Annotated in this window: 54 protein-coding genes, 3 tRNA genes and 1 pseudogene (2 of these 58 running past the window's edge); 21 read left to right on the top strand and 37 right to left on the bottom strand. The window is 57.9% G+C overall.

The annotated features are described in order from the left end of the window. Positions 1–3,142, bottom strand: the 5' portion of a protein-coding gene (gene tamB / locus MKS11_RS19960) for an autotransporter assembly complex protein TamB (protein ID WP_043519306.1). 635 nt of this gene lie to the left of the window's left edge; only the first 3,142 of its 3,777 coding nucleotides appear in the window; its start codon is at positions 3,140–3,142; its stop codon lies off the left edge, out of view. Next, positions 3,139–4,872, bottom strand: a complete 1,734-nt coding sequence (gene tamA, locus MKS11_RS19955) for an autotransporter assembly complex protein TamA (RefSeq protein WP_043519304.1) — start codon at positions 4,870–4,872, stop codon at positions 3,139–3,141. The genes tamB and tamA overlap by 4 nt, the downstream gene beginning before the upstream one ends. Positions 4,873–5,081: 209 nt before the next feature. Here tamA and msrA point away from each other — a divergent pair, with 209 nt between their 5' ends. The 5 genes from msrA (at position 5,082) to araC (ending at position 11,602) form a co-directional block, all read left to right on the top strand. After that, positions 5,082–5,720 (top strand): peptide-methionine (S)-S-oxide reductase MsrA, encoded by a 639-nt coding sequence (gene msrA / locus MKS11_RS19950; protein ID WP_004206486.1) that lies wholly within the window; start codon positions 5,082–5,084, stop codon positions 5,718–5,720. Positions 5,721–5,900: 180 nt separating this feature from the next. Then, complete coding sequence (locus tag MKS11_RS19945) at positions 5,901–7,238, top strand: hemolysin family protein (protein ID WP_004206485.1); 1,338 nt, start codon at positions 5,901–5,903, stop codon at positions 7,236–7,238. A gap of 200 nt (positions 7,239–7,438) precedes the next feature. Then, positions 7,439–8,671 carry an oligosaccharide MFS transporter gene (locus tag MKS11_RS19940; RefSeq protein ID WP_017900583.1) on the top strand — a complete coding sequence of 411 codons (1,233 nt, stop codon included), beginning with the start codon at positions 7,439–7,441 and terminating at the stop codon, positions 8,669–8,671. Between the two features lie 18 nt (positions 8,672–8,689). Further along, the gene (locus tag MKS11_RS19935; RefSeq protein ID WP_284109660.1) at positions 8,690–10,699 is read left to right on the top strand and encodes a beta-galactosidase; all 2,010 of its coding nucleotides are present in this window, start codon (positions 8,690–8,692) and stop codon (positions 10,697–10,699) included. Between the two features lie 30 nt (positions 10,700–10,729). After that, a complete protein-coding gene (gene araC, locus MKS11_RS19930; protein WP_004206480.1) occupies positions 10,730–11,602 on the top strand; it encodes an arabinose operon transcriptional regulator AraC in 873 nt (290 codons plus the stop codon). A gap of 61 nt (positions 11,603–11,663) precedes the next feature. On the opposite strand, the gene MKS11_RS19925 is transcribed toward araC, so the two are convergent. Continuing rightward, entirely contained in the window at positions 11,664–11,870 is a 207-nt protein-coding gene (locus MKS11_RS19925; protein WP_002886707.1) for a DUF1107 domain-containing protein, read from the bottom strand. 324 nt (positions 11,871–12,194) lie between these two features. Between MKS11_RS19925 and MKS11_RS19920 the strand changes: the two genes are divergently transcribed. Next, positions 12,195–12,752, top strand: coding sequence for a YtfJ family protein (locus MKS11_RS19920; protein WP_004206478.1), 558 nt, complete (start codon positions 12,195–12,197; stop codon positions 12,750–12,752). Here MKS11_RS19920 and cysQ read toward each other — a convergent pair. Further along, positions 12,742–13,485: a 3'(2'),5'-bisphosphate nucleotidase CysQ gene (gene cysQ / locus MKS11_RS19915; RefSeq protein ID WP_004206477.1), complete on the bottom strand. Its 744-nt coding sequence runs from the start codon at positions 13,483–13,485 to the stop codon at positions 12,742–12,744. The genes MKS11_RS19920 and cysQ overlap by 11 nt on opposite strands. Before the next feature lie 191 nt (positions 13,486–13,676). Here cysQ and cpdB point away from each other — a divergent pair, with 191 nt between their 5' ends. Then, the gene (gene cpdB / locus MKS11_RS19910; RefSeq protein ID WP_114267923.1) at positions 13,677–15,620 is read left to right on the top strand and encodes a 2',3'-cyclic-nucleotide 2'-phosphodiesterase; all 1,944 of its coding nucleotides are present in this window, start codon (positions 13,677–13,679) and stop codon (positions 15,618–15,620) included. Between the two features lie 226 nt (positions 15,621–15,846). Here cpdB and MKS11_RS19905 read toward each other — a convergent pair whose 3' ends face one another. Continuing rightward, complete coding sequence (locus tag MKS11_RS19905) at positions 15,847–16,218, bottom strand: helix-turn-helix domain-containing protein (RefSeq protein ID WP_004206475.1); 372 nt, start codon at positions 16,216–16,218, stop codon at positions 15,847–15,849. A 90-nt stretch (positions 16,219–16,308) separates the two neighbouring features. Between MKS11_RS19905 and MKS11_RS19900 the strand changes: the two genes are divergently transcribed. The 4 genes from MKS11_RS19900 to ytfE all read left to right on the top strand — a co-directional run bounded on the left by MKS11_RS19900 (position 16,309) and on the right by ytfE (position 19,852). Beyond that, positions 16,309–17,157 (top strand): SDR family oxidoreductase, encoded by an 849-nt coding sequence (locus tag MKS11_RS19900; protein WP_017900587.1) that lies wholly within the window; start codon positions 16,309–16,311, stop codon positions 17,155–17,157. A 78-nt stretch (positions 17,158–17,235) separates the two neighbouring features. Next, the gene (locus tag MKS11_RS19895) at positions 17,236–18,060 is read left to right on the top strand and encodes an AraC family transcriptional regulator (RefSeq protein WP_048294052.1); all 825 of its coding nucleotides are present in this window, start codon (positions 17,236–17,238) and stop codon (positions 18,058–18,060) included. Positions 18,061–18,135: 75 nt separating this feature from the next. Continuing rightward, the gene (locus MKS11_RS19890) at positions 18,136–19,107 is read left to right on the top strand and encodes a DMT family transporter (protein ID WP_004206472.1); all 972 of its coding nucleotides are present in this window, start codon (positions 18,136–18,138) and stop codon (positions 19,105–19,107) included. An 82-nt stretch (positions 19,108–19,189) separates the two neighbouring features. Further along, entirely contained in the window at positions 19,190–19,852 is a 663-nt protein-coding gene (gene ytfE / locus MKS11_RS19885) for an iron-sulfur cluster repair protein YtfE (RefSeq protein WP_004206471.1), read from the top strand. A 104-nt stretch (positions 19,853–19,956) separates the two neighbouring features. Here the strand turns inward: ytfE and cycA are convergent, their stop codons facing one another. Both cycA and fklB read right to left on the bottom strand, forming a co-directional pair. After that, positions 19,957–21,360 (bottom strand): D-serine/D-alanine/glycine transporter, encoded by a 1,404-nt coding sequence (cycA, locus tag MKS11_RS19880; RefSeq protein ID WP_004206470.1) that lies wholly within the window; start codon positions 21,358–21,360, stop codon positions 19,957–19,959. 305 nt (positions 21,361–21,665) lie between these two features. After that, positions 21,666–22,286, bottom strand: a complete 621-nt coding sequence (fklB, locus tag MKS11_RS19875) for an FKBP-type peptidyl-prolyl cis-trans isomerase (RefSeq protein ID WP_002886687.1) — start codon at positions 22,284–22,286, stop codon at positions 21,666–21,668. 219 nt (positions 22,287–22,505) lie between these two features. Here fklB and MKS11_RS19870 point away from each other — a divergent pair, with 219 nt between their 5' ends. After that, a complete protein-coding gene (locus tag MKS11_RS19870; RefSeq protein ID WP_004206465.1) occupies positions 22,506–23,180 on the top strand; it encodes a LysM-like peptidoglycan-binding domain-containing protein in 675 nt (224 codons plus the stop codon). 108 nt (positions 23,181–23,288) lie between these two features. Here MKS11_RS19870 and rplI read toward each other — a convergent pair whose 3' ends face one another. From rplI to rpsF, 4 genes are read right to left on the bottom strand one after another with little or no spacing between them, the layout of a single operon-like run. Beyond that, on the bottom strand, positions 23,289–23,738 hold the full coding sequence (rplI, locus tag MKS11_RS19865; protein WP_004206464.1) for a 50S ribosomal protein L9: 450 nt from the start codon (positions 23,736–23,738) through the stop codon (positions 23,289–23,291). A gap of 41 nt (positions 23,739–23,779) precedes the next feature. Further along, the gene (rpsR, locus tag MKS11_RS19860) at positions 23,780–24,007 is read right to left on the bottom strand and encodes a 30S ribosomal protein S18 (protein WP_000135199.1); all 228 of its coding nucleotides are present in this window, start codon (positions 24,005–24,007) and stop codon (positions 23,780–23,782) included. A 4-nt stretch (positions 24,008–24,011) separates the two neighbouring features. After that, positions 24,012–24,326 carry a primosomal replication protein N gene (gene priB / locus MKS11_RS19855; RefSeq protein ID WP_002885722.1) on the bottom strand — a complete coding sequence of 105 codons (315 nt, stop codon included), beginning with the start codon at positions 24,324–24,326 and terminating at the stop codon, positions 24,012–24,014. A gap of 5 nt (positions 24,327–24,331) precedes the next feature. After that, positions 24,332–24,727: a 30S ribosomal protein S6 gene (gene rpsF / locus MKS11_RS19850; protein ID WP_002885691.1), complete on the bottom strand. Its 396-nt coding sequence runs from the start codon at positions 24,725–24,727 to the stop codon at positions 24,332–24,334. A 341-nt stretch (positions 24,728–25,068) separates the two neighbouring features. Between rpsF and MKS11_RS19845 the strand changes: the two genes are divergently transcribed. Together MKS11_RS19845 and MKS11_RS19840 are read left to right on the top strand one after the other, a co-directional pair. Further along, positions 25,069–25,344 carry a DUF1471 domain-containing protein gene (locus tag MKS11_RS19845; RefSeq protein WP_004206463.1) on the top strand — a complete coding sequence of 92 codons (276 nt, stop codon included), beginning with the start codon at positions 25,069–25,071 and terminating at the stop codon, positions 25,342–25,344. Between the two features lie 149 nt (positions 25,345–25,493). Then, positions 25,494–26,686: pseudogene (locus tag MKS11_RS19840) on the top strand (MFS transporter). A gap of 63 nt (positions 26,687–26,749) precedes the next feature. Here the strand turns inward: MKS11_RS19840 and MKS11_RS19835 are convergent. From MKS11_RS19835 to ulaA, 6 genes are read right to left on the bottom strand one after another with little or no spacing between them, the layout of a single operon-like run. Next, positions 26,750–27,436 (bottom strand): L-ribulose-5-phosphate 4-epimerase, encoded by a 687-nt coding sequence (locus MKS11_RS19835; protein WP_087771118.1) that lies wholly within the window; start codon positions 27,434–27,436, stop codon positions 26,750–26,752. Then, positions 27,436–28,290 (bottom strand): L-ribulose-5-phosphate 3-epimerase, encoded by an 855-nt coding sequence (locus tag MKS11_RS19830; protein WP_017900591.1) that lies wholly within the window; start codon positions 28,288–28,290, stop codon positions 27,436–27,438. The genes MKS11_RS19835 and MKS11_RS19830 overlap by 1 nt, the downstream gene beginning before the upstream one ends. A 9-nt stretch (positions 28,291–28,299) precedes the next feature. Continuing rightward, a complete protein-coding gene (gene ulaD, locus MKS11_RS19825) occupies positions 28,300–28,950 on the bottom strand; it encodes a 3-keto-L-gulonate-6-phosphate decarboxylase UlaD (protein ID WP_017900592.1) in 651 nt (216 codons plus the stop codon). A 13-nt stretch (positions 28,951–28,963) separates the two neighbouring features. Further along, on the bottom strand, positions 28,964–29,431 hold the full coding sequence (gene ulaC, locus MKS11_RS19820; protein WP_023319570.1) for a PTS ascorbate transporter subunit IIA: 468 nt from the start codon (positions 29,429–29,431) through the stop codon (positions 28,964–28,966). A 9-nt stretch (positions 29,432–29,440) separates the two neighbouring features. Beyond that, positions 29,441–29,746, bottom strand: a complete 306-nt coding sequence (ulaB, locus tag MKS11_RS19815; RefSeq protein ID WP_002885682.1) for a PTS ascorbate transporter subunit IIB — start codon at positions 29,744–29,746, stop codon at positions 29,441–29,443. Between the two features lie 12 nt (positions 29,747–29,758). Next, positions 29,759–31,159, bottom strand: a complete 1,401-nt coding sequence (gene ulaA, locus MKS11_RS19810; RefSeq protein WP_048294048.1) for a PTS ascorbate transporter subunit IIC — start codon at positions 31,157–31,159, stop codon at positions 29,759–29,761. A gap of 363 nt (positions 31,160–31,522) precedes the next feature. Here ulaA and ulaG point away from each other — a divergent pair, with 363 nt between their 5' ends. Together ulaG and ulaR are read left to right on the top strand one after the other, a co-directional pair. After that, on the top strand, positions 31,523–32,587 hold the full coding sequence (ulaG, locus tag MKS11_RS19805; protein ID WP_048294047.1) for an L-ascorbate 6-phosphate lactonase: 1,065 nt from the start codon (positions 31,523–31,525) through the stop codon (positions 32,585–32,587). A 107-nt stretch (positions 32,588–32,694) separates the two neighbouring features. After that, entirely contained in the window at positions 32,695–33,450 is a 756-nt protein-coding gene (gene ulaR / locus MKS11_RS19800; protein ID WP_004206453.1) for an HTH-type transcriptional regulator UlaR, read from the top strand. Here the strand turns inward: ulaR and yjfP are convergent. Further along, positions 33,447–34,163 (bottom strand): esterase, encoded by a 717-nt coding sequence (gene yjfP / locus MKS11_RS19795; protein WP_004206452.1) that lies wholly within the window; start codon positions 34,161–34,163, stop codon positions 33,447–33,449. The two genes, ulaR and yjfP, sit on opposite strands and share 4 nt — an antisense overlap. Positions 34,164–34,372: 209 nt before the next feature. On the opposite strand from yjfP, the gene bsmA reads away from it, so the two are divergent. Next, positions 34,373–34,681, top strand: coding sequence for a biofilm peroxide resistance protein BsmA (bsmA, locus tag MKS11_RS19790; RefSeq protein WP_004206451.1), 309 nt, complete (start codon positions 34,373–34,375; stop codon positions 34,679–34,681). Between the two features lie 137 nt (positions 34,682–34,818). Next, the gene (gene yjfN / locus MKS11_RS19785) at positions 34,819–35,094 is read left to right on the top strand and encodes a DUF1471 family protease activator YjfN (protein WP_004206450.1); all 276 of its coding nucleotides are present in this window, start codon (positions 34,819–34,821) and stop codon (positions 35,092–35,094) included. On the opposite strand, the gene MKS11_RS19780 is transcribed toward yjfN, so the two are convergent. From MKS11_RS19780 to MKS11_RS19755, 6 genes are all read right to left on the bottom strand, one after another. Then, positions 35,085–36,722 carry an isovaleryl-CoA dehydrogenase gene (locus tag MKS11_RS19780; RefSeq protein WP_259596544.1) on the bottom strand — a complete coding sequence of 546 codons (1,638 nt, stop codon included), beginning with the start codon at positions 36,720–36,722 and terminating at the stop codon, positions 35,085–35,087. The two genes, yjfN and MKS11_RS19780, sit on opposite strands and share 10 nt — an antisense overlap. Positions 36,723–36,846: 124 nt before the next feature. Then, a complete protein-coding gene (gene rlmB / locus MKS11_RS19775) occupies positions 36,847–37,578 on the bottom strand; it encodes a 23S rRNA (guanosine(2251)-2'-O)-methyltransferase RlmB (protein ID WP_002885669.1) in 732 nt (243 codons plus the stop codon). Positions 37,579–37,657: 79 nt separating this feature from the next. Beyond that, on the bottom strand, positions 37,658–40,096 hold the full coding sequence (rnr, locus tag MKS11_RS19770) for a ribonuclease R (protein ID WP_004206447.1): 2,439 nt from the start codon (positions 40,094–40,096) through the stop codon (positions 37,658–37,660). Between the two features lie 36 nt (positions 40,097–40,132). Continuing rightward, positions 40,133–40,558: a nitric oxide-sensing transcriptional repressor NsrR gene (nsrR, locus tag MKS11_RS19765; RefSeq protein WP_002885667.1), complete on the bottom strand. Its 426-nt coding sequence runs from the start codon at positions 40,556–40,558 to the stop codon at positions 40,133–40,135. A 150-nt stretch (positions 40,559–40,708) separates the two neighbouring features. Further along, positions 40,709–42,007, bottom strand: coding sequence for an adenylosuccinate synthase (locus MKS11_RS19760; protein ID WP_004206445.1), 1,299 nt, complete (start codon positions 42,005–42,007; stop codon positions 40,709–40,711). Positions 42,008–42,109: 102 nt separating this feature from the next. Further along, positions 42,110–42,307, bottom strand: coding sequence for a DUF2065 domain-containing protein (locus tag MKS11_RS19755; RefSeq protein WP_002885664.1), 198 nt, complete (start codon positions 42,305–42,307; stop codon positions 42,110–42,112). 223 nt (positions 42,308–42,530) lie between these two features. On the opposite strand from MKS11_RS19755, the gene MKS11_RS19750 reads away from it, so the two are divergent. Next, positions 42,531–42,821 (top strand): hypothetical protein, encoded by a 291-nt coding sequence (locus MKS11_RS19750; protein ID WP_087771117.1) that lies wholly within the window; start codon positions 42,531–42,533, stop codon positions 42,819–42,821. An 83-nt stretch (positions 42,822–42,904) separates the two neighbouring features. Here the strand turns inward: MKS11_RS19750 and hflC are convergent, their stop codons facing one another. The 9 genes from hflC to nnr all read right to left on the bottom strand — a co-directional run bounded on the left by hflC (position 42,905) and on the right by nnr (position 53,147). Continuing rightward, a complete protein-coding gene (gene hflC, locus MKS11_RS19745; RefSeq protein ID WP_004192484.1) occupies positions 42,905–43,909 on the bottom strand; it encodes a protease modulator HflC in 1,005 nt (334 codons plus the stop codon). A 2-nt stretch (positions 43,910–43,911) separates the two neighbouring features. Further along, complete coding sequence (hflK, locus tag MKS11_RS19740) at positions 43,912–45,174, bottom strand: FtsH protease activity modulator HflK (RefSeq protein ID WP_004146726.1); 1,263 nt, start codon at positions 45,172–45,174, stop codon at positions 43,912–43,914. A 65-nt stretch (positions 45,175–45,239) separates the two neighbouring features. Then, on the bottom strand, positions 45,240–46,520 hold the full coding sequence (hflX, locus tag MKS11_RS19735) for a ribosome rescue GTPase HflX (RefSeq protein ID WP_004146725.1): 1,281 nt from the start codon (positions 46,518–46,520) through the stop codon (positions 45,240–45,242). Positions 46,521–46,595: 75 nt separating this feature from the next. Further along, positions 46,596–46,904, bottom strand: a complete 309-nt coding sequence (gene hfq / locus MKS11_RS19730; protein ID WP_002885659.1) for an RNA chaperone Hfq — start codon at positions 46,902–46,904, stop codon at positions 46,596–46,598. A gap of 92 nt (positions 46,905–46,996) precedes the next feature. After that, positions 46,997–47,947, bottom strand: coding sequence for a tRNA (adenosine(37)-N6)-dimethylallyltransferase MiaA (gene miaA, locus MKS11_RS19725; protein ID WP_004206442.1), 951 nt, complete (start codon positions 47,945–47,947; stop codon positions 46,997–46,999). Then, complete coding sequence (mutL, locus tag MKS11_RS19720; protein WP_043519284.1) at positions 47,940–49,799, bottom strand: DNA mismatch repair endonuclease MutL; 1,860 nt, start codon at positions 49,797–49,799, stop codon at positions 47,940–47,942. The genes miaA and mutL overlap by 8 nt, the downstream gene beginning before the upstream one ends. 10 nt (positions 49,800–49,809) lie before the next feature. Beyond that, positions 49,810–51,165 carry an N-acetylmuramoyl-L-alanine amidase AmiB gene (gene amiB / locus MKS11_RS19715; RefSeq protein WP_087771115.1) on the bottom strand — a complete coding sequence of 452 codons (1,356 nt, stop codon included), beginning with the start codon at positions 51,163–51,165 and terminating at the stop codon, positions 49,810–49,812. Positions 51,166–51,181: 16 nt separating this feature from the next. Then, positions 51,182–51,643, bottom strand: coding sequence for a tRNA (adenosine(37)-N6)-threonylcarbamoyltransferase complex ATPase subunit type 1 TsaE (gene tsaE, locus MKS11_RS19710; RefSeq protein WP_004206439.1), 462 nt, complete (start codon positions 51,641–51,643; stop codon positions 51,182–51,184). Then, a complete protein-coding gene (gene nnr, locus MKS11_RS19705; RefSeq protein ID WP_165474134.1) occupies positions 51,636–53,147 on the bottom strand; it encodes a bifunctional ADP-dependent NAD(P)H-hydrate dehydratase/NAD(P)H-hydrate epimerase in 1,512 nt (503 codons plus the stop codon). The genes tsaE and nnr overlap by 8 nt, the downstream gene beginning before the upstream one ends. A 13-nt stretch (positions 53,148–53,160) precedes the next feature. On the opposite strand from nnr, the gene queG reads away from it, so the two are divergent. Further along, on the top strand, positions 53,161–54,300 hold the full coding sequence (gene queG, locus MKS11_RS19700; RefSeq protein WP_087771113.1) for a tRNA epoxyqueuosine(34) reductase QueG: 1,140 nt from the start codon (positions 53,161–53,163) through the stop codon (positions 54,298–54,300). Positions 54,301–54,570: 270 nt separating this feature from the next. On the opposite strand, the gene MKS11_RS19695 is transcribed toward queG, so the two are convergent. The 3 genes from MKS11_RS19695 to MKS11_RS19685 all read right to left on the bottom strand — a co-directional run bounded on the left by MKS11_RS19695 (position 54,571) and on the right by MKS11_RS19685 (position 54,938). Then, positions 54,571–54,646, bottom strand: a tRNA-Gly gene (locus MKS11_RS19695). Between the two features lie 72 nt (positions 54,647–54,718). Beyond that, positions 54,719–54,794 (bottom strand) — tRNA-Gly (locus tag MKS11_RS19690). 68 nt (positions 54,795–54,862) lie between these two features. Continuing rightward, positions 54,863–54,938, bottom strand: a tRNA-Gly gene (locus MKS11_RS19685). 294 nt (positions 54,939–55,232) lie between these two features. On the opposite strand from MKS11_RS19685, the gene MKS11_RS19680 reads away from it, so the two are divergent. Beyond that, positions 55,233–55,964, top strand: coding sequence for a transporter substrate-binding domain-containing protein (locus MKS11_RS19680; protein ID WP_004206436.1), 732 nt, complete (start codon positions 55,233–55,235; stop codon positions 55,962–55,964). A 43-nt stretch (positions 55,965–56,007) separates the two neighbouring features. On the opposite strand, the gene orn is transcribed toward MKS11_RS19680, so the two are convergent. Further along, positions 56,008–56,432, bottom strand: partial view of an oligoribonuclease gene (gene orn / locus MKS11_RS19675; RefSeq protein ID WP_004206435.1) — the 3' portion only. It continues 121 nt past the right edge of the window; 425 of the gene's 546 nt are visible here — the last part of the coding sequence; its start codon lies off the right edge, out of view — the gene reads right to left on this strand; the stop codon is at positions 56,008–56,010.

Genomic DNA, 56,432 nt, shown 5'->3' with positions numbered 1-56,432 from the left:
GACGCGCTTTCAGACCGAAGGCTTCCAGACGAACGTTGTTGCCGACGTGGATCGTCAGGTTGCTGTTGATCGGGATCCCGGCGCTCTGCTGATTAATCGGTTTGAGGTTTTTGTCGAGCATCACTTCATCAGAAGACACGCCAACCGCGCTCTCCGGCACCTCGTTGACCACGATCCGCGCCCAGGGCACATCCACCTTGCCATCGAGGTTGAACAGGCTTGGCGTGGCGGTAAACACCACGTCCGGCGATACATCGAGACGGACCATCGGCGGCACCGTGATCCGCACCCGGCTGCCTTTCGCCGCAATTTGCGCCCGCCAGTTATCGATCTGCGTCCAGTCGGCGTTGCCGCTGAGGGCGATTTGCCCCTGACGGGTGTTCACCGTCCCCTGTAGGGTCGAGCGCGTGCCGTTGAAGTTCATCGCCAGCTGGCTCGGCTGCATATCAAACGGCATAAAGTTGCCGTCGATATCCACCCCGCTTAACTGCATCTGGCCGAACAGCTGCGGACTCTTCACGTTGCCGCCCAGACGCAGACGGGCGTTGAGCCTTCCCTCCGCCTTTTCACCGCGGGCGAAAATCGGGTTGATCATCGCCAGCGAGAAGTTGCTGATATTGACGTTGCCGCCGAGGTTACGCCGCCCCTGCGGGTCGGTGACCTGTACCTGCCCATCCAGCTGGCCATTGTTGGTCAGGCGGATAAGCCAGCCCAGCTCCGCGCGATTGTTATGCAGGTCGGCGCTGAGGTTCAGCGTATCGAATGCCACCGGCAGCGGGGCGTCATTGACCACCTGGGTCACTTTGACGTTGCGCCCGCTGAGGGTCACTTTACCCTGCGGCAGCCCCTCTTTGGTGGTGTCCCAGCTGACATCGGCATTACCGGTAAAGACGCCGCTGGCCTGGGTCGCCTCCGGCATAAACGGCTTGAGCATCGCCAGGTCGAAGCGGTTGAGATTCACCCGCGCCCGCCCGCTGGCGCCTGCGTCAATGGTCTCAGGCACGCAGAGCTCGGCGTTCGGGTTGGTCCAGCAGTGTGGTCCGATGCTGATTTTCTGCTCCTGGTTGCGGTAGTCCAGCGCGATACTGCGCGTCAGCGCCACCGGCCCCACCGGCGTCTGGAAGCGGGTATCGCTTAGCGCGCCTCTCCAGCGCTCGGCCTGACGATCGAAGCTGCCCGCCAGCGCCAGCTGGCCGGAAACCGGATCGCCTTGCACCCGCAGCCGCAGCTCATGCTGCTTCTCAGTGCCTTTGGCATTGAGCTGCACCAGGCTGATATTCACCCCCGGCTGGCTGATGCGATCCACCCGTACGTCCAGGTTGCCGCCAATCTGATCGGTGGATTTCACATCCCCTTTGACGTTGACCTGGGCGATGGTCAGCTCCTGCCAGCGCAGCGCCCGGGCGGTGATGTCCGCCAGCAGCTGCGGCGCATCGACAGTGCCGCGCACTTTCACCAGCCCCTTCGCCGTCCCGCCGAGCCCCGGCAGCGCATTATCCAGGTGCGGCGCATCGATGGTGGCGTCGAGATTCAGATCCTTCACCCCCAGCTCGCCTTTGATATCGGCGCTGTTCGGGCCTAACGCCAGATGCAGCCCCGGGATTTTCCACTGCAGATAGCTGTTGCCCTGCAGCGAGCCCGAAACATCCACCTTGTTCTGTTTCACGTTGCCGGTAATTTTCAGCTCCGGCACCGACATCTGCCAGCTGCCGCCGTACAGGCTGCCCTGGGTCTTGATCCTGCCATTGAGCTTCGATGGCCAGTCCGGCACCTCTTTGGCGGTGTTGATGCCGTCGAGGGTCAGCTCGCCGCGCCAGCTGATCGCCTGCTGCCAGTCGAGGAGCGCTTTCAGCTCGGTTTTCCCTTCCAGGGCATTGACCGTCAGCTTGTCGAGATTGATCTGCCGCTCATTGCCTTTGGCGTTGAGGGCGATTTTCGCCGGCGGCAGCGACTGGCCTTTCACCGCGGTGGAGAAGGCCAGCGCGTAGTCGGTCATTTTGCCGCTGAACTTCAGCTGGACGTCGTCGGCCTGGAACTGCTTCTCGCCGCTGAACGGCCAGGCGAGCTGCTTACTCTTCAGCTCCATATTGAGCGGCAGCCCGGCCTCCGCCAGCTGCGCGTCCGCCCGCAGCGTGGCCGCGACCGGCCCGCTTAAGTCCACTCCGACCTTAAGCGTTTTACGTATCTCGCCGCCCACCTTCAGCTGCACCTTCTCCCCTTTCATCGGGTCGACGTTCAGCGTTCCGGCGAGGGTGATGTCTACCGGCCAGTTATCCTGTAGCTGGGCGCTGCCCGAAGCGCTGACCTTGCCCTGATCGGAGTCGATGTCGAGGGCGTCGAGCTTCATCTGCCCGTCGATACTGCTGACTTTCAGCAGCAGGTTGTACACGGTGATATCGGTATCGCCGGTCAGGCGCAGCTGCTCGCCGCGGAACGCCTGAATATTGAGGTTAAGCGGCAGATGGACATCGGTCATCGCCGGCAGCACCGGCTGCGAGAAGAGGTCGGTCATCGTCTCGCCGAGCGGTTTCTCCTGCGGTCGCGGGTTGTCGATTTTCGGCTCGACCACCTGCTCCTGCGCCACTTTCGCCACCTTCGGCAGAGCGATCAGCAGCCCCTGCAGCGAGGTCGGCGTCAGGGTCAGGTTTTTCTCCTGCCAGTTCAGGCCGGTGGAAAAATCGCGTACGGAGACCGCGGTATCGTCGATTTTGACGTTGATGTTATGCAGCGCGACGCGGCTGAGGGCGATCGGATAAGGGGTGGAGAGATTCAGCGGCCCGCTGTCCTCTTCCTCGACCGGCGCAGAGGGCGGCATCTTCTTCGTATCGACGGCGACGTAAATATCGCGCAGCGAGATGTCGTTTACGCACAGACTGCTGTCCCACAGACAGCGCAGCCTGACGCTGAGATGAAACTGGCCGGCGGTCACCGCCACGCCGGGCTGCTCATAGCGGACATTATCGAGGGTTAAATCACGCCAGCCGCCGGTCACTTTGCCGATTTCCAGCCCCGGCACCCAGCGATCCGCCGCTTTGAACACCAGATGCAAGCCGGTGGTGGTGCCCACCAGGAACCCGACGGTGCCCAGCAGGAGAACCAACACGATTAATACGCCGAGGCTTATCTTCTTCCATAAACTCATAATTCAGGCCCCAGACCGATGTAAAACTGTAAACCATGCTCTTCTTTGTCGCCGATTGGCCGGGCGATATCCAGCTTGATCGGCCCCACCGGCGACTGCCAGCGCACGCCTACCCCGGCGCCGGTTTTGAAATCACTCTCGCGAATATCGCTGACCGCTTCGCCGCTATCGACAAACACGGCGCCCCACCACTTGCCACTGACGTTGTACTGATATTCCAGCGAGCCGGTGGCCAGCTTCGAGGCCCCGATCAGCTTGCCGTCATCGTCCTTCGGCGAGATGGATTTGTATTTATAGCCGCGAATACTGCGATCGCCCCCGGCGAAAAAACGCAGGTCCGGCGGCACCTTGTCAAAGTTGTCCGCTTCGATCCAGCCCAGGTTGCCACGCACCACAAAGCGGTGGCGGTCATAGAGGGTACGGATCCAGACGTCCTGAGCCTGCATCACGATAAAGTTGATGTCCGAGCCCCACATGGTGTTGGAGTAGTCCACCGAGTAGCGCTGCGAATCGCCCCAGGTAGGCATCAGGCCGCCGCGGGAGCGAGTGCGGTTCACCGAGACCCCCGGGTAAATCAGCATGGTGGTGTTGGTGACGTTCGCCTGGGTAAAGTGGTCCAGGCTCCAGCGCAGGTTAATCGCCCGCTGCCAGCCGCTCGACATCTCCCAGAAACGCGACAACCCCAAGGTGGTGGAGTCGGCCTGGGTGTCATTGAGATCGGTACGCTTAAAGCCGCCCTGCATCAGATAGTACTGCTCGAGCGGGCTCTTGAGCAGCGGGACTTTATAGGTGAAGTCAAACTGCTGCTCCGGGGCGGAGAGGCTGACGCTGGAGGTCAGGCTGTGGCCATAGGAGTTCATCCACGGTTTTTTCCACGTGGCTTTCACCCGCGGACCGACGTCTGTGGAGTACCCTACCCCGGTTTCCACGGTGTTCTCTTTGCGTGGCGAGACAACGCCCTGCAGAGGCAGCACCTTGGTTTTCCGTGACTTAGCAAAATCAGGCGCCACCACCACCGAACTGAACCACCCGGTCGCCGCCAGGCGGCGGTTTAGCTCGGCCAGGTCCTGCGAGGTGTAGTAGTCGCCCTCTTTAAACGGCACGAGGTTTTGCAGGTATTCATCGCGAATTTGCGATCCGGAGAAGGTGACGTGGCCAAAGCGATAGCGTTCTCCGCTGTCGTAATCGATATCCCAGAACGCCTGATGACGGTCGAGGGAGACCCCAAGCTGGCTTTTATTGAACTCGCTGTCAAAGTAGCCTTTGCGCAGGGCGACACGGGTCAATGAGCTCTTGAAACCGTCGTAATCGCCGTGGTTGAGCACCGTCCCGATGGCCGGGCGGGTTTTCAACAGCGCCAGATAGTCGCTGTCGGTGCGGGCGCCGCCGCGCAGAATCACCTCGGTTCCGCCAATGCGTACCGGCTCACCCGGGGTCACTTTGGCGATCAGCACCTGACGGCCCCTTTTCGGCGGCGGACGCAGATCAAATTCAATCGTCGGCTCGTAATATCCCAGCGCTTTCAGACCTTCGCGAATGGCGTCATCGACGCGCGCGCGAAAGCGACGATCCGGCGTGACCTCATCACTCTGGATGGTGGAAAGCTGGGCGCGAACGTTTTTCTCCAGCTCTCCGGATAATCCCTCAACCTGCAAACGCACATTCGCTGCGCTGGCGACCCCGCTGACCAGCAAAAGGCTGGTGACACATAACTGGCGGATTTTTAGCACATTTTCTCCTGAATATCCCTGTTTCCCCCTACAGGAAACACTGGCGCCGCTCCACGGCTTAACAAAACCCTAACAACTTAGGGTTGAAAAAGTGGCAATAACCCAAATAATTCTTATGTATTAATCTAGACGTATTACGCGTATTTATTGTGTTAAAAGACACGCTTCGTTACAACCTTAACGACGATTTCTGTATTGAGAGGCCCACCGTGAGTCTATTTGATAAAACGCATCTTGTCGCCCAGGCGGATGCGCTGCCTGGACGCAATACCCCGATGCCAGTGGCGACGCTCCACGCAGTTAACGGCCACTCGATGACCAACGTCCCGGCGGGGATGGAAGTGGCACTGTTCGCCATGGGCTGCTTCTGGGGAGTTGAACGTCTGTTCTGGCAATTGCCGGGGGTTTACAGCACCGCCGCCGGCTACACTGGCGGCTATACGCCCAATCCGACCTATCGCGAAGTGTGCAGCGGCCAGACCGGTCACGCGGAAGCGGTGCGCGTGGTCTACGATCCACAGGTCATCAGCTATGAGCAGTTATTGCAGGTGTTCTGGGAAAATCACGACCCCGCGCAGGGCATGCGACAGGGTAACGACCTCGGCACCCAGTACCGTTCGGCGATCTATCCGTTGACGCCGGAACAGACGGCAGCGGCAAAGGCCAGCCTCGCGCGCTTCCAGGCGGCGATGAACGACGCGCACGATACCCGTCACATCACCACCGAGATCGCCACCGCCAAACCGTTCTACTATGCCGAGGACGATCACCAGCAGTATCTGTATAAGAACCCGCATGGCTATTGCGGCATTGGCGGCATTGGCGTCTGCCTGCCGCCTCAGGCGTAATTCTGATTTCCGCCTCAACAGCGAGGCGGTTAATGAACGCTCTGGCGGCTTTACATTCCCTTACGCTATACTACCCAGTGTGACAGCCGGTCCAGCGCCTTCGGACCGGTTTTTTATGTATTCCACATTTAAGTTATCAACTTCCCTTCCGAGGATCTGACCTCAACGGTCAGAAAAGATATGTTAAACAGTATTTTAGTAATACTCTGTCTGATAGCCGTCAGTGCGTTTTTTTCGATATCGGAAATCTCACTGGCCGCCTCACGTAAAATCAAACTGAAACTGCTGGCCGATGAAGGCAACGTCAACGCACAGCGGGTGCTGAAGATGCAGGAGAACCCGGGCACCTTCTTTACCGTCGTGCAGATTGGCCTCAACGCCGTCGCCATTCTTGGCGGTATTGTGGGCGACGCGGCTTTCTCACCGGCGTTTCATAGCCTGCTCAGCGGGTATTTGTCACCGGAGCTCTCCGAGCAACTGAGCTTCATCATCTCTTTTACCCTGGTCACCAGCTTGTTCATCCTGTTTGCTGACCTGACTCCGAAACGCATCGGTATGATTGCGCCCGAAACTGTGGCCCTGCGCATCATCAACCCGATGCGCTTCTGCCTGTTAGTCTTCCGCCCGCTGGTGTGGTTGTTTAACGGCATGGCCAACATGATCTTCCGCATCTTTAAACTGCCGATGGTGCGGAAAGACGATATCACCTCCGACGATATCTATGCCGTGGTCGAAGCCGGCGCGCTGGCCGGGGTGCTGCGCAAGCAGGAGCATGAGCTGATTGAGAACGTGTTCGAGCTGGAGTCCCGCACCGTTCCTTCCTCCATGACCCCGCGTGAAAGCGTCATTTGGTTTGATTTGCATGAAGACGAGCAGAGCCTGAAGAATAAAGTGGCCGAACACCCGCACTCGAAGTTCCTCGTCTGTAATGAAGATATCGACCACATTATCGGCTACGTCGATTCAAAAGATCTGCTGAACCGCGTGCTGGCGAACCAGAGCCTGGTGCTGACCGGCGGCGTGCAGATCCGCAACACGCTGATCGTCCCGGATACCCTGACCCTGTCCGAAGCGCTGGAAAGCTTCAAAACCGCCGGGGAAGACTTTGCGGTGATCATGAATGAATATGCGCTGGTGGTCGGGATCATCACCCTTAACGACGTGATGACAACTCTGATGGGCGACCTCGTCGGCCAGGGGCTGGAAGAGCAGATCGTCGCCCGCGATGAAAACTCGTGGTTAATCGATGGCGGTACGCCGATTGATGACGTGATGCGCGTGCTGGATATCGACGAGTTTCCGCAGTCCGGGAACTACGAGACCATCGGCGGCTTTATGATGTTTATGCTGCGTAAAATCCCCAAACGCACCGACGCGGTGAAGTTCTCCGGCTATAAGTTCGAGGTCGTGGATATCGATAACTACCGTATCGACCAGTTGCTGGTGACCCGCATCGATAACAAGCCCACGGTGCTGGTGCCCAAGCAGGCGGAAGCGGCGGAAAGCCAGAACGCCTGAGCGTAATCCTTTCTCTCTCTTAAGGGCGGATGATCATCCGCCCTTTTTATTGCCCGAATGTGAAGCGGCTCACGCCCCTCTGCCGATAGCAGATTATTACTGCTCGATAGCGAAACGTTTATGACTCCCCCGTGCGCAAAAAGGTAACGTTGCTCGCGTCTACACGATCATATTCCTGAATAAAGGAAGCGAGGGTTACCATGATAACGTCGAATAAAAATTACTTTATCAGCTGTCTGTTTTTCCTGTTTTTCTTTATAGGCTGGGGATGCTGCTACCCCTATTTATCACTGTGGTTAACGGAAACCATCGGTATTAACTACACGGACGTCGGTCTGGTTTATTCTTTCACCGCCATTGTGGCCGTCTGCGTTCAGCCATTATTCGGTTTTATATCGGATAAGCTGGTGTATCGTAAGAATCTGATGTGGATGCTGGCGATCATTATCACCTTATTCGCTCCATACTGGATCTATGTCTTCGCGCCTCTGTTAAAAATAAATGTGTTCCTTGGCGCGCTGGCTGGCGGCCTCTATATTGGCATGGCCTACGGCGCAGGCTGCGGGATTTGCGAAGCCTACATCGATAAGGTCAGCCGCGCCTCCGGCTTCGAATTTGGTCGGGCGCGGATGTTCGGCGGCATCGGCGCCGCGATCGGCACCTTTGCGGCAGGAAAGCTCTACGGCATCGATCAGAACATGATTTTCTGGCTGGCCAGCGCAGCAGGCGTCTGCCTGCTGGTGATTGTCTGGAAAATGCAGATCAGCACCCATCAAAAGCAGGGGCTGCTGTCCGGCAAAACGTCGCCGGTTACCCTCCGCGATGCCGTCTCGTTGTTAAAAATTAAAAAATTCTGGTTCTTCGCCCTCTATGTCATTGGTGTCGGGGCGGTCTATGAAACCTATGACCAGCAGTTCGCTATCTACTACAGCCATTTCTTTGAGAGTAAAGCCCGGGGTGCAGAAGTCTTCGGTTATTTAACCACGGGTCAGATTTTCCTTGATGCTATCGTGATGTTCTTTGCACCATGGTTTGTGAATAAAATCGGCCCGAAAAATGCGCTGTTATACTGCGGGCTGATTATGAGCTTGCGCATTATCGGTTCCGCGTGGGCTATTGGCCCGGTATCCATCAGCCTGATTAAACTACTCCATGGATTTGAAAGCTCGGTGTTACTCGTCGCGGCGCTTAAATATATTACCGCTAACTTTAACCCCCTGCTTTCCGCGACGGTTTACTTAATTGGCTTCCAGTTTTCAAAAAGCTTTAGCTCTATTTTTCTCTCCACCGGCATCGGCCATATGTACCAGAGCATGGGCTTTACCAGCAGCTATATCGTGCTCGGTAGTATCGCCCTGTGCTTCACGCTCATTTCGTTTATCACGCTGGATAAAGCACGCGTGTTCTCTTCACAACCTGTGCCCGCGAATTAATGTCAGGAGGTAGTCTGCATGTCTCAGTTATTTTATGGCGTGGCGTATTACGATGAATATATGCCGGAAGATCGGCTGGCCAGCGATATCGCCTTAGTGCGCGAAACCGGCATTAACGTGGTGCGTATCGCCGAGTCCACATGGAGTACACTGGAGCCCGAAGAGGGCCAGTACAATTTCTACCATATCGACCGGGTGCTCGAGGCGATGCATGAGGCCGGCATTGCGGTCATCGTCGGGACGCCCACCTACGCGGTCCCGGCCTGGCTGGCGGCGAAACATCCCGATATTCTGGTCACCACCGTCGCGGGGCAGCAAAAATATGGTCCGCGGCAGATCATGGATATCGTCAACCCGACCTTTCGCCGCTATGCCGAAAAAATTATCCGCACGCTGATGGCCCATGTGCAACACCATCCGGCGATTATCGGCTGGCAACTGGATAACGAAACCAAGCATTACGACAATATTGGCCGCTTTATGCAGGAGGGCTTCGTGCGCAGCCTGCAGGAGAAATATCCAGACCTCCGACAACTGAATCACGATTTCGGTCTGGATTACTGGAGCAACCGCATTGACCGCTGGCAGGATTTTCCGCCGGTGGAAAACACCATCAACGCCAGCCTCGCCTGCGCCTTCTCCCGCTATCAGCGCCAGCAGGTCACCGAGTATCTGGCCTGGCAGGCGGAGATTGTGCGCGAGTACGCCCAACCGCACCAGTTCGTCACCCACAACTTCGATTTTGAATGGCGCGGTTACTCTTACGGCGTGCAGCCGCGGGTCGACCATTTTGCGGCGGCGCAGGCGCTGGATATCGCCGGCGTCGATATCTATCACCCGAGCCAGGCACACCTGACCGGGCGGGAAATCGCCTTTGGCGGCGCCATCACCCGCTCGCTTAAGCCGGGCCAGAACTACTTCGTGCTGGAAACCCAGGCGCAGGGCTTCGCCCAGTGGACTCCCTACCCGGGCCAGCTGCGCCTGCAGGCGTTCAGCCATATCGCCTCCGGCGCCGCCATGGTCTCCTATTGGCACTGGCATTCGATTCATAACGCCTTCGAAACCTACTGGAAGGGGCTGCTCAGCCACGACTTCTCGCGTAACCCGACCTGGCAGGAGGCCACCACTATCGGGGCTGACTTTGCCCGCCTGTCGCCGCAGCTGGCGGAGCTGAAGGCCGAAAACGACGTTGCGCTGCTGATAAGCAATGAGGCAATGGACGCCCTCAATCACTTCCGTCCTGGCGATGCCGAGGGCAACATTTATAACGATATCTTTCGCCGCTTCCACGATGCGCTGTATGACCACAATATCAGCCTCGACATCATCCACGATGTAAACGAGGAAACCTCGCGCTACCGAGTGCTGATCGTTCCCGGCCTGTACGCTGCCGATGATGGCCTGCTGGCGCGTATCAATCACTATATCGCCGAGGGCGGCAGAGCGCTTATCGGCTTTAAATCGGGCTTTAGCGATGAAAACGTCAAGGTACGCCGCAGCGCGCAGCCTGGGATCCTGCGGCAGAGCTGCGGCGTCAGCTACAGCCAGTTCACCCTGCCGGAAGGGACGACGGTAAGCTCTTGCTGTGCAGAGATTGATTGCCGCAATGACAATCAGGCTGAGCTGTGGATGGAATTGCTGACGCCCGATGATGGGACCCGCACCTTGCTGCGCTATCAGCATCCGGCATGGGGCGAATACGCCGCCGCCACCGAAGCGGATTATGGCCGGGGACGAGCGATGTATGTTGGCTTCCTGCCGCAGAAGGGATTGATTAGCCAGCTGTTTGATGTACTAACCGCCGATATCGCATTGCGCTCGCGCACTTCCGCCTATCGCTTCCCATTAGTGGTCAAAAAAATGCGTAATCGCGCCGGGAAAACCATCCACTTCCTGTTCAATTACTCCGGCGAGACGCTGGAATTTGTCAGCGAGACCGCGGGTAGCGCGCTGCTGAACGGGGAGACAGTATACGTCGGCCAGCCGTTGCGCCTCAGGGCCTGGGAATTTACTATCATCGAAAGCTAACGACGCGGCGGCGCTCAGGTGGGAGAGAGAATGGAACTGGATATCAATGAGCTACTCAATTTCTCTCCATTGATGAAGACCTTTACCTTCAATGCCTGGGTCGTCGCAGGCTTCACGCCGATTACCCGCGGCTCCACGCTGGACTACTACATTAACCGCCCGCAGGGGATGAAAGGTTACATCATTAATCTGACCCTGCGCGGCCAGGCGCGGGCGAAGGCGGGCGATGGCTTCCTTCTGTGCCGGGAAAACGATCTGCTGCTGTTTCCTCCCGGGGTGCCCCATCACTACGGCAGGGACGAGCACAGCGAGTATTGGGACCATCTGTGGATCTACTTTATCCCCCGCCCCTACTGGATAGACTGGCTAAAGTGGGACCAAACTACTCACGGTATCGGCAAAACAACCATTAACGATCCCGAACAGCTCCAGCAGCTGCGCGATCTGTTCTACGAAGTGATACGCCATCACTCGGCATCCGCGCCGCTGTCGGAAGCGCTGGCTATGAACGCCCTGGAAAGATTGATCCTTCACTGTTTTCAGCGACAGCCCATCAGCAACCGTCACGCCCACGACCCACGGATTAACGCCGTCTGCGACTACCTCAACGCCCATATTGCGCAGGAGGTAAAAATCGAGACCCTGGCGGCGATGGTATTTATCTCCCCTTCACGTCTGGCGCACCTTTTCAAAAATGAACTGGGGCAAACGGTTTATGCATGGCGGGAAACGCAACGCATCAACCGCGCCAGGTGGCTTATTCAGAGCACCTCGCTCCCGCTTAACAAAATTGCTTTATCGGTAGGCTACAGCGATCCGGTCTATTTCACCCGCTTGTTTCGTAAACATAACGGTATTCCACCGGGCGAATATCGCAAACGCTATGCGGAAATGAAGGGCTAAAAACATCAACGGCTCCCATCGGGAGCCGTCTTTTACCTACTACGTACTGCTACGTTTCAGGTTATGCCATCTCAGTTTGCAGACGCAACACCTGACGATTGACTTCGGACATCACTGACAGATGCAGCTTGTCCTTGACCTTCGGGATAAGGATTTTGCCCTTATCAAATTCAAATGCGCCAACGTCCTTGATGTACAACCGTCCACGAAACAGGATCTTCACGTACTTCGCCACTTGCAGCGGATTGTAGCGTTGGAAAATTTTCATTCTTCTCTCCTGCCAGGGTTACGCTCCTGTGGTGCCACAGTTAGCCCACGTATCGGGAGCGCAAATTTTAATGCCCTAAAACTATAGTCCAGAATCTCAGAGGGACCCAGTATGTATAAGTTTATTTACCCTTTGATGACAATAATTCAGAATTTTCGTTTCAGACATACGATGAAGTAAGTATAAGTCGCCGTTTTTCGACTAATTTGTGCGTCAACACGCAAACTGGCATCCTCATTGCGGGTAATCACCACCAATCGCACTTATGATTAAACGAGACCAAGTGGTCGGATCACCTGCACAAAAAATGATTAAGGAAACCGTATGACCCTACGTAGCATACTGGCCGCCTCGTTACTCCTCGTGCCGCTGCTGGCCTCAGCGCATAACTTTGTCGATGGCCAGCGCGTGGCGCCGGTCGGCGTCGCGGATCGGGGCGAATTAATTCTGGATAATGATAAGTTTAGCTATAAAAACTGGAATAGCTCGCAGCTGGCGGGAAAAGTGCGCGTCGTCCAGCACATCGCCGGACGCTCGTCAGCAAAAGAGAAAAATGCCAATCTGATCGAGGCGATTAAAGCGGCGGGCTTCCCGCACGATCGCTATCAGACCACCACCATCGTCAATACCGACGATGCCATCCCGGGCACCGGTATGTTTGTGCGCAACAGTATCGAAAGCAATAAAAAGCTCTTCCCATGGTCGCAATTTATCGTCGACAGCAATGGATTGGTGCGAAAAGCCTGGCAGCTGGACGAGAAGAGCTCGGCGATTGTGGTGCTGGATAAGAGCGGGCGCATCCAGTGGGCCAAAGACGGCGCGCTCACTCAGCAAGAGGTGCAGCAGGTGATCGACCTGCTGCATAAATTGCTTAATAAATAGAGACCCGGAAGCCGGGATTGAGGAAGGATTCACGCGGCGTGTAGTCGAGGGTTTTACCCTGCCAGTCGTGAACATGCGCCCCGGCGGCGACCGCGACGGCATGGCCGGCGGCGGTGTCCCAGGTGCTGGTCGGCCCGAAGCGCGGATAGAGCTGGGCCTGGCCTTCCGCCACCAGGCAGAACTTCAGCGAGGAGCCGATGGAAGTGGTCTGGTGCTCGCCCAGTTGCTCAAGGTACTCCTGCAGCTCCGGATCGTTGCCATGGGAGCGGCTGATCACCACCAGCGGTGGACGGGCATCGCGGACCTGGATCTGCTTGCGCACGCCGCACTCTTCTTTCCAGGCTTTGCCTTTTTCCGCGCTGTACATCACCTTCATCACCGGCGCATAGACCACGCCCAGCGTCGGCTTGCCGTTTTCAATCAGCGCGATATTAACGGTGAACTCGCCGTTACGCTTAATAAATTCTTTGGTGCCGTCCAGCGGGTCGACCAGCCAGTAGCGCTGCCAGTGCTGGCGCACTTCCCAGGCCGGCGGGTCCTCTTCCGACAGAATGGGAATGGTGGCATCCAGCGCCTGCAGGCCGCTGACAATGACTTTATGCGCCGCGAGATCCGCCGCCGTGACCGGAGAATCATCTTTCTTGCTGGCGACGTTGATCGGCTGGTTTCCATCGTAAACTTCCATGATGGCATCGCCCGCGTTCCGTGCAAGCTGACATACTTGTTCTAACATTCTCCACCTCGTCTGGTTACAGTGGCGTTAACTTGTTGTTTTATTTATATCGCATCACCGCAAGTTCCGCTATCTGTGATAACGATGGCGGTTTCTCTGCCCGCTTTTCTGGCAAGATTCACATTTCTGTAAGCAACAGAATATAAATACATTTTCTTCTGTGCTATCGCTCATAAAAAAGGACGCCTCTGATGATTAAGTTTAGCGCAACGCTCCTGGCCACGCTGATCGCCGCCAGCGTCAACGCCGCAACGGTCGACCTGCGGATCATGGAAACCACCGATCTGCACAGCAATATGATGGACTTTGACTATTACAAAGATGCCGCCACGGAGAAATTCGGCCTGGTGCGTACCGCCACCCTGATTGAACAGGCGCGGGCAGAAGCGAAAAACAGCGTACTGGTGGATAACGGGGATGTCATCCAGGGGAGCCCGCTGGGCGACTACATGGCCGCCAAGGGACTGAAAGAGGGCGATGTTCATCCGGTGTATAAGGCGATGAATACCCTGAATTATGCCGTCGGCAACCTGGGCAACCATGAATTCAACTACGGCCTCGACTTCCTGCACAAGGCGCTAGCCGGGGCGAAATTCCCCTACGTGAACGCCAATATCATCGATGCCAAAACCGGCAAACCGCTGTTCACCCCGTACCTGATCAAGGATACCCCGGTTCAGGACAGCGAAGGTCAATCCCACACCCTGCGCATCGGCTATATCGGCTTTGTGCCGCCGCAGATCATGACCTGGGATAAAGCCAATCTTAGCGGCAAAGTGACGGTCAATGACATTACCGAAACCGCGCGCAAATATATCCCGGAGATGCGGGCGAAAGGGGCTGATGTGGTGGTAGTGGTCGCTCACTCCGGCCTCTCCGCCGACCCGTATCAGGCGATGGCCGAGAACTCAGTCTACTACTTAAGCCAGGTGCCCGGCGTTGACGCCATCATGTTCGGCCACGCCCACGCGGTATTCCCAGGCAAAGACTTCGCCAACATTAAAGGCGCGGATATCGCCAGAGGGACGCTGAACGGCGTACCGGCGGTGATGCCGGGAATGTGGGGCGATCATCTCGGGGTGGTCGATCTGGTGCTGAACAACGACAGCGGCAAATGGCAGGTGACTCAGAGTAAAGCGGAAGCACGGCCAATCTACGACGCGGTGGCGAAGAAATCGCTGGCGGACGAAGACGGTAAGCTGGTGGCGGTGCTGAAAGCCGATCACGACGCTACTCGCGAGTTCGTCAGTAAGCCGATCGGCAAGTCCGCCGACAACATGTACAGCTATCTGGCGCTGGTGCAGGACGACCCGACGGTGCAGGTAGTCAACATGGCGCAGAAAGCCTACGTTGAACACTACATTCAGGGCGACCCGGATCTGGCGAAACTACCGGTACTCTCCGCTGCCGCGCCGTTTAAAGTCGGCGGGCGTAAAAACGATCCGGCGAGCTTCGTGGAAGTGGAAAAAGGCCAGCTCACCTTCCGCAACGCCGCCGACCTCTATCTCTACCCGAACACCCTGGTGGTGATGAAGGTCAGCGGGAAGGAGGTCAAGGAGTGGCTGGAGTGCTCCGCCGGGCAGTTTAACCAGATTGACCCGACCAGCAGCAAGCCGCAGTCGCTGATCAACTGGGACGGCTTCCGCACCTATAACTTCGACGTGATTGACGGGGTGAACTACCAGATCGACGTCACTCAGCCGGCCCGCTACGACGGCGAATGTCAGATGATCCATCCGCAGGCAGAGCGTATTAAGCACCTGACCTTCAACGGCAAACCGGTCGATCCGCAGGCCACTTTCCTGGTCGCCACCAATAACTATCGCGCGTACGGCGGTAAATTCGCTGGCACCGGCGAAAGCCATATCGCCTTCGCCTCACCGGATGAAAACCGTTCAGTGCTGGCGGCGTGGATTGGCGCGCAATCGAAGAAGGATGGCGCGATCCATCCGGCGGCGGATAACAACTGGCGTCTGGCGCCGATCCACAGTAAGACGCCGCTGGATATCCGTTTTGAGACCTCGCCTGGCGACAAAGCCGCGGCGTTTATCAAAGAGAAAGCCCAGTATCCGATGCGTCAGGTGGCCACCGATGATATCGGCTTCGCCATTTATCAGCTGGATTTGAGTCAGTAATCCCTGTTCCCCGGTGGCGCTGCGCTTACCGGGGTTACAAACCGGAGCTGACGAGTAGCCCGGATAAGGCGCCAGCCGCTATCCGGAAATATCTCCCCGGTGGCGCTGCGCTTACCGGGGCTACAAACCGGAGCTGATGGGTAGCCCGGATAAGGCGCCAGCCGCTATCCGGGAACATCTCCCCGGTGGCGCTGCGCTTACCGGGGCTACAGGGAGTGATACATTTTCACTCCTCGTGGCTAGCCAGCACCGCCGGCAGATTAACCTCGATCCAGTCCGCCAGGGCCGCCACCTTCTCGCTCACCTGCAGGCCGAGCGGCGTCAGGCTATATTCAACGTGCGGCGGCACCACCGGATAAGAGACGCGGTCGATAAAACCATCCTGCTCCAGGGCCTGCAGCGACTGCGCCAGCATCTTTTCGCTGACTCCGCCCATTTTGCGCCGCAGATCGCTGAAGCGATGAGTTCCTTCGCGCAGCGCCACCAGAATCAACACACCCCAGCGGCTGGTGACATGTTTAAGCACATCGCGCGACGGGCACTGTTCCGCAAACAAATTGCCATTGCGCAGTTTCTCGCTCAGCGTCGGTTCGGCCATTTTCACACTTACCTTTTTGTACGTACTTACTAAAAGTTAGTTAAGGTGTTAGCTTACCACAACTGCCACTAAACACGAAGGAGAAGACTAATGATCGCTCTTACCGGTGCCACCGGCCAGCTTGGCCACTACGTTCTGCAAGACCTGCTTAAAACCGTCCCTGCCGGCCAGATTGTGGCGATTGTCCGCAACCCGGCCAAAGCCCAGACTCTCAGCCAGCAGGGCGTTGTCGTCCGCCAGGCCGACTATAGCGACGAAGCGGCGCTGACCGCCGCGCTGCAGGGCGTGGATAAACTGCTGTTAATCTCCTCCAGCGAAGTCGGCCAGCGCGCCGTACAGCACCGCAACGTCATCAACGCCGCCAAAGCCGCTGGGGTGAAGTTCATCGCCTACACCAGCCTGCTGCACGCCGACACTTCGCCGCTGGGCCTGGCCGCAGAGCATATTGCAACTGAGCAGATGCTGGCCGACTCGGGTATCGCTTACGCCCTGCTGCGTAACGGCTGGTATACTGAAAACTATCTGGCCAGCGCGCCGCCGGCGCTGGAGCACGGCGTGTTTATCGGCGCCGCCGGCGAAGGTAAAATTGCCTCCGCTACCCGCGCAGATTATGCCGCCGCGGCCGCCCGCGTTATCGCCGGTGAAGGCCATGCAGGGAAAGTTTATGAACTGGCGGGTGATAACGCCTGGACGCTGAGCGACCTGGCTGCTGAGCTGAGCAAGCAAAGCGGTAAAAACGTGGTCTACCAAAATCTCAGCGAAGCCGACTTCGTCGCCGCGCTGAAAAGCGTCGGCCTGCCGGCGGGTCTGGCCGATATGCTGGCAGACTCCGACGTCGGCGCCTCGAAAGGCGGGCTGTTTGACGACAGCCGCACCCTGAGTACGTTGATCGGCCGTCCGACCACCTCCCTTGCCGAAAGCGTGAAAGGCATTCTGTAACCGCCCCTCTCAGCTTTTGCGGTTGCGTCCCGGCGGTTCCTCTCTCATATTGAAGAGATTAATCGTCGGGAGGCAGGCATGCAGGGCGTACCACCCCAATTTAGTGATGAAAAAGATCGCGCGCGCTTTCGCCATCTCGAACAGCTGCCCGGGGTAGAGCTTTACCACGCCCATATCTCCCGCTACGCCTTTGAACCCCATACCCACGAAGCTTTCGGCATTGGCGTGATTGAGCAGGGCGCCGAGCGCTTTCGCTACCGCGGCAGTCAGCACATCGCCGCCGCCAATGCCATTGTCACCATGAATCCCGACGAGCTGCACACCGGCGAAGCGGAAACCGCCGACGGCTGGCGCTACCGGATGATTTATCTGGAGCCCGACCGTCTGGAAGCCATCACCGGGGTGCGCGACTGGTGGTTCAGCGAGGTGGTTCGCGAGGATCCCCTGCGGTCCCGGCGGATTGGCCAGCTGATTTACGGTCTGTGGCACAGCGAAGATGCGCTGGCCCAGCAGGGAATGCTGCTCGACCTCATCGACGCCTTTCGCCCTCTGGCCCACCATGCCTCGGCGCAGGGTGAGGCCGGGCATCGCTTCGACCGCGTGCGCGACTACCTGCATGATAACTATATGCGCCCCATCACCCTCGACGAGCTGGCGCAGGTGGCGGCGCTGAGCCCGTACCACTTTCAGCGCCAGTTTAAAGCCCACTATCACGTAACGCCCCATCAGATGCTGATGGCCATCCGCCTGTGGCGCGCCAAAGCGTTTCTCACCCACGGCATGCCCGCCGCCGAAGTGGCGATAGCCGTCGGCCTCACCGACCAGTCTCACCTGACCCGCACCTTCACCCAGCGTTACGGCATTACGCCGGTACGCTATCAGAAGCAGGTCGCCAGGCGCTGATGCGCAATCTCATACAATATTCCCGCCCGGCCTCCTTCTACACTGCAGACAACCGTGATGACAATGGATGCAATGATGATTAGTGGTGTGTTGTACGCCCTGCTGGCGGGGCTGATGTGGGGTTTAATTTTCGTCGGGCCTTTGCTGGTGCCAGAGTATCCGGCGATGCTGCAGTCGATGGGACGCTATCTGGCGCTGGGTCTGATCGCCCTGCCGCTGGCATGGCTCGGGCGCGCGCGTTTGCGCCAGCTGAGCCGGAACGACTGGTGGACCGCGCTGGGTCTGACGATGATGGGAAATCTTATCTATTACGTCTGCCTGGCCAGCGCCATTCAGCGTACCGGGGCGCCGGTCTCCACCATGATTATCGGCACGCTGCCGGTGGTATTGCCGGTCTTCGCCAATCTGCTTTACAGCCAGCGCGACGGAAAGCTGCCATGGCGGCGCTTGTTTCCGGCGCTGGTCTGCATCGCCGTCGGCCTGATCTGCGTTAACGTCGCGGAACTGCGCCAGGGGCTGCCTGATTTTAGCCCGTGGCGCTACGGCTCCGGCATTGCGCTGGCGCTGGGGTCGGTGGTCTGCTGGGCCTGGTATGCCCTGCGCAACGCCCGCTGGCTTCGGGAGAACCCGCATCAACCGCCGATGATGTGGGCTACCGCTCAGGCGCTGGTGACGCTTCCGGTTTCGCTGGCCGGCTATCTCGCCGCCTGCGCCTGGCTGCACGGTCAGCAGGCCGGGTTCCCCCTGCCCTTCGGCCCGCGCCCGGCGGTGTTTATTACGCTGATGCTGGCCATCGCGGTGCTCTGCTCATGGGTCGGCGCGCTGTGCTGGAATATTGCCAGTCAACGATTACCGACGGTGATCCTCGGGCCGCTTATCGTTTTCGAAACCCTGGCCGGGCTTCTGTATACCTTTCTGTTGCGGCAAAGTTTACCGCCGCTGCTGACCCTGAGCGGTATCCTGCTGCTGGTGCTCGGCGTGGTCTCCGCCGTCCGCGCCAGGCCGGAAAAACCAACGTTGCAACCGCTGACGAACGAAAAAAAGTAGCCGGGCCCTATTAAGGGGTATTCCCTCGCCAAAAAGATGTATTTAAAATACATCTTATATTCCTGATGACGAGGTAACTGCTATGGCTTTCCGTGACCAACCTTTAGGCGAGCTGGCGCTGACCATCCCGCGCGCCTCCGCCCTGTTCCGTCAATACGATATGGATTACTGCTGCGGCGGCAAACAGACGCTGGCGCGCGCCGCATCGCGCAAAGCGCTGGATGTCGCGGTGATTGAGGCCGAGCTGGAGAAACTGGCCGGGGAGCCTATCACCCGCGACTGGCGCGCGGCGCCTCTGGCGGAGATCATCGACCATATCATCGTTCGCTATCATGACCGGCACCGCGAACAGCTGCCGGAGCTGATCCTGCAAGCCACCAAGGTTGAACGGGTCCACGCCGATAAACCGAATGTGCCGAAAGGGCTGACGAAGTACCTGACCATGCTGCAGCAGGAGCTCTCCAGCCACATGATGAAAGAGGAGCAGATCCTGTTTCCGATGATCAAACAGGGGATGGGCGCCCAGGCCGGGGGCCCGATCGGCGTAATGGAAAGCGAGCATGATGAAGCGGGCGAACTGCTCGAGGTAATCAAACATATCACCCATAACGTGACGCCGCCGCCGGAAGCCTGCACCACCTGGAAGGCAATGTATAACGGTATCAACGAGATGATCGACGATCTGATGGAGCATATCAGTCTGGAAAATAACGTGCTGTTCCCGCGTGCGCTCGCCGGTCAGTAAAGAAAAAGGCGCCCGCAGGCGCCCTCGACATTGTCCGTCTTATTTGGCCACGTTGAGTGGCCTTTTTTATGACGATCCGTTGCAAGCAACGTTAAAATTTTCGTTTATTTCGCCAGACGTTTTTTGCCGGCAAACAGCCAGCCCGCACCCAGCAGAACAAACCACAGCGGGGTGACCATCAGCGCTTCACGGGTATCATCTTCGAGGGTCAACAGCACCAGTACGAAGACGAAGAAGGCCATGCACACCCAGCACATTAATTTGCCCAGCGGCATCTTATACTTGGACTTCTCGTGCAGCTGCGGACGCTTTTTACGATAGACCAGGTAAGAGCAAAGGATAATCGTCCAGACGAACATGAACAGGATCGCCGACACCGTGGTGATCATGGTGAACGCGGCGATCACGCTCGGGTTGACCATCAGCATCACCACGCCGCCCAGCAGGCACATGCAGGAGAAGGTTAAGCCCTTCGCCGGCACCGCACGCTTCGACAGCTTGGCGAACATCTTCGGCGCCTGACCATCCTGCGCCAGACCGAACAGCATACGGCTGGTGGAGAAGACGCCGCTGTTGGCTGAGGAGGCTGCGGAAGTCAGCACCACGAAGTTAATCAGGCTCGCCGCCGCCGGCAGACCGACCAGCACGAACAGCTCAACGAACGGGCTCTTGCTCGGCACCACGGAGCTCCACGGCGTCACCGACATAATCACAATCAATGCGAAGACGTAGAACATAATGATACGCAGCGGGATGGAGTTAATCGCCCGCGGCAGGGATTTTTCCGGGTCTTTGGTCTCAGCCGCAGTGGTACCGACCAGCTCAATCCCCACGAAGGCGAATACCGCAATCTGGAAGCCGGCGAAGAAGCCGCTCAGCCCTTTAGGGAACCAGCCGCCGTCATTCCACAGATGCGCGAAAGAGGCTTCGACGCCGGTCGGCGATTTAAAATGCATCATGACCATCACCAGGCCGACCACGATCAGCGCCACGATGGCGACGATTTTGATCATCGCGAACCAGAACTCCATTTCGCCAAACATTTTGACGGTGGCAAGGTTCAGGCCCAGCAGCAGCAGGATCACCGCCAGCGACGCGACCCAGTCGGAGAGTCCGGGAAACCAGAACTGCGCGTAGGCGGTGATCGCCACCACGTCCGCCATCCCCGTCACCACCCAGCAGAACCAATAGGTCCAGCCGGTAAAGTAGCCCGCCCAGGGGCCCAGCAGATCGGCCGCGAAGTCGCTGAAGGATTTATATTCGAGGTTCGACAGCAGTAATTCGCCCATGGCTCGCATAACGAAAAACAGCATAAAACCGATAATCATATAAACAAAAATAATGGATGGCCCGGCAAGGCTGATGGTTTTGCCAGAACCCATAAATAATCCAGTGCCGATCGCCCCGCCAATTGCAATCAGCTGAATATGTCGGTTTGTGAGATTTCGCCGTAGCGATTGTTCAGTCGGCTCCTGCTCGATAGCAGCGACTTTAACCTGATCTACCATGTGATTTCTTCCTGTTGTACCTGTCTGTGTTGTTCAGGCTCTGATGGCCTGTCGTCTGTCATTAACCCCAGCAAGGGCTAGTCGATATTAGGTAAGAATCGGAGGGATGAATACTATGATTTAGATATAATGTTAATTTTATGTTTAAAGTGAGTGTTATATCACTCACCTAACGCGAAATAGCTCACAAAAATACACCCATATGCGATGAATGCAAAACATAATTCCAATTAATTTTTAACTTAAGGATTTTACGCTATTTTTGTGGCTTCCCCCGCCGCTGGGGAAGAGGAAGCCTCTGCTGTTTAGATAATATCCAGCAGTTCAACTTCGAAGATCAGGGTGCTGAACGGAGGGATCGACGCGCCAGCGCCGCGCTCGCCGTAGGCCAGGTTGTGCGGGATGGTCAGTTCCCATTTGGAACCTACCGGCATCAGGGTCAGCGCTTCAATCCAGCCGCCAATTACGCCGGTCACCGGGAACTCTGCCGGTTCGCCGCGGGCGACGGAGCTGTCGAAGACGGTGCCGTCGATCAGTTTGCCGGTGTAGTGCACGCGTACGCGGTCGGTACGGGCCGGGATCGGGCCTTCGCCCTGGGTCAGCACGCGGAACTGCAGGCCGGACTCGGTGCTGTTCACACCCTCTTTCTCGCGGTTTTCATCAAGGTACTTCTGGCCGTCAGCGGCCATCGCCTGGAAACGCTCGCGACGCACGGCGTCGGCGCGCTCGTGGATTTCACGCAGCGCACGGTGGACGGCTTCTACCGGCACCTGCGGCTGGTTACCTTCCAGCGCATCGGCGATACCCGCCACCAACGCTTCCGGCAGCAGCCCCTGCAGGCCGGATTCGCTCAGCTGTTGTCCAACCTGCAAGCCGATACCGTAACTTGCCTGCGCTTCGATAGTGTCAAAAGTTGGGGTTGCCATCTTTGTTCCTTTTTTGGGTGATAAACATCAAGAGAAAAGCGTCCGGAAGCATAACAGCCATAGCGAAATGGGTAAAACTTTGTCGGCGGATGATGACAAATCTCAGCGAAAAAGAAACAATAGGCGGCATCAGGTTAACTTCACTTTGTTCCGGTCATCAGGACGTTAGCCATCTATACTCATAGGCAGGATAAAAATATGCGGAGCAGGAGGAAAGCCATGCCCGGGCGCTTTGAACTGACATCTACCCTGGCGAAAATCTGGCACGCCCCGGATCATTTTCGCCTCCTGGACCCACTGCCCCCGATGCACCGCCGGGGAATTATCGCTGGCTTCCTGTTGGTTATCATCGGCATTCTGCTTCCCTCAGACGATAGCCAAAACCCGGCGTCCGCCAGCCGTGAAGCAAACCTGAATCTGCAGTCGCAGTCCCAGCCGCAAGCTGGCGGCAATCAGGCCGTTCCCCTGCCGCCGATCACCAATACGCCTACCGTGAGCGACGCCGATCAGATGGCGCCGGTCGCCCCGGAGCCGATTCAGGATGAGCAACCGGACCAGGCGCAAACGCAACAGCCCGCTGCCTCCCAGCCCTATCAATCCTCATCGCAGCAGTCCGCGCCGGGCATTGAGCAACAGTGGCGAACCTATCGCATCGAGTCGGGCAAAACCCTGGCCCAGCTGTTCCGCGATCATGGGCTGCCGGCCACCGACGTCTACGCCATGGCGCAGGTTGAAGGCGCTGGTAAACCATTAAGCACGTTGCAGAGCGGACAGACGGTGCAGATTCGGCAGAACGCCAACGGCGTGGTCACCGGGCTCACTATTGATACCGGCAATGGTCAGCAGGTGCTGTTTACCCGCCAGTCGAATGGCAGTTTTGTGCGTGCGCGCTAGCAGAGAAGACGACAGCGAGCGTTACGCCGCCGCAAAATGAAGGGCTCTGGAAAGCAAAACGCCGGCACAAGGCCGGCGGTTTGTTGTTACCAGAACGTCAGATGCCGATTACTCAGCAACCACGTTGATGATAACTTTAGCGAATACTTCGCTGTGAACCTGGAAGTCCACTTCGTGCTCGCCAACGTTACGCAGAACGCCGTTCGGCAGGCGAACTTCGCTCTTAGCAACTTTAACGCCTGCTGCAGTGACAGCGTCAGCGATGTCGCGAGTACCGATGGAACCGAACAGTTTACCTTCGTCGCCAGCTTTAGACGCGATGGTTACGGATTCCAGGGCGTTGATCTGCGCAGCACGAGCTTCAGCAGCTGCCAGAACGTCAGCCAGTTTGGCTTCCAGTTCAGCGCGACGCGCTTCGAAGAATTCAACGTTTTTCTTGGTAGCAGGAACAGCTTTACCCTGCGGGACCAGGAAGTTACGAGCATAGCCCGCTTTAACGTTAACCTGATCACCCAGGCTACCCAGGTTTGCTACTTTATCAAGCAGAATAACTTGCATTACCTTATCCTCTCAAAGTCGTATTAATGGACCGTGACCGATTACTGATGACGATCAGTGTACGGCAGCAGGGACAGGTAGCGAGCGCGTTTGATAGCGCGTGCCAGCTGACGCTGATATTTTGCACGGGTACCGGTGATACGGCTCGGGACAATCTTACCGCTTTCGGTGATGTAGTTTTTCAGCGTAGCGATATCTTTATAGTCGATCTCTTGAACGCCTTCCGCGGTGAAACGGCAGAACTTGCGACGACGGAAATAACGTGCCATATGGCTAGTCTCCAGAATCTATCAATTCAATCTGCTCGGCATGCAGAACCATTTTGCTCAAGCCGTTCTTTGCCTTATGGCAAGAGATGAACCCTCGAACGGTTACTGCGCTACCGACCGTTATACTGTGAGTAATGGCCTGGTTCTCGTGACCGCTAATAATAACGGGCATCTGACACCATGCCTGCCGGTGAAAACCGGCTTCCTCCTGCACTGAACGATGCTCAAGCACGAACTGGCAGTGAGGAATTCCTGACGGGCTGACCTTACGAAGTGGAGTCCTGCAAATAATGCCGGACAGCTCCAGACGGTTGGTCATCAGGATTACTCTTCAGAATCCCCAGCTTCAGAATCATCTGCGGTTTCGTTGGCGAAATCTTCGCGACGCTCACGGCGCTCGTCTTTCGCTTTAACCATCGGAGATGCTTCGGTAACAGCGTGCTTAGTACGCATTACCATGCTGCGGATAACGGCGTCGTTGAAGCGGAAGTTAGTTTCCAGCTCATCGATCGCTTCCTGCGGCGCTTCAACGTTCATCAGAACGTAGTGAGCTTTGTGCAGTTTGTTGATCGGATAAGCCAGCTGACGGCGGCCCCAGTCTTCCAGACGGTGGATCGTACCTGCTGCTGCAGTGATTGCACCAGTGTAACGTTCGATCATGCCCGGAACCTGTTCGCTCTGGTCAGGATGGACCATAAAAACGATTTCGTAATGACGCATCGAATTGCTCCTTACGGATTATTCAGCCTCCTGTCTGGGTCAGCCGCGGCCCATGGAGGCAAGGAACGTGTTAAAGGGCGGCTGAAAAATTGACGCGTCATTCTAATGGCGGCCCCCCAGGAACACAAGCGCATTTGCACAAATAATTCGCACTATGCGTCAAGTTGCGCTAAGTGGGTGATTTAAAATTAACCAGCAAAGGAAGCGGCATTTTTTTGAACAACTGCATCAGAAAAGGTCGCCATGCGACGAACGCGCAGCGATTACACTTATATCAAAGCCCAACGACCACAGGAGAGCCCCCGAGTCAGCGTCAGGACTGTCAGTCAGGAGCGTAGTATATGAAACTGAAAATCATCGCCATGATGGCTGCGCTTTTCTTCAGCGCCAACGCGCTGGCAGCTATCCAAATCACCGAACGACAGGCCCGCAACATGGACGACGTGCAGAGCCTCGGCGTTATCTATATCAATCATAATATGGCCACTGAGCACGAGGCTGAACAGGCCCTTAGCCAGCTGAGCGATGCGCAGGGGGCGAAATACTTCCAGCCCATCCTGATGCATGAACCAGAAACCAACGGCCCGCTTCGCGCCAGCGCGGTGATATACCGCTAACGCCGGGCCCATTCTTCGCCTCTCCTCGCGAGGGGCGAAGCGAAACCCTCACCTAAACGCAATTGAGAATTATTTTATAAACCGACTTATCAGCGTCATTGCAACCTGATTTAATCATCAGTCTGTTTTTTGATAATCAGGAGTAATGGATGGTTCCGCGTTTCGCCACCTTAGGCCGTATTCCCAAAGGCGTTTGGGTGCTCGGCGGCGTCAGCCTACTGATGGATGTGTCGTCCGAGATGATCCACAGTCTCTTACCGCTGTTTATGGCCACCACCCTCGGCGCCAGCGTGATCATTATCGGTCTTATCGAGGGGCTGGCGGAAGCCACCGCCCTGATCCTGAAAGTCTTCTCCGGCGCGATCAGCGACTACGTCGGCAAGCGCAAAGGGCTGGCGCTGCTGGGCTACGGCCTGGGCGCGCTCAGCAAGCCGCTGTTTGCCATCGCCCCGACCGCCGGCATGGTGTTTAGCGCCCGCATGATAGACCGCGTAGGCAAAGGCATTCGCGGCGCGCCGCGAGACGCGCTGGTCGCCGACGTCACCCCACCGGAGATCCGCGGCGCCGCCTACGGCTGCGTCAGGCGCTGGATACCATTGGCGCCTTTCTCGGCCCGCTGCTGGCTGTGCTGCTGATGTTTCTCTGGGCCAACGATTTTCACGCCATATTCTGGGTGGCGGTTATTCCCGCCGTGCTCTCCATTCTCCTGCTGGGTTTTGGTCTGCAGGAGCCAAAATCCGCCATCGGTCATAAACGCAGTAATCCGCTGAAGCGCGAAAATCTGCAAAAGCTCTCCGCCGCCTACTGGTGGGTGGTCGCCATCGGTAGCATCTTCACCCTTGCCCGCTTCAGCGAAGCCTTTCTGGTGCTGCGCGCCCAGCAGATGGAGATCCCGCTGTTTACTATTCCGCTGGTGATGGTGGCGATGAACCTCGTCTACAGCGTTACGGCCTACCCGTTCGGCAAGCTCTCTGACAGCATGAGCCACAGCAAACTGCTGCAGTGGGGACTGCTGGTGCTGATCCTCGCCGATATCGTGCTGGCCCTCAGCGGCCACTGGAGCACGCTGCTGGTCGGGGTCGCGCTATGGGGAATTCACATGGGGATGACCCAAGGGCTGTTGGCGGCGATGGTCGCCCATACGGCGCCGCCGGAGCTACGCGGCACGGCGTTCGGTATGTTCAACCTGATGAGCGGCCTGGCGCTGTTGCTGGCCAGTACCTGCGCCGGAGTGCTGTGGGAAACCTTCGGCGCCGCTTCGACGTTTTACGCTGGCGCGATAATTTGCGTGGTCACGATCATCGGCATGCGCGCTATGCCCTCAGCTTATCGTCAGGGCTAAAAAACAGCTCCGGGGCCAGACCAGTTGTTTCACCGTGACGGTGAAAGCCCCGGAGCGCGTCGTTTACTTCTGCCCGTAGTAGGCGTTCGGCCCGTGTTTACGCAGAAAATGTTTTTCCATCAGCCAGCTATCAATCGGCTGCAGCTGCGGATTAATGCCGCGGGCAATCCACGCCATGCGCGCCACCTCTTCCATCACCACCGCGTTGTGTACCGCCTCGTGGGCGTCTTTGCCCCAGGCAAATGGCCCGTGCTGATAGACGACGATCCCCGGCGTATGCAGCGGATTGGCCTCACCCAGCGTTTCGATAATCACCTGCCCGGTGTTCAGCTCGTAGGCCTCGTCCACCTCCTGTGCGCTAAGCGCCCGGGTGCAGGGAATATCGCCGAAGAAGTAGTCCGCATGGGTGGTGCCGAGCGCCGGGATCGCCAGCCCCGCCTGCGCCCAGGCGGTGGCGTGCGTCGAGTGGGTATGCACCACCCCGCCAAGGCCGGGATAACGGCGATAGAGCGCCAGATGGGTAGCGGTATCAGAGGAGGGACGCCAGCGTCCTTCCACCACGTTGCCCTGCAGATCGACCACCGTCATGTCATCGACGGTCATGGCGTCGTAGGCCACGCCGCTGGGTTTGATCGCCACCAGCCCGCGCTGCCGGTCAATCGCGCTGACATTGCCCCAGGTGAAGGTCACCAGGCCGTAGCGCGGCAGATCCATATTGGCCTCGAACACCTGCTGTTTCAGTTGTTGCATTACGCCGCCTCCATCAGCCCGGCGCGGGCCATCCGCGCTTTCACCCAGTCGCGCGCCTTCGCCACTTCCGCTAGCGGATCCGCGCTGCTTTCACTCCACATCTCAATCAGATACGGGCCGCAGTAGCCGGTCTGTTTGAGGGTTGCGAAGCAGCGTTCAAAATCGACGACCCCTTCGCCGAACGGCACGTTTTTAAAGACGCCGGGCCGGGTATCTTTGACGTGCACCGCCACGATGTGCCCCATGCCGGCCTGCAGCTCCATCTGGACGTCGTTATCCCACGCCGACAGATTGCCGATATCGGGATAAAGCTGGAACCACGGATTATTCAGGTAATGGGCGTAGCCCAGCGCTTTGCTGATCGAGTTCATCAACGGGTAGTCCATAATCTCCATCGCCAGGGTTACCTGGGCCCGGCTGGCCATCTCGACGCTCTCTTTCAGACCATCGCGAAAGCGGCGCCGCGTCTCATCGTTCGCCTGCTGGTAATAGACGTCGTAACCTGCCAGCTGGATCACCCGGATCCCGACATCCTGCGCCAGCTGGATGGCTTTGCGCATGATTTCCAGCCCCTGAAGACGCACCGCGTCATCTTCGCTGCCCAGTGGAAAACGGCGATGGGCGCTCAAGCACATCGATGGCACCCGGACGCCGGTTTCGGCCACCGCCTTGACCAGCGCCAGACGCTGCTCCGGGCTCCAGTCCAGCCGCGCAAGGCGAGCGTCCGTTTCATCGAGGGACATTTCCACAAAATCAAAGCCCAGCGCTTTCGCCAGCTTTAGCCGCTCCAGCCAGCACTCCCCGGCGGGGAGCGCTTTTTCATAGATGCCGAGCGGAATTTGTTTCGCCAACATAGCCGCTCCTTAACCCCACAGCTGGGCGATAGAGCGTTTAAACTGGCGCGCCGCTTCCACCGGCGAAGCGGCATCGCGGATGCTGCGCCCGGCAATAAAGACGTGGATGGGGATGCCAGCGAACAGCGGCAGGTCCTCCAGCGCCAGGCCGCCGGTGACGGTCACTTTGAAGCCCATATCGGACAGACGCTTAATTGCGCTGATATCCGCCTCGCTCCACGCCACGCCCGCCGCCTGCGCGTCGCGGCTGCGGTGATAGACCACCTGCTGGATGCCCGCCTCGCACCATGCCTGCGCCTGCTCCCAGGTCCAGAAGCCGGTTAGCTCGATCTGAACGTCGCCGTTGAACTCTTTGGCGACATCCAGCGCCCCTTTGGCGGTATTGATATCGGCGCAGCAGATCACCGTGACCCAGTCGGCGTTGGCTTCAAAGCACATCCGCGACAGAATCTTGCCGGCGTCGGCGATTTTGGCGTCCGCCAGCACAATTTTATGCGGGTACAGCGCTTTCAGATCGCGCACCGCACGCACCCCTTCCCCGACGCAAAGGATGGTGCCGACTTCAATGATATCCACCTCTTCGGCGATCAGGCGGGTGGTCTCGTAGGCGCTGGCCAGCGTTTGGTTGTCCAGTGCGACCTGTAACATAGGTAATGACATGATAGTGTTCCTTTTAAACAGCCGCCGCGGTGGCGTTTTTAATTAAATCCAGCACTTCCTGCTCGCTGCGACAGGCGCGTAAACGGTCGAAATTGGCTTCATCATCAAACAGGTTAACGATCTGCATAATCCCCACCTCCTGGTGAGTGGTGGCGTCAACCGCCGCCATAGTGATCAGAATGTCGACCGGGTCGTTATCTTCGTGGTTGAAAATCAGCGGTTTTTTCAGGGTCACCAGCGCAAACCCGGTTTTCCTGACGCCCTCTTCCGGCCGCCCGTGCGGCATCGCCAGCCCGGGGGCGATCACAAAATAGGGGCCATGCTCGGCCACGCCGTCGAGAATGGCCTGGTAATAGCGCGGTTCCACGACGTCGGCGGCCACCAGCAGATCGACGCCGATTTTTACCGCCTCCTGCCAGGTTTCCGCTTCCGCCTGCAGGCGGATGGAGTGGTTCTGCGCCAGCGATTCATGAAGTTTCATGGCCGCTCCTTATTTCACGTCCTGCGGGAAGTGAGCTTTAATCACCTCCAGCAGCTTGGGACCGAAATCCGCTGGCGAAAGCATGTTACGCACGCCCACCACATGTTTATTACCGGAGACGGTAATCTCCCCCGCGATATGGGTTGAAGCGATGATGATATCCGCGCCGTTCAGCTCGCTTTTGTATTCACCTACCGCGCAGCTGTTTACCGTGTGGTCGATGTTGGATTGCGTCAGAAACTGGTCCACCTTCATTTTCATGATCATGGAACTGCCTTGCCCGTTACCACACACAGCCAGAATACGTACGGTCATAATCAGAACTCCTTATTGGGCAGAGGCCTCTGCCAGTTTTTTTTCCGCGTCCTCCTCGGCGCGCAGCGCGCGGCCGGCGAAGAACATATAAGCCAGTGCAATCAGGATGATGACGGCCATAAACGCCAGCCCGACGGAGGCGAAGCCCTGCATCATCGGCGGCGCCAGAATCGACCAGTCCGCCATCCCCATCCAGGCGCTCATACCGGTGAGCTTCACCGCCCATACGCAACCGAATATTTCAATCATGCCCATCACCAGGCAGATTTTGAGCGCCGCGCGCCAGCCGCCAAAGTGGTTGGCAAAAACGCCAATCGTCGCGTTGGAGAAGAACATAGGGATAAAACCTGGAATAATCAGAATCGGGGAGCCGACGCCGACCAGAATGCCGACGGCAATCAGCTGACCGATGGTGCCCCACATAAAGCCCCAGACCACCGCATTCGGCGCGAAGCTATAGATAGCGGCGCAGTCGATCGCCAGCACCGCCCCGGGGATCAGACGCAGCGAGATACCGTTGAAGGCTTCGGACAGCTCGGCGACGAACATCCGCACGCCCTGAGTGATGATGAAAATCGCCACCGCGAAGGAGAAACCGGTCTGCAGGATATAGACCGTCCAGTGGATTTTACCCGCCATCGCCTGCACCACGTCAATGCCGAAAGAGAGCAGGATCGCACCGAAGAAGATAGTCATCACAATCGCGGTGGAAACAATGTTGTCGTGGAAGATGTTCAGCCAGCCAGGCAGCTTGAGGTCTTCGACGCTCTCCTCTTTTTTCCCCAGCCAGGGCGCCACTTTGTAGGCAATCCACGAGGCGAACTGCTGCTGGTGCCCGATAGAAAAACCGCAGCCGTCGGTGACCAGCTGAGTAGGCTTGTACATCATATTGGAGGTAATGCCCCAGTAGAGTGACACCAACACCGCGGTGCAGATGATGGTGGTCCACATGGAGTAGCCGAAAATAAAGAACGAGACCGCGATCAGCCCCGCCTGCTGAAACATGATATGGCCAGTCAGCATGATGGTGCGGATGCCGGTAATCCGGCGCAGCAGGACGTAACAGATATTCAGCGCCAGCGCCAGCAGCACCGCGTAACCCACCCAGCTATACGCCTCGCCCATCCGGTCGATGGTCGCCATCATCGAGGCATAGGTGTCAGAGATGGCGCCGTTAATGCCGTACACCTCTGACATTTTCGCCACCACCGGCTTAAAGGTGCTGGTGAGGATACCGGAGCCGGCTTGTAACAGCATGAAACCGATAATGGTTTTGATGGTGCCTTTGATAATCACGCTGACGCTTTTACGCAGCAGGATATAGCCCAGGCAGGTCACGATACCCAGCAGCAGCGGGGCATTAGTCATCACCTGATTAAAGAAAACGGTAAAGATGTTGTAGAGGATTGCCATAACACACTCCCGATGGTGAAGGCGCTGAACGCGCCTTACGCTCAGCATTTCTCGTTGCTCACTCTAATAATCAAAAATAATCACAACAAGATTAAATTTGATTAAATGTGACGCACACCGCAATAATCCTTTCCTTCATTCAGGTTATTTCCATTCATTTATAATGCAACAAAAATAAACATTTTAAATCATATAGATAAAACAAAAGCCAAGGCGCATAAGCTGTGAAAAAGACGGGAGATCATGCGTATCAGATCGCAAAAGGGATGGAAAACAAGATTGCAATCCTGGAAGCACAGTGACAACATAAATCAAAACCAATCAAATACTGATTACTTTTGAAAATGTATGAGGAAGACCGCGATGAGTAAAGTCCAAACCATCACCCGTGAATCATGGATCCTGAACACCTTTCCGGAATGGGGTAGCTGGCTGAATGAAGAGATTGAGCAGGAGCAGGTTGCGCCCGGCACCTTCGCCATGTGGTGGCTGGGCTGTACCGGCATCTGGTTGAAATCCGAAGGCGGCGCCAACGTCTGCGTCGATTTCTGGTGCGGCACCGGCAAGCAGAGCCACGGCAATCCACTGATGAAAACCGGCCATCAGATGCAGCGGATGGCAGGGGTGAAGAAACTGCAGCCCAATCTGCGCACCACCCCGTTCGTGCTCGATCCATTCGCCATTCGCCAGATTGACGCGGTCCTCGCGACCCACGATCACAACGATCATATTGACGTCAACGTCGCCGCCGCCGTCATGCAGAACTGCCCGGCCGATGTGCCGTTTATCGGCCCGAAAACCTGCGTCGATATGTGGATCGGCTGGGGCGTGCCGAAAGCGCGCTGTATCGTCATGAAGCCCGGCGATGTCGTGAAGATTAAGGACATTGAGATCCACGCGCTCGACGCGTTCGACCGTACCGCGCTGATCACCCTCCCGGCGGATCAAAAAGCCGCCGGCGTGCTGCCGGACGGGATGGACCAGCGCGCGGTCAACTATCTGTTTAAAACACCGGGCGGCAACCTGTACCACAGCGGCGATTCCCACTACTCCAACTATTACGCGAAGCATGGCAACGAGCATCAGATTGACGTCGCCCTCGGCTCGTATGGCGAGAACCCGCGCGGGATCACCGACAAAATGACCAGCGCCGATATCCTGCGCATGGCAGAGTCGCTCAACGCGAAGGTGGTGATCCCGTTCCACCATGATATCTGGTCGAACTTTCAGGCCGATCCGCAGGAGATCCGCGTCCTGTGGGAGATGAAAAAAGATCGTCTGAAGTACGGCTTCAAGCCGTTTATCTGGCAGGTCGGCGGCAAATTTACCTGGCCGCTGGATAAAGACAATTTCGAATATCACTACCCGCGCGGCTTCGATGACTGCTTTACCATTGAGCCGGACCTGCCGTTCAAATCCTTCCTGTAAGCCGCCTCCGGCAGGCACTGCCTGCCGGAAATACCTCGCCGCAGGGTTAGTATTTTCACATGATTTCAAATATCATCTTTGCCGTTCACTTTTAATCGGATTCGCTCATGACGGAAGCGCAAAGGCACCAAATTCTGCTGGATCTGCTCGCCCAAACGGGGTTTGTTACCGTAGAGCAGGTGATGTCGCGGCTCGGGATCTCACCCGCAACGGCCCGACGTGATATCAACAAGCTGGATGAAAGCGGCAAACTGAAAAAGGTACGCAATGGCGCGGAAGCCATTAGCGAGCAGCGCCCCCGCTGGACGCCGATGAATATCCACCAGGCGCAGAATCTGGATGAAAAAGTGCGTATTGCGCGCGCCGCTTCGCAGCTGATCGCGCCGGGTGAGAGCATCGTCATCAACTGCGGCTCCACCGCCTTTCTGCTGGGGCGTGAACTGTGCGGCAAACCGGTGCAGATCATCACTAACTATCTGCCGCTGGCCAACTACCTGATCGACCAGGAACACGACAGCGTGATTATCATGGGCGGGCAGTACAACCGCAGCCACGCCATCACCCTCAGCCCCCACGGCAGTGAAAACAGCCTCTATGCCGGGCACTGGATGTTCACCAGCGGCAAAGGGTTAACCGCCGAGGGGTTATACAAAACAGATATGTTGACCGCCATGGCCGAGCAGAAAATGCTCAGCGTGGTCGGCAAGCTGGCGGTGCTGGTCGACAGCAGCAAGATCGGCGAGCGCGCCGGAATGCTATTCAGCCAGGCCGGGCAAATTGACGTGGTGATCACCGGCAAACAGGCCGATGCCGCGATCCTCAAGCAGCTTGAGGACCAGGGCGTCAGCGTGATCCGCGTTTAAAGATGCTGCTGAAAAAAGGCGACCGTCGTGGCCAGCGCCTCCGGGGTGATGCGATGGCGGACGCCTTTCTGCCAGACGCAGGTCAGCCTGGCTGCAAGGTCGCTCTGCCTGAGCGCTTGCTCAAGACGGAAGGTCTCTTCCGGCGGCACCACGTCGTCGGCATCGCCATGCCAGAGCAACAGCGGCCGCCGGGCGAGCGACGCCAGCTGATGGCTGACATCCCATTCGCTGAGGCTGTCGCCATCAAAGCCAGGCGAGGGAAACAGGGTTTGCGACAGCGAACGAAAATAGCCTGATCCCATCAGGCAGGCGACGCTGTTCAGCTCGGGATGGTGCGTCATGATACCCAGGGCCGTCATTCCCCCCATCGACGCCCCCGCCACCGCCAGTCGCTCTCCTTCCAGCCAGCCTTCGGCGATAATCGCCTCACGCAGCGCGGGAAACTCGCTGAAATTCTGCTGCAGGATCGGCCAGAAGCGCTGCATCCGCCCGGTCTCATCACCGTGATAGCGCGCGCCATGCTCCGGCGCGTCCGGCATAATCACCCGGAAACCCGCCTGGGCCAGCGCCACCGCAAAGTAGCTGTAAACCAGTTTCGACGAGGTAAAGCCATGATAAAAGACGATACAGGGCAGTGGTTTGTCCAGACTCTCCTGCGGGCAGGCATGCAAAATTTCGCCACCGCCGAGGTTGCGCATTTCTAGTGCAATCATTTATCGTCTCCCTTCTCTATTGTGGTTAGGCGGCATGGGAAAATGCATTCACCAGGCAACCCAGTTTGCTACGATTCATAATGTTGAGAACCCGGTTACGCTTTCACAACATTTTCATTCGAAAATCGCGTCAGAGATAACAGTTCGGGAACATTCCCCGGAAATCCTGTTAAGGCTACCACTACACTATCACTATCAGGAAACGAGATATGGTTATGCGCAGGTTGTCTCCGTGGTTACTGGCTATCGTTCTCAGCGGGTGTAGTGCTTTGCAGGGAACGCCGGAAGCCCCGCCGCCCGCCACCGACCATCCGCAGGAGATCCAGCGCAACCAGACGGCTGGCCTGCAGAAAATGGCTACGGTGAGCGTACTGATGTACGGTTCGCCGATGGATGTCGAAGCGGCGCTGAAGGCCAAAGCAGAAGCGGCCAAAGCCGATTACTACGTCATCATCATGATCGATGACACCATGGTACCCGGCCAGTGGTATTCGCAGGCGATCCTCTATCGTCGATGACGAGGCGGTGTCTTTAAATCTGCTTTACATAGCTTTGCGTCCATTCACGTTCTCCTGTGCATAATAACGTTCGGCCAGCCACCTGGCAGGACGTTAGCAACGGACTGCCCTTGGGACTACGTGAAATGGAGCTGACGATGAAACGATCTTTTACCCTATCCAGCCTGCTGTTAACCACTGCGACGGCCAACACGTCCGCGCAGTCAGCCGAATTCGCCAGCGCGGATTGCGTTACCGGCCTGAATGAAATCGGTCTGATCTCCGTCGCTAATCTTTCCGGCAGCCAACAGGATGTGGAGCACGCCATTGCCCGCAAAGCGGACGAGCAAGGCGCCTCCTGGTATCGCATTATTCAGATGTACGAGGAACAACAGCCGGACAGCTGGCGCGTGCAGGCCATTCTCTACGCCTGAGGTGCCTGGCGCCCCCGCCCCATGGCCCGCAGCAGCAGGTCGTCGAGGGTCGGCGCGTCAAGACGTATGCCGCCGCGCGTGTCGAGCATCATCCGGCACCAGGCTTCGGCCAGCGGCGGCGAAGCGAAACGCAGCATCTGCGCCCCCGCCCCCAGACGATAGACCAGCCGGGCAATCTCTCTGCCCTGCTCTTCGGCGGGTCGTTTCAGCAATTGCTGCAGCTGACGCCATGCGCGGTCGAGATGGCGGTTTTGTCCTTTCACCTCCGCACACTCCGCGGCCAGCAGCTCCATCGCCGCCGGCTGCTTGCTCAGTACCCGCATCACATCGAGGCACATAATATTGCCGGAGCCTTCCCAGATGCTATTGACCGGCATCTCGCGATACAACCGCGGCAACTCACTCTCCTCGCAATAGCCGATCCCTCCCAGGACTTCCATCGCCTCAGCGACAAACGGGATACCGGCCTTGCAGATGGCAAACTTGGCCGCAGGCGTAAACAGACGCGCCCAGGCGCTTTCCCGGGCATCATCCCGACGGTCCCAGGCTCGCGCCAGACGAAACAGAAACGCGGTCTGTCCTTCAAGACGGAGCGCCATTTGCCCCAGCAGCTGGCGCATCATCGGCTGATCGACCAGATTTTTACCGAACGCCTGACGCTGTAGCGCATGATACAGCGCTACCGAGAAGGCCCGGCGCATCAGGGCATGGCTGCCCAGCGCGCAGTCAAAGCGGGTGAGACCGCCCATCCTGAGGATCTGCCGCACGCCGTCGCCCTCGTCACCCACCAGCCAGCCGCAGGCGTCATAAAACTCCACTTCGCTACTGGCGTTGGAGCGGTTGCCGAGCTTCTCTTTTAAGCGCTCCAGACGCACCCCGTTGCGCTGCCCGTCGGGCAGCAGGCGCGGCACAAAGAAGCACGACAGACCCGCAGGCGCCTGGGCCAGCACCAGGTGCGCATCGCTCTGCGGCACCGAGAAAAACCATTTGTGTCCCACCAGCCGGTAAAACCCTTCCGCTGTTTTCTCCGCGCGGGTGGTATTGCTCAGCACATCGGAACCCCCTTGCTTCTCGGTCATCCCCATGCCAATCAGCAGACCGCGCTTCTGGTCGCCCGGCGCGAGGTGGAGATCGTAACGGTCGCTCAGCAGCGGCGACAGCCAGTCGCCAAAAGGCGCGGGCAGGGCGCGCTGCAGCAGGGGCGTCGCGGCGAAAGTCATGGTAATCGGGCACAGCGTTCCGGCCTCTACCTGGGCGTGAAGCAGAAAGCGAGCGGCGCGCGCGACAAACGCGCCTTCACGGGCATCCTCCTGCCAGGCGAGATTATGCACCCGGTTCGCGCACAGCCCCTGCATCAGCAGGTGCCAGGCGGGGTGGAAGCGAACGTCGTCCAGTCGGGCGCCGGTGGCGTCATAGCGCAGCAGCTCCGGCGGGTTGCTGTTGGCCAGGCGTCCCAGCTCCAGCGATTCTGCGGTCCCCAGCTGCTGGCCAATGCTGGCGAGCAGATCGCCATCCCAGCCGGCGCCTTCGCGGACCACCGCTTCACGTAGGGCGGTATCGGACAGGAACAGATTGCTGTTATTCAGCGGGGTCGGTTGATTAAAAACGGTGTGGGTTTGCCAGTGCATCGTGTCTCCCTCCATCAATGGCGATAAGCCTAAGTATGGTTATCCGGGGGGATACTCGCCCGCGAGAGCGGTCACAAAAAAGCCATCCCGAAGGATGGCTTTTCAGTTTCGTCAGCGGGTCAGCTTAGCTGCGCTGGCGTACCGCCTCAAACAGGCAGATGCCGGTGGCCACCGAGACGTTCAGCGAGGAGACGCTGCCCGCCATCGGAATGCTGATCAGCTCATCGCAGTGCTCGCGGGTCAGGCGGCGCATGCCTTCGCCTTCCGCGCCCATCACCAGCGCCATCGGCCCGGTCATTTTGCTCTGGAACAGCGTATGGTCGGCTTCACCTGCGGTTCCAACGATCCAGACGTTCTCCTCCTGCAACAGACGCATGGTGCGCGCCAGGTTGGTGACTCGGATCAGCGGGACGTTCTCCGCCGCGCCGCAGGCCACTTTCTTCGCCGTCGCATTCAGCTGCGCGGAACGATCTTTTGGCACAATCACCGCGTGCACGCCGGCAGCATCGGCGCTGCGCAGGCAGGCGCCGAGGTTATGCGGATCGGTCACACCGTCAAGGATCAACAGGAACGGCTGATCGAGCTGCGCCAGCAGATCCGGCAGATCGTTCTCCTGATACTGACGCCCCGGCTTCACGCGGGCAATGATCCCCTGGTGTACCGCGCCTTCGCTCTTCTCATCGAGAAACTGGCGGTTGGCCAGCTGAATCACCACGCCCTGCGCTTCCAGAGCGTGGATCAGCGGCAGCAGGCGCTTATCCTCACGGCCTTTCAGAATATAAACTTCCTGAAAACGCTCAGGTGCGCGCTCCAGCAGTGCCTGCACCGCATGGATGCCGTAAATCATTTCACTCATTGATGTACTCGTTTTAGGTTCTGTTATCCGCCCTTCACCCCGTCCTGCGTCAGCAGACTTCAGGATGAAGGATGGTCAATCACTCGGCGCTCTTCTTCTTTGCCGCGCGCTTGGCTTTGGTGGCGGCGGCGATTTTCTGCGTTTTCGCCGACGGTTTTTTCGCTTTCTTCTCGCCTTTCGGCTTCGCTTTCGCCTGGTCTTTTTCTTTGCGGAACGCGCTGTCTGGCTCGAAGTTCACCTGCTTACCGACCTGACGACGACGGCCGCCCGGTTTGCCGGAGGTGCTCTTTTTCGCTTTCTCACGGGCGGTTTTGCCGACATTACGCGGCGCGCGCTCGCTGGAGATTAGGGTAAAGTCGATTTTACGCTCGTCCATGTTGACCGCTTCCACACGGACTTCCACGCGGTCGCCCAGGCGATAAGTCTGCCCGCCGGACTCGCCGATCAGACGCTGCCCCACCTGGTCGAAACGATAGTAGTCGTTATCCAGAGAGGAAACATGCACCAGGCCGTCGATAAACAGATCGTTGAGACGGACGAAGAAGCCAAAGCCGGTCACGCTGGCGATAACCCCGGAGAAGATGTTGCCTACCTGATCCTGCATGAAGTCGCACTTCAGCCAGTCGGAGACTTCGCGCGTCGCTTCATCAGCGCGGCGTTCGGTCATCGAGCAGTGCTCGCCCAGCTGCAGCATCTCTTCCATGCTGTAGTGCCAGCCGCCGGTCTCCGTGCTGTTGCCTTTATGCCCCTGCTCTTTGGCCAGCAGATATTTGATGGCGCGGTGCAGCGACAGATCCGGGTAACGACGGATCGGCGAGGTGAAGTGGGCATAGGACTGCAGCGCGAGGCCAAAGTGGCCGCGGTTTTCCGGATCGTAGACCGCCTGCTTCATCGACCGCAGGAGCATCGTCTGAAGCATCTCCGCATCCGGGCGATCGGCGATGGAGGTCAGCAGTTCGGCGTAATCGCGCGGCTCCGGCTTGTTGCCGCCAGGCAGTTCCAGCCCCAGCTCCGCCAGCACGCTGCGGAACGCGGTAATCGCCTCGGTGCTCGGCTTATCGTGAATACGGAACAGCGCCGGCTCCTGCGCCTTCTCAACGAAGCGCGCGGCGGAGATGTTCGCCAGGATCATGCACTCTTCAATCAGCTTGTGCGCATCGTTCCGCTGGGTCTGTTCGATACGCTCGATACGGCGCTCGGCGTTGAAGATGAATTTAGCTTCTTCACTTTCAAATGAGATACCGCCGCGCTCTTCGCGGGCGCCATCCAGCACCTTGTAGAGGTTATGCAGTTCTTCAATATGCTTCACCAGCGGCGCGTAGTGCTCGCGCAGCTCCTGGTCGCCCTGCAGTATATGCCACACCTTGGTATAGGTCAGGCGAGCATGTGAACTCATCACCGCTTCATAGAATTTATAACCGGTCAGACGGCCTTTTGACGAAATCGTCATCTCGCATACCATGCACAGGCGATCGACTTGCGGGTTCAGCGAGCACAGACCGTTAGACAACACTTCCGGCAGCATCGGTACCACCTGCGACGGGAAGTAGACCGAGGTTCCACGGCTGCGCGCTTCCGCGTCCAGCGGCGTCCCCGGACGCACGTAGTAGCTGACGTCGGCAATGGCTACCCACAGGCGCCAGCCGCCGCCGCGTTTCTTCTCGCAGTACACCGCGTCATCGAAGTCGCGGGCATCTTCACCGTCAATAGTGACCAGCGGCAGGGAGCGCAGATCGACGCGCCCGGCTTTCGCCTCTTCCGGCACCTGCTCTTTCAGGCCGGAAACCTGATTTTCCACCGCCGGCGGCCAAACGTACGGAATTTCATGGGTGCGCAGCGCCATATCGACAGCCATGCCGGTACCCATGTTGTCGCCCAGCACTTCGACGATTTTCCCCACGGCTTTGGTGCGGCGGGTCGGGCGCTGGGTCAGCTCGACCACCACCACGTAGCCCATCCGCGCGCCCATAATCTCTTCCGGCGGGATCAGGATATCGAAGCTCAGGCGACTGTCGTCCGGGACAACGAAACCGACGCCAGCGTCGGTAAAGTAGCGGCCAACAATCTGGCTGGTTTTCGGCACCAGGACGCGGACGATGCGCGCTTCGCGGCGGCCCTTGCGGTCCGCGCCCAGCGGTTGGGCCAGCACCTGATCGCCATGAATACAGGTTTTCATCTGCTCTGACGACAGATACAGATCGTCTTTGCGCCCTTCAACACGCAGGAAACCATAGCCATCACGGTGACCAATAACGGTTCCTTTGAGGAGATCAAGGCGCTCCGGCAGCGCATAGCACTGACGGCGGGTGAAGACCAGCTGACCGTCGCGTTCCATCGCGCGCAGGCGGCGGCGCAGCGCTTCGGTTTGCTCTTCGCCCTCAATATTTAACTCGATGGCCAGCTCATCGCGGCTGGCGGGCTTTTCCCGTTTGGTTAAATGTTCGAGGATAAATTCCCGGCTCGGGATTGGGTTCGCGTACTTCTCAGCTTCGCGTTCCTGGAATGGATCTTGTGACATATCGGTTCCTCCGTTGTCATCTCCGGCAGAGTGGCGTCACTCCACCAGCAATAATTTATAAAGCGGTTGATTCTTCTCAACCAAATCAGCCAGCGTATAGTTATCCAGTTCCTTGAGAAAACTCTGCGCGGCTTCAGCTAGTGCCTGTTTCAGACGACAGGCTGGAGTAATGTGGCAAAACTCGCTGCTGCAGTTGACCAGCGATAAGGGTTCCAGGTCGCGTACCACGTCACCGACGCGGATCTGTCCAGCTGGTTTGCCGAGGCGAATGCCCCCGTTCTTCCCCCGCACGGCAGTCACATAGCCCATGCGACTTAACTGATTGATTATTTTAACCATATGATTACGGGAGACGCCATAGACCTCGGTTACTTCCGAGATACTGGTCATCCGTCCTTCCGGCAGCGACGCCATATAAATCAGCGCCCGTAGTCCGTAATCGGTGAAACTCGTTAACTGCACATAAACCTCAGGGAAAAGAAAACAGGGTATGTCGAGCGACATCATTATTATTGATGATAAACCAGCCAGCGCTCAGGCCGCTAATTTATTTAAAATGGGGCGGGCGAACAGCAAAAACAAGGGCGCCTGAACGGCGCCCCTTGCGAGTGATTATGCGTCGAACGGGTCGCGCAGAATCATGGTCTCGGAACGGTCTGGACCAGTAGAGATGATATCAACCGGTACGCCGGTCAGCTCTTCAATACGCTGGATGTAGTTCAGCGCTGCCTGCGGCAGGCCGCTGCGCTCTTTCACGCCGAAGGTGGTTTCAGACCAGCCCGGCATGGTTTCGTAGATAGGCTCGATACCTTCCCAGTTGTCGGCTGCCAGCGGAGTGGTGGTCACTTCGCGGCCATCCGGCATACGGTAGCCGACGCAGATTTTCACTTCTTTCAGGCCGTCGAGGACGTCCAGTTTAGTCAGGCAGAAGCCGGACAGGGAGTTAATCTGCACCGCGCGACGAACCGCGACGGCGTCCAGCCAGCCGGTACGACGACGACGACCGGTGGTGGCGCCGAATTCGTTACCCTGCTTGCAGAGGAACTCGCCGGTTTCATCAAACAGCTCGGTCGGGAACGGACCCGCGCCTACGCGAGTCGAGTAAGCTTTGATGATACCCAGAACGTAATCCACATAACGCGGGCCCAGGCCGGAGCCGGTCGCCACGCCACCGGCGGTGGTGTTGGAAGAGGTTACGTACGGATAAGTACCATGGTCGATATCCAGCAGCGTGCCCTGCGCGCCTTCGAACATCACGAAGTCGCCGCGTTTACGCGCCTGATCCAGCAGGTCGGAAACGTCCACCACCATGCCGGTCAGGATGTCGGCAATCGCCATTACATCGTCCAGCACTTTCTGGTAGTCAACGGCTTCTGCTTTGTAGAAGTTCACCAGCTGGAAGTTGTGATATTCCATCACTTCTTTCAGTTTATCGGCGAAGGTTGCTTTATCGAACAGATCGCCAACGCGCAGACCGCGACGAGCGACTTTATCTTCGTAAGCCGGGCCGATGCCGCGACCGGTGGTGCCGATAGCCTTCGCGCCGCGCGCTTTTTCACGCGCCACGTCCAGCGCCACGTGATAGTCAAGGATAAGCGGGCAGGCTTCAGAGAGCAGCAGACGCTCGCGAACCGGGATACCACGGTCTTCCAGGCCCTTCATCTCTTTCATCAGCGCAGCCGGAGACAGCACGACGCCGTTACCGATGATGCTGGTGACGTTTTCACGCAGAATGCCTGATGGAATAAGATGGAGAACGGTTTTTTCACCGTTGATTACGAGAGTATGGCCGGCGTTGTGACCACCCTGGTAGCGCACAACATATTTAGCCCGTTCTGTCAGGAGATCGACGATCTTCCCTTTACCTTCGTCACCCCATTGGGTGCCCAGTACGACGACGTTGTTACCCATTTTTCAAAATCACCGTTTGCTTAAAAATGGATTCTACCATCGCTTTTTCAGAGTTACAGCACTTTTTGCATCCAAAATAAGGCAAATCCGACCACTTTTTGATCAGCCAATCGATTTCCTCAACATGTAGTAGATCACAATCCCGGCAACCACAAGTCCGCCGCCAAAGCGCCGCAATAAATTATCCGGGAGCTGGCTCAGGCTGGCGACCATCTTGCGCCAGGCGCGCGGATAAAGTAGCGGGCCAAGCCCTTCGAGTACTAAAACCAGCGCCAGCGCCAGCCAAATGGTGGAGTTCATCGTCAACCCTAATTGAAAAGTATCATCGCCGCCTTCGCAGGCGTCATCGGCCAGCATAGTGAATGCATTCACTCAATTCACATTGTCCCGTATTTCCTCTTCATTATGAACCGGAAAGGTGAAACAAAATTCATAACCAGTTGTATTGCTGTCTATTTTTTAAATTGCAACTATGCCGTCGCGTACTACAACCCGGTACGTCTACATAATCAGGAAGATTATCATGAGAGAATTAACCGCATTTGAAATCGAAAATGTGAGCGGCGCAGGCTGGTTACAGGATGGCCTGGCCTCCTTAGGTAGTAAGGTCGGCGCCGCCGTATGGACGATGGGCACCGATGCCCTGAGCATCAACCTGCCGCTGCTTGGCACCATTAATCTGGCCGATCTGGCGCCGGACCTGGGCAAAACCCTGGGCAAAAGCGTTGGCTCATCTATCGGCGGCACCATCGAGAGTACGCTGGCGAGCCTGCCGGTGATCGGTGGCCTGCTAAACAAGCTGCTCGGCAACTAATTCACGCCGTCGTAGCATAAAAAAAGGCGCCTGTCTCAGGCGCCTTTTTGCATTAACCACTGTAGGTTACTGTCATCTTCGACTTATTTACGCACCGAATCCGGTGAACGCATATAGCGGAAGAAATCGCTATCCGGGCTCAGGACCATGACATCCTGATTGCTCTGGAAGCTCTTCTCATAGGCGCGCAGGCTACGAATAAAGGAATAGAAGCCCGGATCCTGGCTGAACGCGTCGGCAAACAGTTTTGCCGATTCCGCATCGCCTTCACCACGCAGGATACGGCCCTGGCGCTCGGCTTCCGCCAGCGTCTTGGTGACTTCATAGTCCGCGGTCGCGCGCAGTTTTTCTGCCTCTTCCTGGCCCTGTGAACGGTGACGACGGGCAACCGCTTCACGCTCCGCGCGCATACGGTTATAGATCGCTTCCGACACTTCCGCCGGCAGGTTGATCTGCTTGATACGCACGTCGACGACTTCAATACCCAGCGCCGCCATACTGTTCGGGTTGATCACCTGCACTTTGCCGTTGGTTTCCGCTTCCACGCGCTCTGCCGCTTTGGCAATCGCGTCGTCAGCTGCCGGCGTGCTAACCTCGTCTTCCGTACCGGCCGACCCTGAGTTCAGCGCATCACGCACTTCCAGCGTCAGGCGGCCACGGGAGTCGGTGACGATGTCTTTCACATCCAGACGGCCGATTTCAGAACGCAGACGGTCCGAGAATTTACGCTTCAGCAGCACCTCTGCCTGGGAGACGTCGCCGCCGCCGGTGGCCAGGTAGTAACGGCTGAAGTCGCTGATACGCCATTTGATGTAGGAGTCGACGATCAGGTCTTTCTTCTCTTTGGTGACGAAACGGTCAGCCTGGTTGTCCATGGTCTGAATACGCGCATCCAGCATCTTCACCGATTCGATAAACGGGATCTTGAAGTGCAGGCCTGGCGCATACACCAGCGGCTTATTTTCGTCGTCGCGCAGAACTTTACCGAAACGCAGCGTGATACCGCGCTCGCCTTCCTTTACGACAAAGACAGACATGTAGAGCACTACCAGCACGATGACAATGATCGCGATAACAGATTTACGCATCGTTATTCCCCCTGACGCTGGTAGTCGTTACGCTGCGCGTTAGCGCGGCGTTGGTCCATAATGCTACCCCCGGTTGAGCTCGAGGTTGATGAGGTGCTGGCGCTGCTTGAGCTGGATGCTGGCGGCAGACGCAGCAGATCGCTGGCGTCACTGCTATCGCTCTTTGCTGCCGGCGCAGCGGCGCCTTTCAGCATCTGGTCCAGCGGCAGAACCATCAGATTGCCGTTTTTGCTGTCATTGACCAGCACTTTACGGGTGTGGCTCAGCACTTTTTCCATCGTTTCGATGTACAGACGCTCGCGGGTAATCTCCGGCGCGGCTTTGTATTCCGGCAGGATCTTAGCAAAGCGAGCCACTTCACCCTGGGCTTCCAGGACGGTCTGGGTCTTATAGGCGCGTGCCTCTTCGAGGATACGCTGCGCCTGACCATTCGCGCGCGGCTGGACTTCGTTGGTGTAAGCCTCCGCTTCACGAATGTACTGCTGTTCGTTCTCACGCGCGGCAATGGCATCGTCAAACGCGGCTTTCACCTCTTCCGGCGGACGTGCCGTCTGGAAGTTGACGTCCAGCAGAGTGATGCCCATGTTGTACGGGCGAATCGTCTCTTCCAGCTCACGCTGAGTATCGCTACGGATCACGGTACGACCTTCGGTCAGAATGCGATCCATAGTGTATTTACCGATCACCCCGCGCAGCGCGCTGTCGGTGGCCTGACGCAGGCTGTCGTCCGCGCTGGTGACGCTAAACAGATAGCGCTCCGGATCGGTGACGCGGTACTGCACGTTCATCTCAACGCGCACCACGTTTTCGTCAGAGGTCAACATGACGCCGGACGCCGCCAGTTCACGTACCGACTCCACGTTTACTGCCTGCACGTTATCGATAAAGGTCGGCTTCCAGTTCAGGCCCGGCTCAACCAGATGGCTGAACTTACCAAAGCGGGTGACCACGCCGCGTTCGGCTTCTTTAATAGTATAGAAACCGCTGGCCGCCCAGATAATCACGGCCGCCGCGGCAACGATGCCGACAATACGCCCGCCCATCGGTCCGCGAGGTCCCTGCGCGCTATTGCCGCCGCCCAGTCCGCCCTTGCCGCCGCCGAGCCCGCCAAGTTTTTTACTTAACTTGCGGAAGATATCATCCAGATCCGGCGGCCCCTGCTCGCGACCGCCTTTGTTGCCATTTCCCTCAGAGTTGCCGCCAGGTTTGCTGCTCCCCCACGGGTCGCGGTCCTGTCCGTTATTACCGGGCTGATTCCACGCCATGTATATGCTCCATATTTGTTTTTGATATCCCCACAGGGGTCAATATCTTCAGGCAAGCTGCAAGGTCAAACCACATAGTCAACAAGCGTTGGCTCTTGCTTACAGAGGCGCCGCCAGTCAACGATCGGCATGCGCACCTGCAGACTCACGCTGCCGTCATCCTCCATCCACTCTTTTTCTATCGCCTGAAGCTGATAGAAACGGCTTCTCAGTCGCCCTTCTTTCGGCGGTAAGCGCAGCGTATGCTGGGCCACTTCACCGGAAAGGCGCTCCGTTAACGCCTGAAAAAGCAGTGGTACGCCAACCCCGGTCTGAGCGGAAAGCCAGACCCGAATCGGTTTATTTTCATCGTCGCGATCGATGCGCGGTTCAAAATCGTCCAGCATGTCGATTTTGTTCATCACCAGCAGCGCCGGGATCTCATCGGCCTCAATTTCAGCGAGAACCGTATTTACCGCATCAATGTTTTCCTGCACGCGGACATCCGCAGCGTCAATCACATGCAGCAGCAGCGTCGCCTGACGCGTCTCCTGCAACGTCGCTTTAAACGCGGCCACCAGATCGTGCGGCAAGTGGCGAATAAAGCCCACGGTATCGGCCAGCACCGTTTCGCCGACGTCAGGGACGTCAATGCGGCGCAGCGTCGGGTCCAGAGTGGCGAACAGCTGGTTCGCGGCATAGACCTCGGCGGCGGTGATCTGGTTAAAGAGCGTTGATTTTCCTGCGTTGGTGTAGCCCACCAGCGACACGGTTGGAATATCGGCTTTCGCGCGCGACCGCCGCCCCTGCTCACGCTGTTTCTCGACTTTTTCCAGCCGCGACAGGATCTGCATGATGCGGTTACGCAATAAACGACGGTCAGTTTCGAGCTGGGTTTCACCCGGGCCACGCAAACCGATCCCGCCCTTTTGTCTTTCAAGGTGGGTCCAGCCGCGGACAAGGCGGGTCGCCATATGGCGCAGCTGCGCCAGCTCGACCTGCAGTTTCCCTTCATGGGTGCGCGCGCGCTGAGCGAAAATATCTAAAATAAGACCGGTACGATCGATAACCCGGCATTCGCACAGGCGTTCCAGGTTGCGTTCTTGCGCCGGACTCAGGGCATGATCGAAGAGCACGACCGAAGCGCCGGTCGCTTTAACGGCTTCCGCAATTTCGACTGCCTTACCTTCACCAACAAAATACTTCGGGTGCGGTGCTTTACGGCTACCGGTAATCACCTGCATTGCTTCGACACCGGCGGAAGAGGCCAGAGTTTCAAACTCCTGGAGGTCTTCCATATCTTTGTCTTGCGAAAAATAGATGTGTACCAGTACCGCCTGCTCACCGGCGTCATAACGGTCAAACAAGCGTAAACCCCTTATAAAATACCAGCGGGGAACGCAGAAAACCTGGCTCCCCGGCGTGGAAAAACAGCACTAGCCTTATTCGGCGTCGTCGCTGTCTTGTTGTGGCGCAGAAGAGCCCTGCGCGCTACCACCGTGGTGATAGTTACTGGAACCGCCGCCAGCATTGTTGCTGTGGTGAGACACCGGGCGAGACGGGACAACAGTAGAAATTGCGTGCTTATAGACCATCTGGCTGACCGTGTTCTTCAACAGGATCACGAACTGATCGAAAGACTCAATTTGCCCTTGCAGCTTGATACCATTCACCAAATAAATAGAAACCGGAACGCGTTCCCGACGCAAAGCGTTCAGGAACGGATCTTGTAAAGATTGCCCCTTAGCCATTCTCTCTTTTCCTTATATGTATGCTTGTTTTGTACTCAGAACCTTACGATTCTCAAAAAAAATTACGCACGATACCGTTTAATTGTACACGTTCAGTTCTGGCTCGCACCAACAACCTGTAATACTTTGTTGAGCGCTTGTTCAGGTTGTTCACTGTCTAACCAATGCACACCTTCCCAACCGCGCAGCCAGGTGACCTGACGTTTGGCTAACTGTCTCGTGGCGCAAACACCTCGATAAACCATCTCATCATATGGGATCTCGCCATTGAGATATGACCACATCTGGCGGTATCCGACACAACGGATGGAAGGCATATCCGTATGCAAATCTCCGCGGGCAAAAAGCGCCCGTACTTCTGCTTCAAAACCTGAAGCTAACATCTGATGAAAACGCTGTTCTATGCGTTGATGGAGCAGTTCACGGCTCGCCGGGGCGATGGCGAACTGATGCACCTGATATGGCAGAGCGTCTCCTGACGTTTGCGTCAGTTCCGTTAAAGTTTTACCCGAAATGAAAAAAACTTCCAGTGCCCGGGAAAGCCTTTGCGGATCATTTGGATGAATACGCGCAGCCGCTACGGGATCGATCTCCTGTAACTGCTGATGTAACGCGTTCCACCCCTGCTCTGCGGCCTGTTGCTCAATCCGCGCTCTGACCTCTGGGTCAGCGGACGGTAAGGGCGACAATCCTTCCAGCAACGCTTTGAAATACAACATCGTCCCGCCGACTAACAGCGGAATTCGCCCGGCGGCGACAATTTCCGCCATCGCCGCCAGCGCATCGCGGCGAAAATCCGCCGCGGAATAGGCCTCTGCAGGATCCAAAATATCCAGCAGCCGGTGCGGTGCGGCGCTCAGCTCTGCGGCATCCGGTTTGGCGGTGCCAATATCCATTCCCCGATAAATGAGGGCGGAATCAACACTAATCAACTCTACTGGCAAAACTTTACGTAAGGCTATCGCCAGCGCGGTTTTGCCGGAGGCCGTCGGGCCCATTAAAAAAATTGCCTTGGGCAGGCTCGCCTCGGTTACATCATTCATCTTTCAGGGCATTCATCGCCGAATGGAGATCTACAGGTTGTAACAGGCCACCCGGCGGCGTTCTCACCAGCTGCGGGCAAAGACGCTCAACGTCCGCCAGCAGCGCAATCGCCTGCGCCATATTCCATGACGTCTGTTCGCTCGTCAGATTACGCGCCATCCATTGGGCGATATTGCCGACGTCGAATGCGTTTTGCTGCGCCAGGTAGCCTATCAGTTCAGGAATCAAGATTTGTAAATTTTGTTGTCTTAAGGGTAAAGGGACCGCGCGCACCGTCACGTGCAGGGCATCGGTATGCATATCGATCCCCAGCTGCGTCAGCGCCGGATGCGCGGCGGCCAGCGCCTGTTTTTCCCCTTCCGTCACTTTTAACCGCAGGGGGATCAGCAGCGGCTGGGCACAGACGGCCTCTGCTCCCGGGGTCAACTGCGCCTGGCGCAGCCAGCGCTCGGCAACGGTCAACGACAGCAGCGCCAGGCCGCCCTCGCGCTCGAGCAGCGCGCAGTCGCGGCTCACAATCGTCAGCACTCTGCCAAAGCTCTGGCTGTGACCGGCCAGTTCCGCCGTGGCCGGAGTCTGTAACGCGGGCTTTGGCGCCGTTGGCGTGTCGAGCAACTGACGATAAAGCGCCCCTTGCTGCTTCTGGTAACCCGGCTGCGCGTGCGGCCAGCTCGCGCCGCCCGGCCTGCCGCTGGAGGCCGCAGACTCACGCGATGGCGTGATGCTGAAACGGGTTGCCGGTTCACGCGCTTCCGACGGCCGCGCAAACTGGTTGCCGCCCGCCGCGATCCGGTTCTCCGGCATCGCACGGGGCGCCGGCGGGTCGTCTTTTTCCGCCAGCGGCGCGTCAAGCTGCTGCTGCAGCACGCTCAGTACGCCCTGGTAGATAAAGTCATGCACCAGGCGCGACTGATGGAAACGCACCTCATGCTTGGCCGGGTGGACGTTCACATCCACCTGATGGGGATCGATCTCCAGATACAGCACAAACGCCGGCTGCTGATCGGCCCCCAGTTTGTCTTCACAGGCCTGGCGGATAGCGTGGTTGATCAGCCGGTCGCGCATCATCCGCCCGTTAACGTAGCAATACTGAATTTCCGCCAGCGCAGGGGTGGTATGCAGCGGATCGGCGACCCAGCCGCGCAGGGTCAGATCGCCATGCTGCCACTCGATCGCCAGGGCATGTTCAAGAAAGGCGGCGCCACAGATGGTTCCCAACCGCCGCTCCCGCTGGCCATCCTGAGCGACTGCCCGATACTGGCGCATCACCTTGCCGTTATGGCTGAGGTTGATGGTGACGTCGAATCGCGCCAGCGCAATGCGGCGCACCACCTCGTCAATGTGGCCGAACTCGGTCTTTTCGGTGCGCATAAATTTGCGCCGCGCCGGGGTGTTGTAGAACAGATCGAGGACTTCAAGGGTAGTGCCGACCGGGTGCGCCGCCGGCTTCACCGTCACCGCCTGATCGCGGCCTTCGGCATACGCCTGCCAGGCTTCCTGCTGTTCCGCCGTCCGCGAAGTGAGCGTCAGGCGCGCCACCGAACTGATACTGGCCAGCGCTTCGCCGCGAAAACCGAGGCTGATAATGGCTTCGAGATCGTCGAGCGAGGCGATCTTGCTGGTCGCGTGGCGAGCCAGGGCCAGCGCCAGCTCGTCTTTTTTGATGCCGCAGCCGTTATCGCGAATGCGAATAAGCTTCGCGCCGCCGCGTTCGATATCAATATCAATTCGCGTGGCGCCCGCATCAAGGCTGTTTTCAACCAGCTCTTTCACCACCGACGCGGGCCGTTCCACCACTTCGCCGGCGGCAATCTGGTTGGCGAGCTGCGGCGGCAGAACCTGAATCGGCATCCCCTGCTCCTTAGTTAATCAACATCCCGCCTGGCGCTGCGGCGCTGGCGGTCTGCGCCGCCTCGCCGCGAGGCGCAGACTGCAGCGGATGCTGCATAAAGTAGTTGCGCAGACCGTTGTAAATCGCCTCCGCAATCTGCTCCTGGTAATCATCGCTCCCCAGCAGCCGTTCTTCCCCGTTGTTACTGATAAAGCCTGTTTCCACGAGGATCGACGGAATGTCCGGCGAGCGCAGTACGCCGAGGCTGGCATGCTCCGGACGGCGTTTATGCAGATTGCCAATCCGCTGCAGCTGGCTGAGCACGTTGGTCGCGACATCGTAGCCGACGCGTTGGGAGTGACCGAACTGCAGATCCAACACCGCCTGGCTCAGGTAGGGATCGGCCTGGCTGTTCGCCAGCACATCGCCCGCGCCGCCGAGCAGTTCAGACTGTTTCTCATGCTGTTCCAGCCAGCCGGCCATTTCACTGTTGGCGCGACGGTTAGAGAGCACCCATACCGAGGCGCCGGTAGCGTCGCGGTTTGGCGCGGCGTCAGCATGGATTGAGACGAGGAAGTTGGCGTTTTGCTTACGCGCCACATCCGAGCGCCCCATTACCGAAATAAAGTAATCCCCGTCACGGGTCAGCACCGGTTTAAACTGCGGATCGGCGTTCAGCAGCGCCCGCAGCTTGCGCGCGATAGCGATAGTCACGTTCTTCTCTTTGGTGCCATTCGGGCCAATCGCGCCAGGATCCTGACCGCCGTGCCCGGCGTCGATGGCGATAATCACCTTATCCTGCGCCGACACCGTGCGGGCCGCCGGACGGGTCACGGTCTGATTGTTGGTCATCGCCGGCTGAGAGGGGGTCATCACCGTCTGCCGATCGTGGCCCGACGAGCTAAACGGATTGCGTCCCGCCGTCACCGTCCGGGAAGGCATCACCGGCGACGGGTCGGCCCGTTTCACCACCACAGGAGGTGGCGGCGGCGGCGGCGGCGCGTCGGCGTTGATGGTAAAGACCACCGTGTAATTCGCCCCGTTCTGTTGCTTCACCGCCCGGGTTTTCCCATCTTCCGTCAGATCCACCAACAGACGCAGCGTCTGCGAATCCTGCGGCGTACCGGCACGAATGCTCTTCACCAGGTTGCTGCCGCTAAATTTCAGCGGCAGTCCCTGCAATACGCCGGTCTGTTTGATATCCAGCGCCACCAGTCGTTTGCCCTGGGGGGTAAAAGAGTACTCCGGTTCACCGACAAAGCTAAGAGTAATACGGGCCTGCTGGTCTCCGTTGGAGACCTGGATATCGGATAAACTCGCCGCAGTGGCGTGAAGACTCGACAGCATCAGCGCAGCGGCAAGCCAGGTGGTTATGCGATACTTCATCCCGTCATCCTTCAGGCTAAATGGCTAAACGTGCCAGTAAAGACTCACCCCGTGAGGAGATCGCGGTAATGCGCGCCTCACGCCCTTGTGCCTGGTAATCAAGGTGAATTTCAACGTCCGGGTCAGGCAGGACACCTGCGCCTTGCTGCGGCCATTCCACCAGGCAGATGGCATCGTCGGCAAAATAATCGCGGATCCCCATAAATTCCAGCTCCTCAGGATCCGCCAGGCGGTAGAGATCGAAGTGATACACCATCAGCTTGTCGAGGGTATACGGTTCCACCAGGGTATAAGTTGGGCTTTTGACATTGCCGCGGTGACCGAGCGCCTGTAAAAAGCCGCGGCTAAAGGTGGTTTTTCCCGCGCCTAAGTCACCATAAAGGTAAATCACGGTGGCGCCGGTACAGGCCTGCGCAATACGGTCGCCCAGGGCCAGCGTGGCCTGCTCATCGGGTAAAGGAATCACTCGGTTAATCATGGTCTACGTCAATCACATCCGGGTTAACAACACGCTTGAGCGTGGAAAAGAGATCGGTCGCCAGCATGCCGCGGGTGCCCTCGCGGGCGGCCAGTCGGTCGGCGGCATCGCCATGAGCGACGCACCCAGCACAGGCAGCATCATACGGCGTCAGGTGCTGTCCTAACAATGCGGCGATGATGCCAGTGAGCACATCGCCCATGCCGCCGCTGGCCATCCCGGCATTGCCGGCGTCGATAATGCCCATCGCCCCGCTTTCACTGGCCACCACCGTGCCCGCGCCTTTCAGCACGACCACGCCGCCATACCGTTTTACCAGACGCTGCGCAGAAAGTAAGCGATCGCTTTCAATTTCTGCCACGCTGATATTCAGCAGACGGGCCGCTTCGCCGGGGTGCGGCGTCAGCACGCGATTGTGACGTTTATCGGGATTGAATGCCAGCAGGTTCAGCGCATCGGCGTCCCAGACCATCGGTTTGTTAACCCTTTCCACCATGCGCAGGGCGCTGCGTCCCCACTCGTTCTGCCCCAGACCTGGGCCAATCGCCACCACCTCCGCCCATTCCAGCGCGGCTTTCAGGGTCTGCGGCGTCAGCTCATCCACCATTAATTCCGGCCGGGCGGTGATAATAGGCGCCACGTTCTCCGGGTGAGTAAGTACTCGCACCAGCCCTGCGCCGGCGCGTAAAGCCGCTTCACCGCACATGCGAATCGCGCCTGCCGTGCCGCGATCGCCGCCGACGATCGCCAGCTTGCCGTGATCGCCCTTATGGGAGGTGGCCCGGCGCGGCGGCAGCCAGTCGGCAAGGTGGGCGGCGCAAAACCGCGTCAGGGGGGTACTTTGCCCGGCGAGCCAGCGCTCAAGCCCCAGCGCATGATGGTGGAGCTGCCCGACGACATCCCGCGCCTTGCCGGTCAGCAGCCCCGGTTTGAGCGCGATAAACGTCAGCGTATGGTTGGCCTGAATGACAGCCCCCGGCGTCGCGCCGGTCTGCGCGTTCAGGCCGGAAGGGATATCCAGAGCCAGCACCGGCGCAGGATGGTGGTTCGCCTGGTGAATGAGCACCGCGACGGATTCACGCGGCGCACTGCGCAACCCGGTGCCGAGCAGGCCATCAATAATCAGTGAGATATCGTCTGGCCAGGGGACAGTGGCCGCATGGTTCACGCCGCCGGCGTTAAGCCATGCCTCCCGCGCCGCCTGCGCCTCTTCCGGCAGCGGGCTGTCACTCTCTACCGCCAGCAGCGTCACCCTCCGCCCGGCGGCCTGGGCCAGACGCGCGACGACATATCCGTCACCGCCGTTGTTGCCATGCCCGCAGAGGATCAGCCAGTGGGCGCTGTCAGGAAAAGCGCGGCTGGCCAGCTGGAACGCCGCCTCGCCCGCGCGCTGCATCAGTTCAAACAGCGTCAGTCCCAGGCTGTCCGCCGCCTCTCGTTCGGCCAGGCGCAGCGCCTCCGCAGGCCAAATGTTGTATGGTATACTGTCAGGGTTTTTCGTCATTGTATGGTCCATCATGTCACAGCCCCTCGATCTCGTTCAGTTAGCGCAACAAATCAAACAATGGGGCACAGAGCTCGGGTTCCAGCAGGTCGGTATCGCCGATACCGACCTCAGCGCCAGTGAACCCAAACTGCAGGCATGGCTGGATAAACAATACCACGGCGAAATGGAGTGGATGGCCCGTCACGGTATGATGCGCGCCCGCCCCCACGAACTGCTGCCCGGTACGTTACGCGTCATCAGCGTGCGGATGAATTATCTGCCCGCCAACGCCGCCTTTGCCCGCACCCTGAAAGATCCCGCGCTGGGTTACGTCAGCCGTTATGCCCTCGGGCGTGATTATCATAAGCTGCTACGTAATCGCCTGAAAAAACTGGGGGAGAAGATTCAGGAACAGTGTGCTTCGCTCAATTTTAGACCTTTTGTCGATTCCGCGCCTATCCTGGAACGGCCCATTGCAGAAAAAGCGGGCCTTGGCTGGACAGGTAAGCACTCACTTATCTTAAGCCGCGACGCCGGATCATTCTTTTTTCTCGGCGAACTGCTGATTGACCTGCCCCTGCCGGTCGACAGCCCGGTCGCGGAGGAGTGTGGACGCTGTGTCGCCTGCATGACTATCTGCCCCACCGGGGCCATCGTTGAGCCCTATACTGTCGACGCCCGCCGCTGCATCTCCTATCTCACCATCGAACTGGAAGGCGCTATTCCGGAGGAGTTCCGTCCGCTCATCGGCAACCGGATCTATGGCTGCGACGACTGCCAGCTTATCTGCCCGTGGAACCGTTTCTCACAGCTCACCGATGAAGAGGATTTCATCCCGCGCCAGGCGCTGCATGCCCCGCCGCTGGTGGAGCTGTTCGCCTGGAGCGAAGCGTGGTTTCTGAAGGTGACCGAAGGGTCGGCGATTCGTCGCATTGGTCATCTGCGCTGGCTGCGTAATATCGCCGTCGCGCTGGGCAATGCGCCCTGGGATGAAGCCCATCTTCGCGCACTGGAGAGTCGCCTGGGCGAGCACCCGCTTCTCGACGAGCACATTGAGTGGGCGATTGCCCAGCAACTGAAAAAGCGCAGCGTCGACGCCGTCGAAGTACAGCTGCCGAAAAAATTACGTCTGGTCAGGGTGGTAGAGAAAGGCCTGCCGCGCGACGCCTGATTCATTCACAGGCTGTGAATAAAATCTAAAACACATTGAGTTTCAAGGCGCAGACCCAGGTCAAGTGATCGGATTAACATTTCGAAATGAAATTTAATTGTTAAATTTCAATTAGATATAAAGATATTATTTACAAAGCGAAGCATTTACGCCGTCAGAAGCGAAACGACAACCTGTGGATAACTCTGTTTACAGTATTTCTGCAGACCAAACGAAAATCATCCCCGGCGCTGGATTGCACTGTGGATAAATAAGAGATGGAAGAAAATTTGGAGCGGGAAACGAGACTCGAACTCGCGACCCCGACCTTGGCAAGGTCGTGCTCTACCAACTGAGCTATTCCCGCTTAATCATCGTCATTCAAGCTACCGTGTAGCAACCTGAAAACTGCGACTGGTGTGGTGTGTCATTCAAATTTTGGAGCGGGAAACGAGACTCGAACTCGCGACCCCGACCTTGGCAAGGTCGTGCTCTACCAACTGAGCTATTCCCGCTTAATCTTCGGCTTTCGCCCCGCATCTGCGAGATGAAATCCTTTGATCAGGATGGTGCTTTCAAATTTTGGAGCGGGAAACGAGACTCGAACTCGCGACCCCGACCTTGGCAAGGTCGTGCTCTACCAACTGAGCTATTCCCGCGTTACTGCATTTTTTGCCATATTTCGATGGCGTCGTAATTTGCATTTCTGCGTCGTTACGGGAGGCGCATTATACGAGAATTCGATGCCCCTGCAACCCCCTGTTCATCACTTTTTTGCGTTTTTTGTTTAAATGGATATTTTCTCGCCACCTACGCCGCTGAATTGTATAAATAAGCGTCATTTCGGGCAAAATCGCTTTTTCCGCCCGCCTGAATGACGCAAAATCGCTCGCATCATACCGCGGTGGCGCGACGTAAAACGAGGCCACCACGCCGCCAAACAGGGAATTAGCATGAGAAAAGTCCTCACCGTCCTGCTGCTGAGCACGCTGGCCATCGGAACCGCGTCAGCCGAGACGCTCCATTTTGGCACCAGCACGGCCAATCCGCCGTTTGTCACCGCCAACGGCAAAAATCAGCCTGTCGGCTTCGATATCGATCTTGCCCAGGCCCTGTGCCAGCAGATGCAGGCGCAGTGCCAGTTCACGGCGCAGCGTTTCGATACGCTGATCCCGGCTTTACGCTTCAAGAAATTTGACGCGGTGATTGCCGGCATGGAAGTGATCCCGATGCGTGAGAAGCAGGTCGCCTTCAGCCGTCCCTATCGCCAGGCGCTCTCCGGGGTGGTGATCGTCAACAAAGATGTCGCCCATACCTTTGCCGACCTGAAAGCCAAAAAAGTCGGCGTGGTGAAAGGCACACTGCATCAACACTATCTGCGTGATAAACAGAAAGCCGTACAGGCTGTTCCTTACGACGACGTCGCCAGCGCCTTGGCCGCGCTGAAGGCCGGGCAAATAACCGGCGTCATGGGCGACTTCGCCACCCTCGACGCCTGGCAGCAGGAGAACCCTGACTACGCCATCATGGATGAACGTGCCACCGACCCGGCTTATTACGGTAAGCAGTATGCGATTGCGGTGCGCAAAGACGATCCGGAGCTGCTGAATGCGATCAACGATGCCCTGACCGCGGTCATGGCGACGCCTGACTTCCAGCAGATGCAGCAGAAGTGGTTTAAATAACGCAGAAAGGTGTACCGGGCCGCGCACAGGGCCCGGTCGCGGTTTACAGCTTAATGAAGTGTTCGCGGTAGTAAGCCAGCTCGGCGACTGACTCGCGGATATCGTCCATCGCCTGGTGGGTACCCTGCTTTTTAAAGCCGTCGAGAATTTCCGGCTTCCAGCGGCGCGCCAGCTCTTTCAGCGTGCTAACGTCCAGATAGCGATAGTGGAAATAGGCTTCCAGTTGCGGCATGTACTTAAACAGGAAGCGACGATCCTGGCCGATGCTGTTGCCACAGATCGGCGACTTGCCCGCCGGCACCCACTGCTTAAGAAACTCAATGGTCGCCAGTTCGGCGTCGTGCTCGCTGACGGCGCTGGCCTTCACGCGATCCACCAGCCCGCTGCCGGTATGCGTCCGCACATTCCACTCGTCCATCAGCGCCAGCTGGGCATCCGATTGATGCACCGCGATGGTCGGCCCCTCGG

It is taken from the genome of Klebsiella sp. K5-45 (genome assembly GCF_030128605.1).
Taxonomy (GTDB): Bacteria; Pseudomonadota; Gammaproteobacteria; order Enterobacterales; family Enterobacteriaceae; genus Klebsiella; species Klebsiella quasipneumoniae.
This window is presented reverse-complemented; position numbering and strand designations above follow the sequence as displayed.

Coding starts and splice junctions, on each gene's coding strand:
- cycA (WP_004206470.1), bottom strand. CDS start 21,360: ATGGTAGATCAGGTTAAAGTCGCTGCTATCGAGCAGGAGCCGACTGAA.
- cpdB (WP_114267923.1), top strand. CDS start 13,677: ATGATTAAGTTTAGCGCAACGCTCCTGGCCACGCTGATCGCCGCCAGC.
- MKS11_RS19920 (WP_004206478.1), top strand. CDS start 12,195: ATGACCCTACGTAGCATACTGGCCGCCTCGTTACTCCTCGTGCCGCTG.
- MKS11_RS19900 (WP_017900587.1), top strand. CDS start 16,309: ATGATCGCTCTTACCGGTGCCACCGGCCAGCTTGGCCACTACGTTCTG.
- tsaE (WP_004206439.1), bottom strand. CDS start 51,643: ATGATTAACCGAGTGATTCCTTTACCCGATGAGCAGGCCACGCTGGCC.
- MKS11_RS19935 (WP_284109660.1), top strand. CDS start 8,690: ATGTCTCAGTTATTTTATGGCGTGGCGTATTACGATGAATATATGCCG.
- rlmB (WP_002885669.1), bottom strand. CDS start 37,578: ATGAGTGAAATGATTTACGGCATCCATGCGGTGCAGGCACTGCTGGAG.
- MKS11_RS19830 (WP_017900591.1), bottom strand. CDS start 28,290: ATGTTGGCGAAACAAATTCCGCTCGGCATCTATGAAAAAGCGCTCCCC.
- ulaG (WP_048294047.1), top strand. CDS start 31,523: ATGAGTAAAGTCCAAACCATCACCCGTGAATCATGGATCCTGAACACC.
- mutL (WP_043519284.1), bottom strand. CDS start 49,799: ATGCCGATTCAGGTTCTGCCGCCGCAGCTCGCCAACCAGATTGCCGCC.
- MKS11_RS19905 (WP_004206475.1), bottom strand. CDS start 16,218: ATGGCCGAACCGACGCTGAGCGAGAAACTGCGCAATGGCAATTTGTTT.
- MKS11_RS19890 (WP_004206472.1), top strand. CDS start 18,136: ATGATTAGTGGTGTGTTGTACGCCCTGCTGGCGGGGCTGATGTGGGGT.
- yjfN (WP_004206450.1), top strand. CDS start 34,819: ATGAAACGATCTTTTACCCTATCCAGCCTGCTGTTAACCACTGCGACG.
- MKS11_RS19760 (WP_004206445.1), bottom strand. CDS start 42,007: ATGGGTAACAACGTCGTCGTACTGGGCACCCAATGGGGTGACGAAGGT.
- MKS11_RS19895 (WP_048294052.1), top strand. CDS start 17,236: ATGCAGGGCGTACCACCCCAATTTAGTGATGAAAAAGATCGCGCGCGC.
- hflC (WP_004192484.1), bottom strand. CDS start 43,909: ATGCGTAAATCTGTTATCGCGATCATTGTCATCGTGCTGGTAGTGCTC.
- hflK (WP_004146726.1), bottom strand. CDS start 45,174: ATGGCGTGGAATCAGCCCGGTAATAACGGACAGGACCGCGACCCGTGG.
- rpsR (WP_000135199.1), bottom strand. CDS start 24,007: ATGGCACGTTATTTCCGTCGTCGCAAGTTCTGCCGTTTCACCGCGGAA.
- fklB (WP_002886687.1), bottom strand. CDS start 22,286: ATGGCAACCCCAACTTTTGACACTATCGAAGCGCAGGCAAGTTACGGT.
- bsmA (WP_004206451.1), top strand. CDS start 34,373: ATGGTTATGCGCAGGTTGTCTCCGTGGTTACTGGCTATCGTTCTCAGC.
- rnr (WP_004206447.1), bottom strand. CDS start 40,096: ATGTCACAAGATCCATTCCAGGAACGCGAAGCTGAGAAGTACGCGAAC.
- nnr (WP_165474134.1), bottom strand. CDS start 53,147: ATGACGAAAAACCCTGACAGTATACCATACAACATTTGGCCTGCGGAG.
- ytfE (WP_004206471.1), top strand. CDS start 19,190: ATGGCTTTCCGTGACCAACCTTTAGGCGAGCTGGCGCTGACCATCCCG.
- ulaC (WP_023319570.1), bottom strand. CDS start 29,431: ATGAAACTTCATGAATCGCTGGCGCAGAACCACTCCATCCGCCTGCAG.
- MKS11_RS19780 (WP_259596544.1), bottom strand. CDS start 36,722: ATGCACTGGCAAACCCACACCGTTTTTAATCAACCGACCCCGCTGAAT.
- cysQ (WP_004206477.1), bottom strand. CDS start 13,485: ATGTTAGAACAAGTATGTCAGCTTGCACGGAACGCGGGCGATGCCATC.
- ulaD (WP_017900592.1), bottom strand. CDS start 28,950: ATGTCATTACCTATGTTACAGGTCGCACTGGACAACCAAACGCTGGCC.
- ulaR (WP_004206453.1), top strand. CDS start 32,695: ATGACGGAAGCGCAAAGGCACCAAATTCTGCTGGATCTGCTCGCCCAA.
- miaA (WP_004206442.1), bottom strand. CDS start 47,947: ATGAATGATGTAACCGAGGCGAGCCTGCCCAAGGCAATTTTTTTAATG.
- MKS11_RS19870 (WP_004206465.1), top strand. CDS start 22,506: ATGCCCGGGCGCTTTGAACTGACATCTACCCTGGCGAAAATCTGGCAC.
- MKS11_RS19680 (WP_004206436.1), top strand. CDS start 55,233: ATGAGAAAAGTCCTCACCGTCCTGCTGCTGAGCACGCTGGCCATCGGA.
- MKS11_RS19750 (WP_087771117.1), top strand. CDS start 42,531: ATGAGAGAATTAACCGCATTTGAAATCGAAAATGTGAGCGGCGCAGGC.
- rpsF (WP_002885691.1), bottom strand. CDS start 24,727: ATGCGTCATTACGAAATCGTTTTTATGGTCCATCCTGACCAGAGCGAA.
- ulaB (WP_002885682.1), bottom strand. CDS start 29,746: ATGACCGTACGTATTCTGGCTGTGTGTGGTAACGGGCAAGGCAGTTCC.
- hfq (WP_002885659.1), bottom strand. CDS start 46,904: ATGGCTAAGGGGCAATCTTTACAAGATCCGTTCCTGAACGCTTTGCGT.
- MKS11_RS19835 (WP_087771118.1), bottom strand. CDS start 27,436: ATGCAACAACTGAAACAGCAGGTGTTCGAGGCCAATATGGATCTGCCG.
- amiB (WP_087771115.1), bottom strand. CDS start 51,165: ATGAAGTATCGCATAACCACCTGGCTTGCCGCTGCGCTGATGCTGTCG.
- MKS11_RS19940 (WP_017900583.1), top strand. CDS start 7,439: ATGATAACGTCGAATAAAAATTACTTTATCAGCTGTCTGTTTTTCCTG.
- rplI (WP_004206464.1), bottom strand. CDS start 23,738: ATGCAAGTTATTCTGCTTGATAAAGTAGCAAACCTGGGTAGCCTGGGT.
- MKS11_RS19845 (WP_004206463.1), top strand. CDS start 25,069: ATGAAACTGAAAATCATCGCCATGATGGCTGCGCTTTTCTTCAGCGCC.
- priB (WP_002885722.1), bottom strand. CDS start 24,326: ATGACCAACCGTCTGGAGCTGTCCGGCATTATTTGCAGGACTCCACTT.
- queG (WP_087771113.1), top strand. CDS start 53,161: ATGTCACAGCCCCTCGATCTCGTTCAGTTAGCGCAACAAATCAAACAA.
- MKS11_RS19755 (WP_002885664.1), bottom strand. CDS start 42,307: ATGAACTCCACCATTTGGCTGGCGCTGGCGCTGGTTTTAGTACTCGAA.
- ulaA (WP_048294048.1), bottom strand. CDS start 31,159: ATGGCAATCCTCTACAACATCTTTACCGTTTTCTTTAATCAGGTGATG.
- yjfP (WP_004206452.1), bottom strand. CDS start 34,163: ATGATTGCACTAGAAATGCGCAACCTCGGCGGTGGCGAAATTTTGCAT.
- araC (WP_004206480.1), top strand. CDS start 10,730: ATGGAACTGGATATCAATGAGCTACTCAATTTCTCTCCATTGATGAAG.
- MKS11_RS19925 (WP_002886707.1), bottom strand. CDS start 11,870: ATGAAAATTTTCCAACGCTACAATCCGCTGCAAGTGGCGAAGTACGTG.
- MKS11_RS19945 (WP_004206485.1), top strand. CDS start 5,901: ATGTTAAACAGTATTTTAGTAATACTCTGTCTGATAGCCGTCAGTGCG.